Here is a 57,671-nt window from a genome sequence, read left to right as displayed (position 1 = left end):
GAATATTTTCAAAGTGCAACTACCTATTCTTACGGCTAGCAGTCGCCCATGGTCATCCCATTGGTAAAATTAGGCTTATTTAATATAAAACCGACAGAAAGACTTTACCCCGGCAAACGCAAAAACAGGCGGTAAAGGACGCCCTTAAAAAACGGCAAAAACCGATGACCACAAGATAACGACGAAACCTTCGCGCAAATATCTTGCGAAGCCCGCCCACCGGCGCACGGCCCGGAATTCGCCTTTAGTTAATAGCGCTAAGCTGGGTTTTCTCCAATTGATCCCGATAGTTACCAAGAAAACCCTTAAAATCCTCGACTTCCTTGATCTCGTTGGAAATCGAGCGGTAATCGATCAAACCGCGGGTCGGGGCCGATGTTATCAGCTCAAACCCCTTCGCATATGGCCCCTTTGACATCAGCGCGCCATAGCGCCGTTTGACCATATCGAGTTCGCGTTCACGCCCTGCCATGGCCAAATTAATAGCCCAATTCAGAACATATTGCGCGCGCTGGTCGCTAAAACCATCGACGATATTTCCGGGATCAGAGCCGACCAGCCGCTGAAAACTATCGGCCATCGCGCCGTAATTTTTCTCTTTTCTGTAATTATCGATTCGCAAAAGTTCGGCTTCCGGCGTCAAATCATCTGCCAGAAGTGCCATTGCCTCGTCCCCCTTGTCGATATCCATCAGGGCACGGGCGCGCAGATGCAAGCGCTGTGCGACCAGATCGTCACCCAGTTCCGGGCTGTCACTGTCATCCAGAACATCAATCGCCTTTTGCGGTTTGTTATCGAGCAAATAGACCAGTGCCAACCGCGCCGCAACACGGGCCTTTTCATGACCGGTCAGACGAAAATCAATCTGATGAAGCAGCAAATCTTCGGCGCGACCAAACAGCTCGACGCTGACCATGCGATCCGCAAGGCGGCGGATCAACTCGTCGCCTTTGTCGCCAGCCGGGGTCAGTTCGCGAAATTCGTCATACAGGGCCACTGCCTTGATCGCCGAAATATTGTTGATGTCATCCCCCAGATACAAATCTTCAAAGGTTTTGTGCATCTTTTCGGTTATCGCCGGTGTCGAGGGATGATTGGGGAAGAAAATAGCCGCCTGCCGCAAGGTTTTTAACGCATCGCGATAATGTTTGCCATCAACCTGCAAATTCCCCAGGCGGCGTAACACGGCCAGCTCAAAATCATCCCCGCGCCAGGCAAAGCGCAGTTTCTCCAACTGGGCAATCGCGTCATCAACGGTCAGACGTTTCAGTTTTAACAAAAGCTCGGTACGGTCGAAAATCGCGTGGGCGCGGGCCTTGCGGTTATTACCGTCTGCCACCTGGTCCCAGGTGGCAATTGCCTGATCAAACTGCCCGGCTTCCTGTTCGAACAATCCTTTCAGATATTGAACATCAAGCAGCTTGTTTTCCGGGGCGTCTGGCGTTTCAAGCATGGTGTTGATCACATCCATGCCCGCTTTCGGGTTTTTAACGATCAGGGCCTGTTCAGCAGCCACCGGCCCCAGCCGCATCAAAAGCTCGCTGGGGTATTTGTCCAGCAGATGAATGGAATCCATCAAATCGCGCGCACCTTCATTGGGGCGCCCGCGCGCAGCACTGTTTACCGCCCGCCATAGTTTAACCTCGGTCAGATCGGCAATACGCGGATCGCTTAACAGGCGTTCGGCATCGTCATATTGACCATTCAAAAACTTTGCCGCCCCTTTCAAAGCACGAAATTCCGATTTCTGCCCAATAAGCGGATCGTCATGTTCCATCATTTCGATCATCGCATTGGCTTCGGGGCCTAAACCGTTCGCCATGTAAAACCGGGCCATATCAAGCCGGGCCTTATTGCGATGTTCATCGCCACTATCGACCACTTCCTTTAACAGCGAAGCAATCGCCCTGTTATAATTATCAAGCCCACCCTTGCGCCAATCCGCCAGATCAAAAATACGGCCTTCGTCGGCATCCCCGGTCCGGGCACGCACACCGGTCGCAGATGCCAGCAAACGGGCCCCTTCGGCGGAAATGTTCAAACCGTTATCGGCAGTCACCACCACAGCTTCGCCACTTGCAGAAGGTGCCTGGGGGTCAGCAAGGTCCGTGCCATCCGGGGTTGTTACGGGCGCCGGGGCCGCCCGATGCGACACCTTAACCCTGTCATTTACCGGCGCAACAACCACCCCCTGGAATGATGGCAGAACGTCAAATTCCGGGTAATGCAGTGCGGCCTCTATGCCGTAGCCAGGCTGGGTTGTCGGCACAACCCGCAAACTGTCGCCAACTTCGGGGTCATTCACCGTCATGGTATCGTGAACGCCGGTTAATGGAACAGCCAGCCGGGCGCGGGTATCACTATCAAGTTCGATGGTGGGGCCTAATCGTTCCACAGGCTGCAATTCGCCTGCTTCCATCGCAATGACCCAGCCGCCCTGTTCATCCTGCCGGGAAATAAGGCCGACCCCTTCGGGAATGGTCATGCGCACCAGGGTGCCAAACGGGCTGTCGAGCTGTTCGATCACACCCACAATCTGATTGGCTTCCTGGCGAACCCGGCCCAGATCCAGGTCAGCACGGGTATCAAAGGCAAACCACAGAAACCCGGCCCGGCTCCAGATCGCGGCCCCGGCGGGCCGCCCGAAAGGAAAGGACAGTTCCAGCTTTGTTGCGTCCTGATTAACACCGACACTGATTTTGCCAATGCTGTCAACCGGCCGCGCCTGCCCCTCGCCCGTCGCGGCGGGTTCAACGGTGGCGGTATTGCTTTGGGTCGCCGGGCCAAGATTGCGCGGCTGCCCGCCGGTCGTTTCCGCCGCCGGGCCGGAACGCCCGCTGGTTTGCGGCGCAACCGGGGGGGTTATTTGCTGTGTCGTCCCCGTCGCGGGGGTGCGGCTGGCATCTGCGGGTGATGTTGCGCTGTCTTCATCGCCCTGGGGGTTGCCTTCAACGCCCATCACGTCAACAACCACCTTGGTTCCCGACCGGAAATGGCGCAGGATGCGGGCCGGGTCTGTTTTTATATCGACAGCAAGGGGGCTGGTCGCAGCCTGCGACAAAGTGACGCCCCGTGGCAAACGCCGTGACGTTGCAACATCGTCGATACGGGCCGGGCTGTCAAAAGAGATACGGCTGTTACCGTCTGTGCCGCTAACCTGGTAATTTACGGTTTTCGGCCAGTCAAAAACCAGCCGGTAAAATGTTGGATGACGCCCGACGCGCACCTCGAGTAAAGGCAAGGTTTGCCCGGCATCCGGTGTGGAGGTGCTGCCCGCCGTCGCCGGAGCATTGGCAGAGCCTGATGTGGTATTTGCCGACGCCGAAGCCGAAGCTGGCGGAGAGGTTGGTGTTGATGTTGATGTCTGTGCCGTGCCCGATGTTGCCGGTTTTGCCGCAGGCGGCGGCATGGTGCCTTGTGCCGGGGCGCGTGTGGCCGGGGCCTGTTCTGCGGACGGCGCAGGGGCGGGCGCCGGGCTGGCAGGTGGTTGCGCGGCGGGTTCCGATGCAGCAGGGGCGGGTGCTGGGGCTTGCTTGTCAAGAATATCAAGCACCACATTGGTGCCCACATTAAAGGCCCGAACATCGAAATCTTCGCGCAGCACAAACGCCACAGTTTTGCCGTCGGGGTCAAAAAATGCATCGGATACGTAATCGGAAATCGGGTCAACCACACCGCTTAGCGATGCGACAAAGGGCTGGTCAAACCGCACGACAAGCTGATTGCCGATAATTTCAGCGGTGTAATTTACCTTGTGGTCCCACTGCACCACGATCCGGCCATAACCTTCGTGGTTGCCAGAACGCATGATGACCGGGTTTGCCGCCTGGGCATAGGCAACCGATGCCGTTTGCGTTGCGACCACCAAACCGGCGGTCGCGACGGCAACAGCCAGCAACAGTCGCGTTAACCCAAATCGCATCCCTATGAACCTCCGAGACCACTCCCGCCGTGGGGTTCAATGACGATGTCAACACGACGCGCCATCTCATAGCGCTTATCTTCATCATCAGTCCGCGGCAGGTCGTCGTACCTTGATGCCGCAAATCCGTAAATATTTATGTAATCCAGGTAACCAGACCTTTTTAATTCGTTGGCAACCTCGGCGGCACGGGCCAGGGAAAGTTCCCAGTTTGATGTATAACGGCTTTGCCCGCTTACCGGGCGCGGGTCGGTATGGCCCTGCACACCTACACGATTACCAATGTTTGACAGCACCCCGCCCAAAACAAACAGGGCCTGACGGGCATTTTGCGCCAGCTTTTCACTGCCCGGCACAAACATCACATCGCCGGGCAATGAAATAATCAGTTTATCCGAGGCATGTTTCAAACGGGCATGCATCAATACCGGATTATCACGGATGGCACCTTCGATCACGGAACTTAAATAATCCAGGTTCATCGCCGGTTTGCGATACACACGCGGAATATTCATTTGGGCTGTGGGCTCGTCCGTCGGGTCAACCGGCGAGGGTTTGATCGATTGCGACAGGGAATCAACCACTTCGTCCCAGCGATCCACCTTCACGCTCGACATGGCAAACAGCATGACAAAAAATGTCAAAAGCAGCGAAATCAGATCGGCCAGACTTAGCATCCAGATCGGTGGGCCGGATGGTTCTTCTTTTTTGGGTTCGTCCATCATCCGCCGTCTCCCGGTGCCGGTGTTGCAGACGGGGCCGCAGGGGCCACCCCGGGCGAAGCCATTGGCAGAGGAATGGTCACCGAAGGCCCGCCCGTGCCGGTTTTTGGCAATGACGGCAACGGAACCGTGGTTGTAACAGAACGCTGCTTGGCGGCGGCGCGTTCGGCAGCGGCCTTGGCCTCGGCAGTCTGATCCCAGAAAAACCGGAATGTGACAATGAAAGGATCGGCACTGGGGTCAATCCCGACATCGACCGAACGGGCGGGTGCCCCCTGGGCAATCACCTGGCGGGCAAAGGCACCGGCACGGGCAATTTCCAGGCTGCCTTCAACCGGCACAGTTCCATATTTACCCAGATTGCTGCCCAGCATCATTTCCATTTCATATTGCGCCCCGCCTGTTGTATCGGCCAGCGCATGGGCCAGATTGGCAACAAAACCTTTCTGGCGGTCACGAATGGTTATTTTATCGGGATCAAACAGCTGGTCGGTATGCATCATCACTTCCATCAGCTTTCCTGGCTGAAGGACTTCGACACGTGCCACTTTTAACGGGGACTGAAACAGATCGCCCAGCTTTTGCTGGGTTTCCTGTGCCGCAAGCAACGGCCCATCAACCGATGTAACCGTATCAAGGCTGGTGGTGGGCGGCAAAATAGAGGCAAAGGCCGATGACAGACTTTGCTGCACCTTTTGCGCCTTTACCTCTTCATAGGTCGAGATGGTGTTTAACAGAATGAAAAAAGCCAAAAGCAAAAGATAAAGCGACAGGAATAACGCCGTTGTACCACCGGTCACGGCGACTACACGTTTTGGGGCGTCATCTTCTGCTTCTGCCATACCCGTTCGTCATTTCGCCCAAGGGGTCAATTAAACATCGCGTCAATATCGGCCTGCGACACGCCCTTGCCTTCAAGCTGCGGGCCGTTCAACAGGGCGTCATCCCCCTGCTTTTGTTCCCTGGCCTTGCGCGGGTTGGCTTCGGCATAACGCGCAATTTCTGCACCAAACGCCGTTACCAGCCCTTCAACCCGTTCTTCAATGGCTTTTAACGCCTTGACAACCTTGGTCGTTCGCTGACCTGTAATATCCTGGAAATTACAGGCTTCATAAACCCGCATGGTCGCATTGGTTACAAGCTCTGCCTGTTCAGGCGGCAGGGTAGCTGCAAATTCTTCAAGCGAGTCCATCGCATCAAGAATTTCATGCGTTGCCCCGGCTGTCGCATCGACAATGGCGTCAAGCTCGTCCGTGGCATTCGGGATATATTCGGCCTTGATATCATCAGGACGCAATGACGCGATTTCCGATTTCATCTTGCGAATGATATTGGAAAGCTCATCAAGTTCGCCAAACAGGCGTTTTTCATCCTGATTGTCGGTCTTTGTGTTGGCCGGAAGAAACTTTGCCAGACTTTCGACAAGCCCGGAAACTTCTTCAATTTTCAGATCGCCTTTTTCAAGACGCGTCTTTAACTGGCCCAGCAGATCACGTAATTGGCTATCATCCACGGCGGTATCACGGGACAAAATGCCCCGTGCCCCTTTTTGACTTAGAAATCACCAAGAACCGTGGTCAGCTTACCCTTGAGGGTTTCGGCATTGAACGGCTTGACGATATAATTTGATACGCCTGCTTTTTTAGCCATAACGACGTTTTCAGTCTTGGCTTCGGCAGTGATCATGATGAAGGGAAGGTCCTTCAGTTTCGCATCCGCGCGAACTTCCTTAAGCAACTGAAGACCGGTCATCGGCTCCATGTTCCAGTCGGAAATAACCAGGCTGAACGGCTTTTCACGCAATTTGCGCAACGCCATGCTGCCATCGGTTGCTTCTTCAATATTGGTGAAGTTCAACTGGCGAAGAAGATTACGGATGATACGCAACATGGTTTTGTAATCATCGACAATCAGAATTGGCATATTGGGATCGACGGACATTTACCACTCCATGATGCTGTCAATCTGGAAAACTACCCAGCTTTTGGTTCGGAACATTATATTCGTGATGTACCTATTTAATTTAGGTTAATCAAGGCTTTTCACTTTGATAAAAATGAGTGTTTTTCATCTGATTTCAAGAACTCCGGTTAAAACCAGAGGGTTATTTTTCAGTTTTGTCGGCCTTCGGGTTTAATTAGAGGCAGACCGGTTACGGATTTGTCAATGGCAGCGTACTTAAATCACGTTTATAGGCAAGCTCGGTTGTCAGGGCGCGGGCGCGATCGGGCGTCATTTCCGCCAGGACCGCTGCGGTATTGGCTTCACGCATGCCCTGGGCAACCTGCAACAGAATGCTCATATCCAGATCATTCCAGATCCGGGCAGCATCCTTGGGTTTCATTTTTTCATAAACCGTAATCAGCTTCTTGATACGATCATCGTCTTTCTCGTCTTTCTTTTCAACAAGCTGCGCAATCGACGTCTGCAATCGTTTCATTTCGGCAATTTTGCTATCGATCCGTGCTTCGGCGGCCGTGATCAGGCTTTCGCGTTCGTCAAGGCGTTGCTCGCGACGGTCCAGCTCGGAGCGGCGCGCCGACAGATTTTGCAAAAGATCAATTTCTTCCTGGGTAAACAGGGTCGGGTCCCCACCAAAACCGGGGGCCTCGCTGCCTGCATCGCCGCTGGCGGCAGCTTCCTGATCCATTGCCGGGGTCAGCGCGTCATCCATCGGGGCATCAAGCCCCGGCTCGCCCGCTTCGGGGGTGGTGTTTTCCTGGGCACGGGCGGCCTGTACCATGCTGACCGCAGCCGCTTCCTGCACATCCCCCCCATCGCGCCAGATCGACACGATATCCGCGACCTTAAGCGACAGGACAAGCCCTGACACCAAAATCAGCAAAGGTAAAATACGCAAAGAAGACATCCATTCACCCGATAGTATCTGCCGGTCCGATCCCGAAACGGCATATAAACCCTAGTCGCAAACTGCACGCACCAACAGGCCGACCCATTATATAAATTGGGTAGTTTCCACTACAAGAACAAGCCCGTGTTAAAAAAACAGACCCGCCTTTTACCCGTTGATAACGTCACAATTCCCCGTTTTCGTCCCCAAAAGTCGCCCTACCCGGCCAACCGGCATATCAAGACAGGTCATGCGATATTAACGCACCGAACGCAATGCAGCCAGCAATTCCCGCTCTGCATCGGAACGCCCGGCATCCTGATCTGAGTCTTCATCGTCAAGAAGGTTGGCGCGACGGTCGCGATCATCGCGCGACAAAGATGACGATGAGCGATCATCCCCCCCGGCATTGCGGCCGCCACCGCCATCATAGGCATTTCGTGCATTTGTCATTTCGGTATCGCGGACCATGCGCGCGGCAAGTTCCTCGGCCCGCGTTTCAATGCCCACACGGTCATTGCGTTCATCAAGCGGCGGCTTTCCTCCACCCCCGCCCTGCCCGGTCAAACCGGTATCGGACGATGCCTTTTTACGCGCGGCATTCACACCGCTTGCCGCCTTTTCAAGGCGGTTGGCAATGGCATCACCACGATCAACCATAAACGATAAATCCTCGTGCAGGCCACTGGCCCGCTCAATATCCTCGCGCAACGCATCCCCGCTTTGCGATGCCATTTCCTTCAAGGATTGAATCAGTATTTCGGCCCGCTCGGTAGCGGCATGAAATGCCGACAGAAACTGCTCCATATCCTCGCGGTTACGACGAAAGGCTGCAAGCCTGCGATTAAGCATCAGCGCATAGATGATTGTCGCCAACAGCAAAACAATCATCAGGAGATCGAGATAGAACTCGAAATCCATCAGCCGGTTTCCTCCTTGTTCTTACGCGCGCGTTCCCGCACCTGAATGGCGATTCGGTCCCCTTTTCGCCCCATCAGGCCCCGAAACAGGGCAACATCCCCGCAACGTACTTCCACCGGCGATGTTGGCCCGGTATTGAGCAACATCCGGTTCCCCACTTCAAGATTGATCACATCGCCCAGCGACATGACCTGTTCATCAAGAACAGCTAGCAAATTAACATGCGTCTGCCAAAGTTCATTGGCAAGGTGGTTTTCCCAGATCGAGTCACGGCCGAACTTTTCGCCCATGAACATCTGAAGCAGCAATTCGCGCACCGGCTCCAGCGTGGCATAGGGAATAAGCAGTTCCAGCCGCCCGCCGCGGTCTTCCATATCAATGCGCAACTTGGCAACAATCGCGGCATTGGCATGGCGGGCAATGGTGGCAAAACGCGGGTTGGTTTCCAGGCGTTCAAACCGAAAATTCACCGGGCTTAACGGATCAAACGCCGCCGAAAGATCGCCCAGCACCACATGGATCATGCGTTCAACCAGGTTACGTTCAATCGTCGTGTAAGGGCGGCCTTCAATACGCATGGCCGCCGTGCCCCGGCGCCCGCCCAGCAACACGTCCACGATCGAATAAATCAGGGCCGAATCAACTGTCAGCAGACCATAGTTATCCCATTCCTCGGCCTTGAAAACGCCCAGCATCGCGGGCAAGGGAATGGAATTAAGATAGTCGCCAAAACGCAATGACAAAATATTGTCGAGCGAGACTTCAACGTTATCCGAGGTAAAGTTACGCAACGATGTCGACATCATGCGCACCAGGCGGTCAAACACCACCTCGAGCATGGGCAAACGTTCATAGGCCACCATCGACGAGTTAATGATGGCCTGAATGCCGGACTGATCCCCCGACCCACTGCCATCATCAAAGCCCAGCAGGCTGTCGATTTCGTCCTGGTTTAGAACACGCGCAGAGCCGGGGCCGACAAGTTCTTCCTCCTCGCCGCCATCCTCGCCAAGCATGGATTCCCATTCGGCGGCCATATCATCGCCGCCGTCGCCGCCGTCACCGTCGTCATCGCCGCCCCCGGCCATGGCTTCCCATTCGGCGGCCAGTGCATCATCATCGTCTTCTTCGGCCATCGGCGTTTATCCCAGGCTTTTATCTTCGGTCCTGCGCGGTACATTATTGTACCAGCATTTCCTTGAACAAAACGTCGTTAATTTTGGCAGGCTTTGCGGCAGCACTTACCCGGATCAGCAATTCTTCGCGCAGGCGAAACATACCTTCGGACCCGGCAAGGTCTTCCGGGCGCAATTCGCGAAGATAAACCTGAAAATTGTCAACAATGCGCGGCATCATCTGTTCAACTTCCGGCACCTTCAACTGGTCCGCAACTTCAAGGCTGACGCGAATTTTCAAATAGCTTTGTTTGCCCGAACCGGTATTAAGGTTTACCAGAATTTCCGGCAAATCAACAAAGCCAACATTTTCCGGCACGCCGGGTGCCTGTTCGATCGAGGCATCAGGTGCTGTTTCCTCGGTGGTCTGGCTATCATTGCCCAGCACCATATCGATGACCGGCTGCATCAAGCCGGTAAAATACGCCGCCGCAGCCCCGCCAACCAGCAACAAGACCAACAGAATAATAACAATCAGCAGCTTTTTACTGCCACCCTTGCCACTGCCACCGCCTTCTTCAATTTCGTCAACGTCGTCACCCATCAGCCTGTCCTGCCCTGCACATCGTCACGTCAAACCGGCACACGCACCCGCACGTCCCACAATTTTGACAGCTTTAAACCGGCCACGTTAACATTCCGTTGCCCATAATAGCTGCTAAGCCGTCGGTCGACAACAAAAGCCCCGTAAAGCCATTGCCTTCGCCCCGCCACGCGCCGCCCAAAGACAGGGCCTTGCCCGCAGCATCCCTTTAACATCTGGGATCAAACCTGCGCAATACCAGCTATACGGGGTTGTTAAAGCAAAAAAGCTGCCAGTTTGCCGTTAAAATCACCGGACGGCATTTTCTGCCCACGGGCATCCCCCTGCCCTGTCGCCAACGCCCGGCAGATTAGCCAGCCAATATCGCCGTAAATACCGTGCGAACCGCCGCATATGGGCGCTGTTGCGGCACCTGCCGCCAAAGTCTGTGCCATGTCCGAACACGGCAAAGGGCAATAACCGGTTTTGCACCCGGTATTCCACAATCGCCGGTACAGGGGCCTTTCTTGCCTGATCAATGGCATATTTTAATCCGGCAAGTTTTACCCAATGCGCTCATTGCATTGTTTTTATTGAATTTTATCAATCTGGCACGGCATTCGCATTATCGTTGGCAACCAATTTTGCCTGCAAGCGGGATATGACCCACCATGGAAAATACATCCTATATCGCCCTGTCGCGCCAGATGGTTTTGCGTAGCAAGATGAACACCATCACGCAGAACCTGGCCAATATGGACACCAACGGGTACAAACAGCAAAACATGATGTTTACCGACTGGATGGCGGCAAACAAGGATGCCCCGTTTCGCGGCGAACGTAAAATTGCGCTGGTACAGGATATTGGCCAGTATCGCGATACCACGGTGGGCAATATCGAAACCACCGAACGCGATTTTGACGTGGCCCTGACCAAACCCGACATGTATTTTTCGGTCGATACCCCCAATGGCACCCGATATACGCGCAATGGCAATTTTTCGCTGGATCCCGGCGGGCAGCTGATCACATCAGAAGGTTATCCGGTGCTGACAGACGCCGGACAGCCGCTGTTTTTTGGTCAGGCTGACACCCGCGTGACCATTGCTGGCGATGGCACCGTTTCCACCGATGTCGGCCAAATCGGCCGCCTTGCCGTTTCCACCTTTGATAATATCCAGCAGTTAAAGCCTGAAGGATCGTCCCTGTATAATACCGATCAGCAACCCCAGGCGGTTGAAAGCCCGGGGATTGTTCAGGGGTCTTTGGAAAAATCCAACGTCAATCCGATTACGGCGATGGTCGATATGATCGAGGTTTTGCGAACATACCAATCGGTTACCAGAACCCTTGAAAATGAAAACCAGCGCCAGCGCGACATGATCAGCAAACTGGGCGATGTCCGCGCCTGATTGATATGAACCGTTTGTTCTGCCCCCGGGGCAGAACCACCAAGACAGCGCATCACGCGCAGAGAGGAGACAAAAATGCGGTCACTCGATATCGGAGCCCTTGGCATGATGGCACAATCCACCAACGTGGATGTGACATCGAACAACATCGCCAACATGACGACGACCGGTTATAAACGCCAGCGCGCCGAGTTTCAGGACCTGTTATATCAGGATTTGCGCCGGGCCGGTTCACCGTCATCAGACACCGGAACCATTGTGCCGGTTGGTGTGCAGGTTGGTCTGGGTGTAAAAACCGCCGCTATTGGCCGTTATACCGGCCAGGGCAGTGTTACCCTGACCGAAAACGAACTTGACGTTGCCTTGCAGGGACGCGGGTATTTTCAGGTCGATTTGCCCAGTGGCGAAACCGCCTATACCCGTGATGGTACGTTCAAACTTGATGCTAACGGACAGATCGTCACCAAGGATGGTTATGCCATTCAGCCCGGCATCACGGTGCCAAACAATGCAACATCGGTTACCATTAACGGATCGGGCGAGGTTTACGCCGAAATTGACGGGCAGGTCGCCCCGCAGAATCTGGGCCAGATTCAGCTGGCAACCTTCATCAACCCGGCCGGCATGAGCGCACTTGGTGACAACCTGTTTCTGGAAACCGACGCATCGGGCACCCCCAATACCGGCACCGCCGGATCGGTGGGGTTTGGCACCCTGCTGCAGGGATATCTTGAATCATCGAACGTTAACGTGGTTCAGGAAATCACCAACCTGATCAAGGCCCAGCGCGCCTATGAAATGAATTCAAAATCCATCTCGACGACCGACGAAATGATGAGCGCAATCAGCAACCTGCGATAATTAACACCGCACAGGTTCGTTAAAACCAGAACCCGGAAAACAAGACCCGGCATTGCGAAACCGGCCAGTCCGGCGTTTTCCGGCCTGAATTGTCCGGTTTGTGTTTTGCTTTACCTGTCATTGTTATTTTGGTGCTAACATCACAGGCATGATGATGCGAAACACCCTTTCTGCCCTTGCGCTGGCCTTGTTGTTCCTGCTGCCGGGAAACCTGCAAGCACAGGAAATGGATATTCTTTTGCGCCCACAGGCCCATATCGAAGGGGCCTATGTCACCTTGGGCGACCTTTTTAGCGGCCTGCCGGTTGAACAGGAAGATGTTGCCGTGGCCCACGCACCGCAGCCTGGCCAACAGGCAGTGCTTGATTATCGCTGGCTGGCAGGAATTGCCCAGCGATACAAGGTTGCCTGGCGCCCGCGCACAACAGCCGACCAAACAATTGTAATTCGCGACAGCCAAACCATCGGCATGGATGAAATTTCCGATGCCATCCACGGGGCCTTGTCGGAAAACGGCATACCGGCACCTTTTGCCGTGGATATGGGCGGGGAAACCTTTCGCATCGAGCTGCCGGTTAACGCCCCGGTTCAGCTTGAAATCACCGGTATCAATATCAACCGTCGCACCGGCCGGTTTATTGCCGACGTTACCACAGGGCGCGGCACGGCCCAGCAACGCACCTATCGCATGAGCGGGCGTTATTTCCCCCTTGAACAGGTACCTGTTTTAGTTGATTCGGTACAGCGCGGCGACATCGTGCGCCCCGATCAGGTCGAAATGCGCGATGTTCGCAGCGACCGCCTGCAAGCCAATGTCCTGCGTGACCCCGCCGATGTTATCGGCAAGGAAGTACGCCGCAGCGTCAACCCCGGCGAACCATTACTAAACCGCGATTTCACAGCCCCCATTCTGGTAAAACGCGGGGCAATTGTGACGATCCGGCTTGAAACCCCAAACATGTCGCTTACCGCACGGGGAAAAGCCCTTGAAAACGGATCCGCCGGGGATGTGATCCGGGTGGTTAATTTGCAAAGCAACAAAACCATTCAGGTTGAAGTCACCGCAGAAAACGATGTGCGCGCCATCCCGGCCATGAGCCAGTAATCTCGCGACATCCAAACCCCGGACAAACCGGGCAAAGCACCTCTCCTTTAATCCAGCGCTTTCTGAAGACGGTAAAGCAGGGCCAATGCCTCGTCCTCCGAAAGAGGTGCCACGGCTTTGGCAAGGGCTTCCTCGACTTGCACAATTGCCGCTCGGCCTTGCAAGGCCAGTTCCTCGCCACTTGGGGTTAACCGGGCAAGTTGACGGCGCTTGTGGTGATCGTCCTGCCGTCTGACCACATATCCCGCTGTCTCCAGCCCCGCCAGCACAGATTGCATGGATTGCGGCGTGATAAATGCTGCATTTGCAAGATCGGCATTTGTCATGTCTGGCTGGGCCATCAGCGCGGCAAGCACCGCATTTTGCGCTGTTGATAAACCACAGCTTTTCAAGGCCTCGTCCATCCGGCGACGCAAGCGATGCTGGGTTCTTTTTAAATTGTAGCCCAGAGACCTTTCCAGACTGCCTTCCTTTATCATATCAGGTTCCTTATAACATATCAGGAAGTTGATATTATACATCCAATCAGGAGAAAAAGTATGGCATATCTTACTGGCATCGATTTTGTGGGCATTCAGGCCGATGATCTGGAAGCCGCCAGGGATTTTTACCACGGCAAGCTTGGCCTTCCGATCATGCAGGGGCCTCCGGGTGCTGTGGTGTTCGACAGCAAGCCGGTCCCTTTCGCGGTTCGCAAACCCATAACAGACCTTTCATCTGCGAAAGATTTCCTTGGGGCCGGTATCGCACTCTGGTTTGCCTGCAATGATGCCGATACCCTGCACGCGGAACTTGCCGCTGACCGGATAGAGATCGTCTTCCCCCCAAAAGATGGCCCGTTTGGGCGATATTTCGCATTCCGCGATCCCTTTGGCTATACGATCACCGTTCATACCGCAATGGATCAGAAGGTGTGATATGACCCGTTACTGGATGGGCGTTGCCTGCGCCCGACATGCAAGGGCAGGCCGTGATGGCGGGTTCGCCCAGCTTGGACATGGCAAGCAATCTGCCATAAGCGGACTACAGAAAGGCGACTGGATTATCTATTATTCTCCGCGCGAAGAAATCGACGGCGGTGTGCCTGTGCAAGCGTTTACGACGATTGGTCAAATTACGTCCGAAAAACCCTATCAAGCGGATCAATCCATGGGGTTTCATCCGCACCGTGTTGATGTGGATTACCTGCTTGCGGCAACCCCTGCCCCGATCCGGCCACTTCTTGAAGAACTGGAACTGACACAAGGCCGGGCGGCATATTGGGGCTTCGTCATGCGAGGAGCAAAACGAAAACTCTCCGAAGCCGATTTTCAGAAAATTGCCCTTGCGATGGGCGTTACCATTTAATCAGCTGGCACGGCCATAATGCAAAACCGTGTGACGGCAGGTTGGCAGATTAAACATGTAACCATAACCTTAACCATCCTCATTACCGACAAAACCAAAAGATCTGCCCCAGTCGCGGATATACCCCCCTGTGATGGCTCCCTCCTCACGCCTTCCTGGTTTTATCCATCGTCAGGTAAGGACGTTGATTTTTTCTGACCAGAATTTTGGGGTATTGCCCGGAACTCCGCCCTGTTTGAGCATGGCCGGCCCGCCCGGCACAGGCCCGGCAAGGTTTGCCGTCCTGGGCGACACATAACTGGCACGAAGGTTGCTAGTTACACTGTGCGGAACCCAGGAGGATAAAATGACCTTTATCAAAACCCCGACAAGGGTGCCCTCACGGCACCCGAATAAATTTCCCCGGCTGGCAATGACCCTGTCGCTGATATGTGCGACGGCCTTGTTATCGGGGTGCAACACCATGCGTCGCCTGTCAGAAGTTGGCGAGGCACCGAAACTGTCTGGAATCAATAACCCGACCCAAAGCCCCGGCTATCGCCCGGTCAGTATGCCCATGCCAGCCCCCCAGGTTGCCGAAAGCAACCCGAATTCGTTGTGGCGCACCGGGGCGCGGTCCTTTTTCAAGGATCAGCGCGCCAGCCAGGTGGGTGACATTTTGACCGTCAGCATCGCGATTGATGACAAGGCGCAATTGGCCAATACAACCGCACGCACACGGAAAAATTCCGAAGACATGGGGATTCCGTCGTTACTGGGGCTGGAAAGCCAGTTTACCAAGGTTTTGCCAGAAACGATTGACCCGTCAAATCTGTTTAACATCGACAGCAATTCGTCCAATTCGGGCGGCGGCACGCTGGATCGTACCGAAACCATCGATCTTAAGGTCGCGGCGATTATTGTGCAGGTTTTGCCTAACGGCAATTATGTCATTCATGGCCGGCAGGAAATTCGCGTTAACGCCGAAGTGCGCGAAGTGCAGGTCGCCGGTGTCATCCGGGCCGCCGACATTACATCGGCCAATACCGTATCCTATGACAAAATTGCCGAAGCCCGCATTTCATATGGCGGACGCGGCACCATTTCCGACGTGCAACAACCCCGGTATGGCAGCGAGATTATGGATATCCTGTTACCGTTCTGACCCTGGCAGATTGTGAATAAGACTTCGGGGGTTCCGCAGACGGGCATGTTGCCCGCCCCGACGACCGGCTGGCAAGAAATTGCCAGCCGGTTTTATTGTGCCGACATGGCAACGCAGCCCATTCCCCTTGACGCAAAGACACAAAATCTACCCGGCTTGCGCCCAAAAGAAAGGGACCGGTCTGTTTGGACCGATCCCTTGCCGGGTATCCCCGTTTTAGCGTTTCTCCCACAAGAAACGAATTTTTTCGGCTGCGGTTTCTAAGTCGATCCCGTCTTTTTACCGTATTTTTTTACCGCTGCGATCAATCGTCGCGGCGGGTACGCTCCATCCGCTCGTGGCGTTCCTGGGCTTCAATGCTCAGGGTTGCAATCGGACGGGCTTCAAGTCGTTTAAGGCTGATCGGTTCGTCAGTTTCTTCGCAGTAACCGTAGGATCCGTCTTCAATGCGGCGCAAAGCGGCGTCAATCTTGGAAATCAGCTTGCGCGCACGGTCGCGCGTCCGCAACTCAAGTGCCCGCTCTGTCTCCGCAGAAGCGCGGTCGGTAAGATCGGGTTCTTGCAATCCTCCGTCCTGAAGATTCGCCAATGTTTCTGATGATTCGTGCAAAAGTTCTGCCCGCCAGGCCAAAAGCTTCTGACGGAAATATTCCCGCTGACGCGGATTCATGAACTCTTCGTCCTCGGCGGGACGATAGTCAGGTGGTAATGTGATAGTCATGTATGCCCTCTATACAGGACTCACCGATCGCGCGGGAATATAGAGGCACCAGCCTATGCGTGCAAGCTGATTGAACAATTTCGCCAAATCTATCGTAAAAAAACCGGAAACAGGTTAAATTTCAACACCCTAAGGGAATTGCCATCAACTAACGCAAACCGGCAACATCCAGCTTTGCCAATTCAACCCGTGCGCGCAGCTCTATTTCATCAAGAACCTCACTTAACGCCGGATCGTCAACTTCTTCGCGTTGTTTTCCCACAACATCAACCAGTTGCGCCAGTTGCGACGCCGGAAGGCCTCCGCCCAGCAAGGCCTGACGCACCCGGTCAAGCTGATCAAGCAGCGTCTTTGCGCGTGCAACAGAGCGTTTCCGCGGGGAATCCAGCGCGTCACCGCTTTGTTGCAGGGCCAGTAACGCATCAAGCGCGCTGACCGATGATGGCGCATGCAATCCACCCGCAGCCGCAGCCCGTTCCGGCCCGGGGCCACTGGAACGCATGGCATTGGCAAACCCCCGGTCATTACCACCAGTGCCCGAAGCCTTGCGTGTCGACGCACCCGACGTGGTGCCTTTTGATCCGCTAACCTTCATTTTGTCTACTGCCTTATTTTTGCGTTCCAGGCCCATATAACGACCTGCCGGAAAATCACGATCAATTCCGTATCCTGCCCTATATCTGGCGACAAATTGATCCTTTGTCGAGTCTTCCCCAAAGTCATCGTTTCAGCAACCGGAAAAAAATGCCGGGTCAGGCCGCCAGAGGCTCCTTTTCATCAGCCAGATGGGCATAAGCAGCTGAATTTACTGGAACCGTTTAAATTTCCCTAACGCGCGAACCTTGTGAATGCTCGATTGGCACGTTTTTCGCTTTGTATCTGGCGAGGGCATTTCACATTGCCTGTCAGCCCAGTTAACCGGCGTAACTTTCGCCCCCGACACAGCGGAATGACCAACATGATCAAGCGTCTTGGCAAATATGCATTTCAGGCAGCGATTATCGCAGCGCTGGGCATTTTCGCCCTGGCCCCCATATCAGCCGCCCATGCCCAGTCCCGCATCAAGGACATCGCCGATTTTGAAGGTGTCCGTGACAACATGCTGGTGGGTTATGGCCTGGTCGTTGGTTTGAACGGCACGGGCGACGATTTGAAAGACGCCGAATTTACCCGCCAAAGCATGGTTGCCATGCTCGAACGACTGGGCATTAACGTGCGCGACCAGATCGAAAACCTTGATTCCGACAACATCGCCGCTGTGATGGTCACAAGCACCCTGCCGCCCTTTTCGCGCCAGGGGTCGAAAATTGACGTCAATATCAGCGCTATTGGCACCGCCAAAAGCCTTCAGGGTGGCACCTTGCTGGTAACCCCGCTGGTCGGTGCCGACGGCGAAGTTTACGCTGTTGCCCAGGGGCCGGTTGCCGTTGGCGGCTTTAGCGCGCAGGGCAATGCCCAAACCGTGGTGAAGGGTGTTCCAACCGCCGCACGCATTGCCAACGGCGCCATTATTGAACGCGAAATCGACTTTAATCTTAATGCGATGAAAACCATGTCGGTGGTGCTGCGCAACCCCGATTTCACCACGGCACGTCGCATTTCCAACGCCATTAACGCCTATCTTGGCGAGGTTGCCTCCCGTCCCAGCGACCCTGGCACTGTTCGCCTTACCGTGCCGGACCGCTATAACAAGGATGTGGTGGCGTTACTGACCGATATCGAACAGTTGCGCGTCGAACCGGACCAGATTGCCAAGGTGGTGATTGATGAATCGACCGGTACCATTGTTATGGGCGAAAATGTGCGCATCAACCGCGTTGCCATTGCCCAGGGCAATCTAACCATCCGGGTCACCGAAACCCCGCAGGTCTCCCAACCTTCGCCTTTCTCGCAAGGGGGCACCACCACCACCGTCCCGCGCACCGATGTGCAGGTTGACGAAGGGGCGGACAAAAAGCTGGGCATTCTCGATACCGGTGTCACGCTTCAGGAACTGGTTAGCGGTTTGAACAGCCTGGGCGTTGGCCCGCGCGACATGATCACAATTTTGCAGGCCATCAAGGCATCCGGTGCCCTTCAGGCCGAAATCGAGGTGATGTAATGATGATTGATGGCACAAGCGCCCTTATGGCGCAGGCACAAACCAGCGCACAAGCCAGCAAGGCATCTTCCATTGCCTCACAGGCAAGCGGGCTTGGTAACGGCAAGCACAAAACACTGGCCCAGGCCGAGGAAGCCGGCAAAAAATTTGAAAGCATGTTTCTGTCGCAAATGCTGAGCCACATGTTTGAAGGGATCGAAACCGATCCGAATTTTGGCGGCGGGCATGGGGAAACAATGTTTCGATCCATGCTGGTTGACCAGTACGCGCAAAAAATGACCAGCGCGGGTGGCGTAGGAATTGCAGATGCGGTTACACGCGAAATCCTCAAGACGCAGGGAGCCTGATATCATGACAACGGAACAGATGGTAATTGAGCTGAAAAGCGTCACTTTTGACCTGATTTCGCTGCTGGAGCGCGAAACCGAGGGTATGCGTACCCTTGAAACGGCAGAATATGACCGCTTCGTTGCGGAAAAATCTGCCCTGTCGATGCAATATGAACAGCTGGTGCTGGAATTGCGGACCCGGGCGGAAGACCTGAAAAACATGCCCGAAGACGAAAAAGTTGAACTACGCGAATTGCAGGCCCGTTTTCAGGAAGCCGCAAAGCGCAATATGCGTGCGCTCAAGGCTGCCGAAATCACCAACCAGCGCATGATTGACACCATCGTTCGTGCAGTCAAAAGCCGCGCTAATGAACAGGTCACAACCTATAACCGGGGCGGCTATGTCAATAGCCCGGTTGGTCGGGGTTACAACACCACCAAAAATCGCGGCACTCTTTCCATCAGCCTGAACGAAACGTTTTAAGGCACAGGGGAAATACCATGTCACTGACACAGGCCCTTAATTCGGCAATTTCAGGTTTGAATACCGCGCAGTCGCGTATTTCGATTACGTCATCGAACATCGCCAATGTGAATACAGCTGGCTATTCGCGTAAAATTGCCGGTCAGGAATCGATTACCCTGAACGGTCAGGGTGCCGGTGTTCAGATTGGCGATGTCACCCGCAATGTAAATGCAGGTCTGCAAAGTGAATTGCGCGGCGAACTGGGCAAAGCCGGCACCGCGGAAGTCCGCGATGAATTTTATCAGCGCGTTCAGGTGCTGTTTGGCACCCCGCAGTCAAACTCGGCCATCAGCCAGCGCATCAGCGACCTTTCCGACGCATTTGAACAGCTTAACAGCACCCCGGAACAAAATTCGCCCAAGGTGCAGGTTCTTGCAGCAGCAACACAGCTTGTCGACTCGTTTGGCAAACTGTCTGATCAAATTCAAACCCTGCGCAGTGATGCCGATGACAGCATTAACCAGGAAATCAATGACGCCAATTCATTGCTAAGCCAGATTGCCAAGCTCAATACCGACATTGTGCGACTGGGCAATATTGACCAGCCGACCACCGAGTTGCGCGACCAGCGCGACCAGAAGGTCAATGCGTTATCGAAAATTATCAATACATCGACCTACACCCGTGAAGATGGCTCGATGGTTATTTTCACCGCCAACGGCTCGCGTCCCTTGTTGGACCGCAGCCCCGTCACGCTGAATTTTTCGCCAACTGCAGGCTACGAGCCAGGGTCAAGCGGCTCTGGCATTTCACTGGATGGCGTTGACATTACCGACGAAATCAAATCGGGCACCTTGCGCGGGCTGGTCGATATGCGCGACCAGGATTTGCCCCAGCTTGCCGACCAGATCAACGAGCTGGCCACCCAGTTGCGCGACGCCATTAACGCCGAACACAATAAAGGCTCGGCCTTTCCGCCGCCCACCAACCTGACCGGTTCGCGCCAGATCGAAGGCACTGATCCTTTTGCAGCGACCGGAACTTTTCGTGTTGCCGCCCTTGGCACCAACGGCGACATTGTAAGCTATTCCGACATCGACCTGTCGACCTTGTCAAGCCCGGTAACTGTTGCCGATCTTGTCACAGCGATCAACGGTTCATCCTCGGGCGGTGATCTACAGGCAAGAATTGCCGACGGTCGCCTGGTGATCGAAGGTAAAAACGGCAATCGGGTTGCTGTAAACGAACTCGATAGCGCGGTCACACTTAGCGATGGCCGCAGCCAGGGCCTGTCGCATTACTTTGGCCTGAATGACCTGTTTACGACGGCAAAAAACTCCAGAATCCTGACATCTACCGCCATGCCCGATGCGTCATCTGCGCTGGGTGTTTCGGGAACATTAACATTGTCGGCAGGAAGCAGCGGCACATTGGCAACGCCAATCAGCGTCAGCTACACCAATGGCGATAACCTGACGACAATTCAGAACAAACTGCGCGGCCAGCTAACCGGTGCGCTGGGCCTGAGCGCGGATCAGGCATCGAACATGGTTTATATCGCCAATGACGGTGATCGTGCACGCCTGGTTATTTCAAGCGATGCCAACATGTTCGCAACAGATACCGGCAATCTTTCAAGCAAGATCGGCCTGACCGAAGACCAACCCGACATGACCGGCAGCCTGACCGTTTCGCAAGATATCGTCAACGATCCGTCGCGCCTGTCGCGCGGTACGTTAAATGCCGATGTTTATGAATCAAAAACCGGCACTGGTGGCGTGACGATTGCCGATCCTTCGGCATCTATTGCTGGGCTGGCAGCGCCAACCACGGGGGACTACACCCTTAACATCACCGGTGATTTTGGCACTGTTTCCATTTCCTATAATGGCAGCAAGAACGACTCGCTGAACTCGATTGCCGACCGCATTAATGCCGATTCGACCCTGACCGACAACAATATCAACGCCGAAGTTTATTTTGATGGATCGTCTGGCTCCTATAAGCTGCGTATTCAAGATAGCGGTGGCGATTCGATGTACATCACTGATGATTTTGATCCATCGACAGCCACCAACCCCCTAGCAGATAAAGGCCTGATTGAAACGCTGGGCCTTGGCATTCCTTATGGCCTTCGTGAAGGTGACAATTCGTCGGCGGCAAGTCTGGCCGGGGCGTTATCCCGGACCGATATCAACTTTGATGCAGCAGGCGGGTTATCGCCGGAAAAAACATCGCTGATCGATTATGCCGCCAGCATTATCAGCACCGCATCGACCAAAGCGGCGACCGCAAGCGATGCGAACGAATTCCAGAACACGCTGGCGAATGATCTTGATACGCGGATTCAGAACGAAGCCGGCGTTAACCTTGATGAAGAAATGTCCGACCTTATCATCTTCCAGCGCGCATACTCGGCCTCGGCCAAGGTTATATCGACGGTTGATGAATTATTTGATACGTTGCTCAATGCAGTTTAATATTCTGCATGTGATGGAGAATTAGAATGGTAACCCGGGTAGCAACCTTTACCACTCATACATTGTTAAGCAACCAGGCGCTGAAAAACGCGGCAAAATATAGCGAGCTCAGCACACAGTCGAGCAGCGGCTACAAGTCGCGCGACTATGCCGGTATTGCAGGCGACACCCAGCAGTTGCTTAACCTTGAAGGCTCGCTTACCCGCAATGGCCAGTATCTGAACAACATTACCGAGGTAAAATTGCGCCTGCAAAACATGGAATCGGCTACCGATTCCATGAACGACATTGCAGTACGAATGAAAACCCTGTTGCTACAGGGTCTTAGCAATTCACAGGCGGACGACCTTAATCTGGATGAAGAAGGCAAACAGGCCCTTGACCAGGTTAAATCCCTGCTTAATACCACGCTGGACGGACGTTACCTGTTTGGCGGTGCGACAACAGATAACGCTCCGGTCAATTTCGACTCGGCCCCGCTGCCCGACACCTATTTTGCCACCGTAAGTGGCACCTCAAGCGCGCCTCTCAGTACATTGGGCGGCACCGTTGGCGGCAGCCTTGATATCAACGGGCAACCCATTACCTATTTGCCAACCGACACCGCACAGGACCTGGTAAACCAGATCAACCAGCTCTCGCCGCCACCGGCGATTGCATCGGTTCGCGCTGATCCGGGAACCAACAATTACCGCCTTGTGATCGAGGATTTTTCCGGTAATGCCATGTCGATTACGGAAACCGGTGGCGGCAACCTGCTTGACGGTTTGTCACATAACCCGGCTCTGGCCACCGATACCGGCTATTATCAGGGCGACCAGAAACATCTTTCGGCCCGGGTTGATGAAGAATATTCCGTCAAATATGGCGTCAGGGCCGATGACCCTGCCTTTGCCAGCCTGATTGCCGGTTTGCGCATTATCAGCACATCCACCGACGAGGACTCGTTGCGCATTGCAATGGGGCATATTAACTTTGCCATCGAAAACCTGCCCAATGTGACATCGAAAATCGGTATCGACACCAAAAACGTTGAAACAATTGCATCCCAGCACGAGGATTTTAAGGTTTTTGCCAATAATGCCATTTCCAACATTGAAAATGTCGATGTGCCGCTGACGCTGGCGGAACTTGAACAATATAACACCGCCTTGCAGGCAAGTTTCCTGACCATTTCCAAGTCTGCAGATCTTTCCCTTGTCAATTATCTGCGGTAAGGCTTGATATAAAACATGGAAGCCACAGCAAAACTTGACGATCCTGCCAGAAGGCATCACATGCTTGATGTGTTACATTGGGGAAAGACAGCGGGAAATGACCACTCAGCCAATTGATGAAGCCAACGTACCCAAATCGATTCTTGTAGAAACCCGGTTTGGCGATATTGAATTTGTCTGGGACAAAGCAATTTATATGCCGGTCGGTTTACTTGGATTTACCGATCAGCATGTTTTTGGTCTGGCCAACATTCCGGGTAAAAACCTTGACCAGTTCAAACTGTATCAAAGCCTGACGGACGCAGACCTGTCGTTTATTGTCGCCCCTTACAATTCCGATAGCGGCATTTATGACGCTGCCGATATTGAACGGGCTGGCAAAAGTCTGGCGATCCCACAGGAAGACCTGGCTATTTTGCTAATTGTAACGGTGCGTCCCACCGGAACCGATCAAAACTTTGCCATGTCTGTTAATTTGCAGGCACCGGTTATTATCAACACCAGCCGTCAGATTGGGTGGCAGCACATCATGCCGCACGACAAATACCCTGTCCAACACGATATCTGACGGCCGACTCAAGACACGAAACGACCCGGTTTTCGCTTCGTGAAGACTTTCCCTCGCTTACCGGATTAACCAAATATTAACCGGTAAAAACCGAAACCCGTTATTATCACTAGACAATTCGGGATTTCAAAAAATACTAGACTCTATCTTGGCAGTTGGGTATATTTTGACTATCGAATCGGTAATCCCTGATCAAGAAGATCTCGGTGCCTTCCGGTGAGTTTGCCGGGTTTGATTGGCAAAATCGCCAATTGCAAGTGATCCATGTAGGAGTATATCACTATGGCCTTGAACATTATTTCCAACTACGCAGCCAACGTTGCACATCGCAACCTTCAATCTTCTGACGAAGCAGCGACCCGTTCGCTCGCGAAGCTGTCTTCGGGTACCCGCGTTGTCTCTGCACGTGACGATGCTGCTTCAATGGCCATTGGTGCCCGTCTGAATGCGGAAAGCCAAGCCTTGAAGACTGCCACGGTTAACGTTGGTCAGGCAAACTCCATGCTTCAGATCGCTGATGGTGGCATGAACACCATCAACGACGTTCTGACCCGAATGAAAACGCTGTCTGTTCAGGCATCTTCCGGCAACGTATCCGACACGGAACGTACCTATCTGAATGACGAATTCGGCGCGCTCAAGAACGAAATTGACCGTGTCTCCAGTTCGACCAGCTTTAACGGCGTTCAGTTGCTAGGCAGCGACAGTGCTGTGGAAGCAACTACTGCCACTTATGGTGCTACTACTGGCTTAGCTCTTTCCAGTGCGAACGGTTTCCAGGCTGGGGGCGTTACCATTTCAGGTAGCTCGCCGATTGTAGATGGTAACACGGTATCTGTCAGTCTTGATGAAATCGGCACGACCGGCCAAATCATGATGACTTTGACCGGGAGCGGTGGTCAGGCCCAGTCGATTGATGTTACCGAATACAGGGCAGGCCCTCCTGCTGGCTCTAAAGCAATTGATACTGGTAAAACAGCAACTTTGAACTTTGACGAACTTGGCATCAAGATCGAGATGAACGAAAACTTTGGTGCGACAGTTACTAACGTTGATGTCAATGGTTCAAACGACTTCACCGGTGGTGGTGCTGAAACGGCTCTGACTTTCGCGGTCGGTACGACTGGCACTGGCGCAGCCCTCGGCAACGTTGACTTCCAGATTGGCACCGGTAACGGTGGAAATGACAAGATCTCAATTACCCTGACTGCTGTTGACACGAGTAACCTTGGTAACAAGATCAACACAACTGGTACATTGCTCAAGGATGCCGACCTGACCACAGCAACCAACGCTGGTCTTGCCATCGACGTTGTTGGCGATTCGATCAACGATCTTCAGAAAGCTCGTGCCAGCATTGGTGTTTATCAGAACCGTCTTGACTTTGCGGCTCAGAACCTGTCGACTTCGCAGGAAAACACCGAAGCGGCCCGTTCTACCCTGATGGATCTGGACGTTGCATCTGAAATGACCGCATTCAGTGCAAAACAGGTTTTGGTCCAGTCTGGCGTTGCCATGCTGGCACAAGCCAACCAGATGCCGCAGAACCTGCTGCGTCTGTTGCAGTAATCCGGATATTCGTGACGGAACGGGGGAATATCCCCCGTTCCTTCTACGGATTATCCTTTGTCGATTTCATCGGCATGGGAGGCTCAAATGGAAATTACCCAATCTTTATCGCCGCTTCACGGTTCCGCTTCTTCATCGAACGGCACTGCTGCGGCTTCTGGTGTTTCTACCTCTGGGCTATCATCCGTAAATTCGGGTTCTTCTTTAGCCCCTGCAACCGTTACACCGGTATCAAGATATCAGGCATCTGGGGATATTGCTCCGATTGATGCGACAGATCAGTTAAAACAGGCTTTTGCCGACCTTGACCTTACAGGCCGCCCAATTGACAATTATCGGGTTGAACTTAATTTCAACCGTGACACAGGGCGTGTTGTTGCCAAGGTAACGGATCGTACAAACGGCGAGATTCTTCGCGAAATTCCGTCAAAGGAACTTCAGAATCTGTTTTCCCAAATTCGTGATTACCTCGGTACCTTTGTAAACGAAGAAGCTTGATTTTTACGCCGCCCGCATTTCAGGCATGGTATTTGCGTAAATATCTGCATAATCGTTTTGGGGCAGGAATTGCCCATCAATATCGACCGGGACACGCAAAATGAGCAGCGCCAACTTAAACAACGTCTATGTCGGCAGTAACGGTAGAATTCAGCTTTCAGGCTTGAGTTCCAATATCGACTTTGTCGATGTTGTCGATCAGATGATGAAGGCGCGCCGTATTCCGGCTGACAATCTCGAAAAACGTATCGATTCCAATGACGAAAAGCTGACGGCTCTGCGTGAACTGCAGGACCTCGTCAAAAACCTTCAGACATCGATGAACACCCTTTACGGGGCCAACAGTTTTGACGGGTCAAAAAACAGCTTTTCCAGCAAACAGGTTTTTGCCACTTCGTCTGACGGCTTGGCGTCCAGCTTGGCAACCGTGACTGCAAGCAACAAGGCGGTTGCTTCCAATTACACATTGCAAATTGATCAGGTTGCGACCAAGCACAAGGTTTCGGGCAATACCATCAATGCCAACCCCGGTGATACCCTGTCGACGGCACAGAACGGCAGTGGCACTGCAATTGGTACGGGTACGTTTACCGTTGGCTCAAATGGTAATTCTGCGCAGGTGGACGTGTCAGCAACCGATACTCTGCAGGACGTGCGCGACAAGATCAATGCCGTAAAATCAACAACCAACGTTCAGGCAACCATTGTCAAAGTGGCTGATGGACAGTCCACCCTGATTATGTCCTCGACGAAAGAAGGGGCAGCCAACCAAATGACGCTGAGCGATGACAGCGGTTCTATTTTGCAAAATCTTGGCGTGCTGGCAGCAGATCCCAATACCGGCGTGGTTGGTATAAATACCGATAACGAGATTCAGGCTGGCCTTGATGCTTCTTTCAAGCTCGATGGTGTTACGGTAACGCGGTCGTCAAATACGATTGACGATCTGGTGGATGGACTGACATTCGACCTTTACGAAGCATCGCCGTCAACGACGATCAATATTTCCGTCGAGCAGAATTTGAGTTCGGCCAAAGATGCAATATTGGGTTTTGTTGATGCCTATAACGCCGTACGTAGCTACATCAACGAAAAGACCTATGTAGACCCCAACACCAATGAGGCGGGTGAAGGGTCGGTTTTGCTTGGCAATTCGTCGGTCAAAACGATTGAAAATGATTTGCAGCAAATTCTGGCCTCCACACCAATTCGCGGCGGTGGCAGCTCGGCGGATGATATTTCCGTGCTCGCCCAGGTTGGTCTGACTTTCAAATCAGCTAGCGAAGTCACTTCTGACGACAAATATTCAGTCAGTACACTTGTGCTTGACGAAAAAAAACTGAATGAGTCCCTGATCAACAATCCTGACGAAGTGGAAAAACTTTTCAATTTCAGTTCAACAACCACCAATCCATCTTTGCAGGTGACCAGTTTTGGCGCGGCAACAGGCGGCGCGCAATATGACTTCTCTGTGACCAAAGATGCCAGCGGAGCCATCACCGCCGCAACCTACACCGTTGGCGGTGTTACCAAGGATGCCACCATTAACGGTACCAGCCTGTTAACAGAGGACGGGCTTAAAATATTCTATAACGGCCCCGACGGAGCCACGCAGACAGGGACAATCACAACATCTGTCGGGATTGGCGCTAAATTGCATTTTTCCATGGTCGATATGCTTGATAGCAATAACGGCGTCATGACAAATGCAATTGATTCGCTCGAAACGCAAAATACGAGCTATCAGGAAAAAATCGACAAAATTGACAGCCGCATTACCAGTCAGCGTGAAGTGATGATGAACAAATTTATCAATATGGAAACGCAGCTTGCCAAGTTGAAAAACGTCCAAAATTCACTTGATGAATTGATGGCAGCGGGCAAAAGCAACAATAACTAGGTGATCAGGACCCGATGTCGGCCCACCCCAACTTGAATATCAAGGAATATAGCATGAATACAAACGCAGCCCGCGCCTATGGCGACCAGCAGGTCAACACGGCATCGCCGGCACAGATGGTTTACATGCTGTATAACAAGACCATTTCGTCGCTTCAGGAAGCGGTCAAAGCGATTGAATCCAACGATATCCAGGCCCGCTGCAACGCCAATTGCAAGGCAATGGAAATTATTGCCCATTTATCTGGCACGCTTGACCTGGAGCAAGGCGGCGAAATCGCCAGTAACCTGCGTGAACTTTATCGTTTTTCCACAGTTCACCTGATGAAGGTTGACCGCAACAACGATAAACAGGCAGCACAGGATGTTATTGGCCTGCTAACCCCAATGCGGGATTCCTGGGCCATTCTGGCCCGCAAAAGTGCAGACGAATTGCGTCAGGCTGTTCAGGGTGCCAAAGATGGCAACGCAGACCAGCAAGATATGTCCCAGTCAGCACCCGCCGATGCCGAAAAGAACGGCGACACGGCAGAAACGGAGACCAAAGAACAACCACGCCCTTCCGGCATTTCCATTTCAGCTTAACATTTTGCAAGCTGACAGGGATTGGTTTCACATACCCGCATCCCTGCACAAGGCAAGGCATCCCAGGCCTGATTACGGGTTGCCCTAACGAAACATACTTGAATTCTGTTTGTGTCCCCCGATCCGTGATTGGGGGATTTTCTTTTGTGCGTTCCTTCCCGCACCCGTCTGCCGCATATTTTACAGCCTTGCGTTCCACCCGAGGGATTACAACTGTCTGGCTGGGTGGCTTGGCATAGCTGGGCCAGGCCTGGATATTTTAGCCGATGGCCGAATTTACCGACCAGAAACCCCACGGCATTTGTATCGGCAAAAAATGCCGCATCCATCGCCCCTGCCCTAACATATTGATCACAATTAACATTTGGTAAACGTCAAAACTGGCCCGCCACTTGCATTATCTATTGCAGACTTACAAAAGGGACCGTGTCATGCACAGCTCTGCGATCGATAAAATCAGTACACCGACCATATCGGTGCCCGCGCAGAACCAACCTGCCAGCAGCAGTGTGGCCTTCGCCGACATCATGGAAAAGGTACAGGCGGACCGGGCAGACACCGCTGCCCGATCCCAAAAACACCCGGCAAATACTGCCGCCGACACCCTGGCATCGCGCGACAACCGCAGCGACCAGGATCGCCGGGCTGTGGCTGACGACACACCGGACGAAGATCGTGACGCGACGCCGCGTACCGATCGCAACAACGACACGCGCCCCCGCAAAGCGGACAATACCCAAAAAGACAAAGTCGACCACAAGGACGACACAGACACGCCTGACAAAAATGTCGCAAAAAACGACGCGTCAGATGAAAAACCGGTTAAAGAATCCACACAGGACGACACCGGTGCTGCGAAAGATCAAACCGCAGCCAGCGAAGATAACAACACGACAGCAGACACGAGCAAACCTGCGAAAGACAGCACCGAAACGACAGCCAAGGCCGGGGATGAAACCACAGCCGAAGCCATCGCCGGTGCCAGCCAGCCTGTTATTGCCAGCCAAACACCCATAGGGGTGCCAGGCGTACCGGGCGCACAGGCTGCCACAGTAACAACGGGGGATGGCGCATCCGCCAAGGACGCGCTGTTATCGTCAACCGCCCTGTCGCAATCGGCCACGGCCAATGGCACCGCCCAAAATGATGGCAGTGCCGCCAAAACCATGCAGGCCGCAGCCCTGACCGGGACAGATGCGAATGGCGATACATCAACCGGTACGGATGCCAAAGCCGGGTTTGAAGCCGCCCTTAAGCAGCAAACACCCGGTAATGGCAAGGCCGACGCCAATGCCGGTAATGGTAATGGCACCAGCCAGAACAGCCCCAATAACGGGGCAAATAATACTGGTGCCAACGCACCAACCGCAAACGGTGCAGCCCAGCAAGGCACAAATACGGCTATGGCAAATCTTGCCGCCTTGCAAAATGCGGCAGCCCCCCAGGCAACGACGACACAAACAGCAACATCGGCCACCAGTGGAACAGCCGCAATCGGGGCAACGGATGGCACAAACGGAGCGGTGCCTGGCGTTGCCGGACAAACCGTTAACGGCACAACCACCGCCACCGCACAGGCCGCGGCCAACCAGGCTGGGCGGGGTGCGGCAGCCGCTGAAACTGTTCAGCAACAGGTCGCCGTTCAAATTAAAAAAGGTGCTGGCGATGGCGTTGACCGGATTTCCGTGCAACTGCGCCCCGAACATTTGGGCCGCGTCGATGTGAAGCTGGAAATTTCCCATGATGGCCGGGTGCAAACCGTGGTTCAGGCCGATAACCGCCAAACCCTGGACATGTTGCGCCAGGATGTCAAAGGCCTGCAACAGGCGTTGCGGGACGCGGGTCTGAATGCCGATTCACAAAGTTTTACCTTTGAACATCGCCAGGATGGCGGACAGGGGCAAAACCCGAACCAGAATAGCGGCAGTAACGGGCGCGCAGGCGCCTCCCGCCCGAATGAAGGCGATATTATCAGCGGTGCCGAACTGGCCCAGCATGTTGCTGTGGGCTATGGCATAAATTCCAACGGCCTTGTCGATATACGCATTTAGCCCGGGAGATAAAAGATGACGGTTTCTTCCTTAACCAATATCGGTCTTCAGACCTCGAATGCGAACGCTTCTTCGTCAAATTCGGCCGCATCGCTGTCACAGAACTTCGATACCTTCCTGACACTGCTGACCACGCAGTTAAAAAACCAGGACCCGACCTCGCCGATGGAAAGTGATAAATTCACCGACCAGCTCAGCCAGTTCGCCCAGGTGGAACAAGGTATTCAGACCAACAAAAACCTTGAAAACCTGCTGACCATGCAAGGCCAGCAACGCCAGCTTTCGGCCCTGTCCTATGTCGGCGCAGAAATCGAGGCCGTTGGCGATACCAACTGGCACACGCCAGGCGAAAACCTTGATTTCAAATACAATATTTCGCCCGAAGTACCGTCCGCCCAGCTTCAGATCGTCGATCAGGAAGGCAAAACGATTTATTCCGAAACAGTCGAAGATGTATCGGGTGTTCAGACCTTTAGCTGGGATGGCAAGAACAATTCCGGCACGGATGTTGCCGAAGGTGCCTATACCCTGGTTATCAAACCGCTGGGTAAAGACGGCGAAACCTTCAAGGATGAGAAGGGCAAGGAAGCCTCGGTCTCGATTGGCATCGTCGGCAAGGTCGATAGTGTCGACATTGGCGATAACGATATTTACCTGCGGATTGGCGATGTCTCGGTTCCGTTCACGACCCTGACCAACGTCAAACTGGCCGCAACTGCCTCTGATAACGCCAGTGATGGCAACTCCGGAACAGGTAGCACCGGAAACGATGGCGACGATACGGCGAGCGACGAAGCCGCCTGATTGATCGACCACTTTTGAACCTAACAGCCTGTAAGCGCAGGAGATAAAAATGAGCCTTTTCGGTGCAATGATTTCCGGTGTATCCGGCCTTAACGCCCAGAGCCAAAACCTTGGTGTTATTTCGGATAATATCGCGAACCTTAATACAGTTGGCTATAAAAGCACCGTGGGTCGGTTTTCGACCCTGGTGACGCAATCGGCAACACAGACCAATTATACGCCCGGTGGCGTGCAGTTTCATCCGACAGCCCTGATCAGCAAACAGGGCCTGTTGCAGGCAACGTCATCGACAACGGCAGTTGCCATTTCGGGCGATGGTTTCTTCCTGGTGCGCGATACCGCAACCCCGGGCGAAGACAGCGAACTGTTCTTTACCCGCGCGGGCGACTTCAAACCCGACGATAACGGTTACCTTAAGAACACTGCCGGCTATTATGTGCAGGGCTGGGCAACCGACCGTAACGGCCAGTTGCTTGATAAAACCGGTGCTGTCACATCGTCGAACAGCTCGGCTGCCGGCGATTTGCAAATTCTCGACATCAACTCGATCCTGACAGCCGCGGCATCGACCACTAAAATCGAATTTGGCGCGAACTTTAACGCCAACGAAACACCGTTGAACGGAACACCGACAACGTCAAGCGCCACATCCATTGTTGCCGACACAACGGACCTGACGACACTGGGCATGGCCGTAGGTGATTCTTTTGACATTACCGTTGGCACCGGTGCCACCCAGACCGTTACGATTGGCGCAGGCGAAACCCTGAACAGTCTGGCTGCCAAAATTTCGGCCCTGACCGGCGTAACCGCAACGGTTGATACCACCAGCACCAACCACACATTGTCAATTGCCTCGACCGACCCCGAGGAAACGCTGACACTGGCAGACAACAACAACACGCCGCTGGGGGCCCTTGGTTTTGGCACCCTGACAACGACGGCTGCCTTTACACCAGGTGCAGGTAACATTGCATCGGGCTCGATTACGGCCAACAATTCCCTGCCGATCACGGTTTATGACTCATTGGGGACAGCCCACAAACTGAACCTTCAGGTGATTAAACTCGGGCAGAATAAATGGGGCTATGAACTGACCGGGGCCACCACCACCGGCGAGCTTGATACAGCCGCCCATCCCAATGGCCTGATTGCATCTGGCACCATGACCTTTGACGGGAACGGCGCGCTTAAAACCTTTACCGACGAAGGGGGCCTGTCGCGGGTTAATCAACCCGTTACCGGGATCACATGGACCAACGGTGCGGAACCCAGTTCCTTTACCCTGGATGCCGGTACAATTGGCCAGACGGACGGCATTACCCAGTTTGCTGCCGGAACCGACGCCAACGGCAACCTGGTTGACTACACCACCCACTTCATCAATCAGGATGGTGCCCAGGCCGGTACAATGGTGAATTATGGCTTCACCGAAGATGGTTTCTTGCAGGTCGAGTTTGCCAATGGTGTCAAACGCCCGGTCTACAAACTGGCCGTTGCCACCTTTGAAGCCCCCGATCAGCTGGAAAACCATACCGGCAACGTTTATCGCCAAACCCGTGAATCCGGTGACTATCTGTTGCGTGAACCGGGCCTGAACGGTGCGGGTTCGGTTGTGGCATCCGCACTTGAATCCTCGAACGTCGATCTGGCCGAGGAATTCACCAACATGATCGTGACCCAGCGGGCCTATTCGGCGAATACCAAAACCATCACCACAACGGATGAAATGCTCGACGAGCTGATCCGGGTGAAACGTTAATCTCAGGCTGGCGCGGGTTAAGTTCCCGCGCCATTGCCACGGCAGTTTCTGCCACAGGCTTACTGTTAGGGACTCGCCCGGCTTTGGCCGGGCTTTTTTTTCGTCGAACCAGTACCTACATAGTATATGATCGTGCTTTCAACCCAAGATGCCCGAGCGCGGACATTGGTGGGCAAAAATTGCCGGTCGTTAACCTGTTCTTCAACTTGCCCCCCTATTCGTGATAGGGGTTGGTTAGCGTCATGACGCCAGACCAGTTTGGGAATTGGGGTGACCGAGCGGGATAGGAGCAGCCTGAATGGGCGGCATTTTACAGACTCTCAAGAGCCTGGGGCCGACACGTCTGATGGCGTTGTCGGGCGTTGGCCTATTGTTGATTGTGTTCTTTGCTTTTTTAATTTTGCGTGTCTCACAGCCAAATATGGATTTGCTGTATCGCGACCTGTCACCGGCCGATGCCGGGCAGATCGTTGACCGTCTTGAAAGCCAGCAGGTCGATTATCAGTTGCTTAAGGGTGGCACCGAAATTCTGGTTCCCGCGGACCAGGTGAACCGTATGCGCATTTCCATGGCCGAAGCCGGACTGCCATCGGGGGGATCGGTCGGTTATGAAATTTTCGACAAACAGGACGGCATGGGTTCGACCAGTTTCGAGCAAAATATCAACCATGTTCGCGCCCTTGAAGGCGAATTATCCCGTACCATTGCCTCGATTGATTCGGTGAAACAGGCGCGCGTGCATCTGGTTTTACCCAAACGGCAAATGTTTTCGCGCGAAACCCAGGAACCCAGTGCGTCCATTGCCCTGCAATTGCAAGGCAAAACACTTGATGCCGAACAGGTAACAGCCATTCAGCACCTTGTTGCTGCTGCTGTGCCGCAACTGGTGCCCAGCAAGGTTTCCATCATTGACGAGCGCGGGCATTTGCTGGCCCGCGGCGACGGCGAACAGCAAACCGCCACCTTCCTGACCCAGACCGCCGATGAAATGCGCATTCGCAACGAAACCCGGTTGCGCAACACCATCGAAGACCTGCTGTCGCGCTCGCTTGGCTATGGCGAAGTGCGGGCCGAGGTATCGGTCGATATGAATTTCAACAAGGTCACCACCAATAACGAACGGTTCAACCCGGACGAACAGGTGGTACGTTCAAGCCAGACCGTTGACCAGACATCGACCAACACCGAAACCGATGGCACCGACCCGGTAACCCTGCAAAACAACCTGCCCGACCCGAACCTGGGCAGCAACGGTGCCGGCAGCAACAGCCAGGAAAACCGGTCGGAAGAAACGGTTAATTACGAAATTTCCAAAACCACCACCACCAGCATCAAGGAAGTCGGCGAGATTTCGCGGGTGACCGTGGCGGTACTGGTTGATGGCACCTACACCACCGACGAAAATGGTGACAAGGTTTATCAGGAACGTTCTTCGGGGGATCTTGATAAAATTGCGGCTCTGGTGCGCAGCGCCATTGGTTATGACCCCAACCGCGGTGACCAGGTTGAAGTCATCAACATGAAGTTTGCTGATACCGGCGATATGTTCAGCGATGCACCGGTTGATACATTCCTGGGGCTTGATAAGGCCGAAGTCTTCCGCATTGCGGAAATGCTGGTACTGGCGATTGTTGCAATCCTTGTTATCCTGCTGGTGGTTCGCCCGCTTCTGACCCGTGCCTTTGAAACCTTGCCCAGTGCCGCCGACATGGCACAGCGCCAGTTGCTGACCGAAGATGGCAGCATGATGGAAGGTGGCACCCCTGCACTGGCGGGCCCGGCCCCGGTGCCTGGCGGGCACATGAATGAAGAGCATGACGAACTGATCAATATTTCGCAGGTTGAAGGCCGGGTTAAAGCATCCTCGGTCAAGAAAATTGGCGAAATCGTTGACAAACACCCGGAAGAGGCCCTGGCGATTATTCGCAACTGGCTTTATCAGGAAAACTAGGGTCGGGGCCTGTTCGAACGGGTGCAACGTTTGTTTGATATTTCTGATCCGGGGTTACGACCCCGGACTAACACCTGACAGATTGCCGAAATGATATGACTGCGATCGAAAAATTCAAATTTGAACTTAACTTTGATGATGCCGATACTGTCATCCGCCCGGCTGGCGCGGAAGAGGAACATTATTCGCTAAAGCGCAAATCGCAGCGCAAGAAAAAAGAAGAAGAAGATGTGCCGCCGCCACCCCCGGCGATTTACACCGAAGAGCAAATGCAAACCATGCTGCGCGAAGCCGAAACACGCGCACGCGACGAAGCATTGGCACAGGGCCACGAACAGGGTTTAGCCCAGGGGCGCGAGGAAATTCTGACATCGGTACAAAAAGCCGTTGCAGATACCGCCGGGCAAATTGCGGCCCGCCTTGAACATATTGATGAAATCCAGAAACGCGCCCAGGCAAGCATTGCCGAAGATGCAATTCATGTCACCCGTGCGATTGTCAAAAAGCTGCTTCCGGCGTGGACACAGGAAAACAATACCACCGAAATCGAAAGCATCGTTCGTCAATGCCTGTCCAACCTGTTTGATGCGCCCAAGGTACTGGTCCAGGTTGATCCCGATATTGCCGTGGAACTACAAACCCGCGTGGCCGAAATCGCCCGTAGTCGCGGTTTTTCGGGGCAAGCGGTTGTTGTTGGTGAAGCCAGCATTGCCAAAGGTGACTGCCGCGTTTCATGGGGCGATGGCACCGCGATCCGCGATCAGGCGCGAACATGGGGGGAAATAAACGCCATTCTCGATGCCGCGATTGCCGCCCACCGCGAAGGGTTTGACCTTGACGACAACAACCCGATGGCGGACCCGGAAATTCAAAAAAGCCGGAAACCGGAACCAAAACCCGAAACGGTTGCCTCCGACCCGGCCCCTGACGTAACCGGGCAGACCGAAACCGGGGATACACCTGCCCCGGCAACACCGGAAACCGGAACACATAGCACCGACCCGACCGGGCAAACCAGCCAGACAACAGAACGAAACATGCCTGATGATGCCCCGCCGGGCCCCCAGGCCAGCCCTGCCGAAACACCGGATGGCACGGGTTTGAACCGCAATGGGGACCTCGCGTCCCCCGGCACAACCTGAACCCAAAAAAAGATAGCACTGGCTGTTTCAAACAATAGATTGCATCAGTGCGGTGATGAAAGCGACAATACGGGTTCGGCAGGCGCAATCCGTCCCGACACAAGCAGGAGAACAAAATGGCAGATGATGACGATCTTGAACTGTCCGAGCTTGATGATGACGATATCGAGCTGGAAGGCGAAGGAACCGAATTGCTGGCCGGACTCGATACCAGTGGCGAAGGGATGAAAACATCCAAGGATCTTGAAGCGGTATATGATATTCCCGTTCAGGTATCCGCCGTGCTGGGAAAAGCGACGATGCAGGTAAGCCAATTGCTGAAATTGGGCCGTGGTGCTGTCGTGGAGCTTGACCGCAAGGTTGGGGAAGCTATTGATATATATGTTAACAACCGCCTGGTCGCCCGCGGCGAAGTGGTTGTGGTAGAAGACCGTCTGGGGGTGACCATGACGGAAATCATCAAATCGGAACGAAACTAGGCTGGTCAGAAGGATAGCTGTGAATGGCGGACGGGGGGACGAAGACGACGTTCGACATCGCAACGGTGGTCGGACTGACCGTCGGGTTTGCGCTGGTTATTGCGGCGATTTTCCTGGGGGGATCGCCCGGGGCATTTATTGACGTACCGTCAATCCTGATTGTGCTGGGGGGGACTGCCGCAATTACGGCGGTGTGTTTTGCCCTTGGCGAGTTTTTAGGGGTTGGCAGGGTTCTGGCACGGACAATTTTTCATCCGTCGCGCAATCCGTCGGATGCCGCCTTACAAATTTTACAACTGGCTGAAATTGCCCGCAAAGGCGGTGTTCTGTCCCTCCAGGGGCATCTCGACAGCCTGCTAAGCGAGGAATTTCTGTGGAAAGGGTTGTCGCTGGTTGTGGATGGCACCCCGCCCGAAGAAGTTGAAGGGATCATGCGCAAGGACATGAACGCCACCATTTCGCGCCACCAGAAAGGTGCCAGCATGTTAAAAAAGGCTGGTGACATTGCCCCGGCAATGGGCCTGATCGGGACATTGATTGGTCTGGTGCAGATGCTGGGTAACCTTGACGATCCGTCATCGATTGGCCCGTCAATGGCGGTGGCCCTTTTGACAACGTTTTATGGTGCGGTTTTGTCAAACATGGTGTTCATGCCGCTCGCCGCCAAACTGGAACGCAACTCGCAGGAAGAAGAATTATTGAACTCGGTCTATATGGTCGGTGCCGTGTCAATCGGGCGACAGGAAAACCCCCGTCGCCTTGAAATGTTGTTAAATTCGATTTTGCCGCCTGCAAAACGGGTCAGTTATTTCGATTGATCACCGATTGCCATTTTTCGGTGACAAATCAATGGTATCAATGCACAGACACACAAAAAGCGGATCGGAAAGAGATTAGGTAATGCAGGTATTGATCGTTGGTGGACTGGGCGGCCAGATCGGCGCAGCCAGCAAGATCGCGATGGCGCGGGGTGCTTCGGTTCAATTGGCCGAAAGCGTTACGACAGCCTTGAACATCCTGCGCGCAGGCAAACGCATTGATCTGGTGATGGCCGATATTGCGCTTGATGTTGGTGCCCTGATCACGGCCCTGTCGACCGAACGTATCAGCGTGCCGGTAGTGGCCTGCGGCGTTGGCAATGACATTAACGGTGCGGTAAATGCCATTAAAGCCGGGGCGCAGGAATATATCCCCCTGCCCCCCGAAGCCGATTTGATTGCCGCCATTTTTGAAGCCGTAACCGAAGAAAGCCACGCCCTGATCCATCGTGATCCGCGCATGACAGAAACCTTGCGGCTGGCCGAACAGGTATCACGCAGCAACGCATCCATCCTGATCACCGGCGAAAGTGGCACCGGCAAGGAAATTCTCAGCCGGTTTATTCACCGTAAATCCAACCGGGCAGACAAGCCGTTTGTTGCCGTGAACTGTGCCGCGATCCCCGATAATTTGCTGGAATCCGAGCTTTTCGGCCACGAAAAGGGCGCTTTTACCGGTGCCCAGGCCCGCCGGATTGGCAAGTTTGAAGAAGCCAATAGCGGTACCTTGCTGCTAGATGAAATCAGCGAAATGGATGTCCGGTTGCAGGCCAAATTGCTGCGCGTCATTCAGGAACGCGAAATTGACCGGCTGGGCGGTAGCAAACCGGTCAAGGTGGATGTGCGTATTCTGGCAACATCAAACCGCGACCTTGAAGCCTATGTGCAGCAAGGCAATTTTCGCGAAGACCTGTATTTCCGGTTAAATGTTGTCAATCTGGACATTCCGTCACTGCGTGAACGCCCCGGCGATATCCCGGTTCTGGCAGAATTTTTTATGCGCAAATATTCCGAAGCCAACGACATGCCGCTTCGCCCGATCAGCCCGCTGGCCATTGAACGGCTGGTGGGCCATTACTGGCGCGGCAATGTGCGTGAACTTGAAAATACCATGCACCGCGCCGTATTAATTGCCGGGCCAGACGAAATTGGCCCGGAATCCATCATGCTGTCGGGCACGGCCCCCCAGGCCGTTGTTGCCCCGGCACCGCAACAGGCTGCTCTCGCACAACAGCAAGGCTATGGCAATAACGGCCCGGACCCGCGAGACATTGCCCGTAATAACGCGGCAGCATCGGCCTATAACCCGGCCTATGTAAACCAGGCCTATCGTAATTCCGGCGGGGCAGCAGGCGGATATGGCAACAGCACGCCCGATAATGGCGGGTATGCGGCCCCGCGTGAACCGGCGCAGCCCCCGCAACCTGCCAGCCCCCCGGCATCGCACGACCCGTACGCCACGCCATCGTCAAACGGCACACCGCCTCCGCATGACCATGCGCCCGAAGGCGAGGACACCGGCGTTATTTCCGATCACGGGTCCATCACGGCAGCCCTGGTCGGGCGGACAGTGGCCGATGTGGAACGGGAACTGATTATTGATACCCTGAAACATTGTTTTGGCAATCGGACCCACGCCGCCAATATATTGGGAATATCTATCCGTACCTTGCGCAACAAACTGCGCCAATATAACGACGAAGGGGTAAGTGTCCCGCTTCCGGGTAACGGATAAAACCGGTTTTGCACAGTCCGGGGTACTGTGCCGCTGTTACATATAAATAAGCTTTGGGCTTGATGTCGTAAAAAACACCCCATAAACACAAACCGGGTTTTCCCGGCGCGACGGGCAACAAACAGGAACAACAGCGCACAACATGGCAGATGGTCGCCAGATAACCCCGTCAGGGGCCGGAAAAAACGACGGACAATCCGGCGGCAATGCCGTTATGGGCAATTTGCAAGGGCGGTTCCGTTCGGCAATGCGGCGTGGCGACATTGCCATGGCGTTGGGGTTCGTGCTGATCCTTGTGATCATGATGTTTCCGCTGCCGACCTGGCTGCTGGATATGTTTTTGGCCCTGTCGATCAGTTTTTCCATCCTGATCCTGATGACAGCGCTGTTCATCCAAAAACCGTTGGAATTTAACTCGTTTCCAACGATTTTATTGGTGGCAACATCGCTGCGTCTTGCGCTTAACATCGCCACCACCCGCCTGATTTTGGGTCATGGGCATGAAGGCCCCCAGGCCGCCGGACACGTGATCGAGGCATTTGGCGCCTTTCTGGTCAGTGGCAATTTTGTCATCGGTATTATTGTTTTTGCCATTCTCGTGATCATTAACTTTGTCGTGATCACCAAGGGTTCGGGCCGTATCGCCGAAGTCGCCGCGCGTTTTACCCTTGATGCCATGCCCGGCAAACAAATGGCGGTAGATGCCGATTTGTCATCGGGCCTGATCAACGAAGAACAGGCCAAGGCCCGGCGCAAGGAACTGGAAGAAGAAAGTTCTTTTTTCGGCTCGATGGATGGTGCATCGAAATTCGTGCGTGGCGATGCGGTTGCCGGTATTCTGATTACCTTCATCAACGTAATTGGCGGCATCATCATCGGCACGGCCCAGATGGGGCTAAGCCTGAACGAAGCCACCGAAACCTATACCATTTTAACCGTCGGTGACGGCCTGGTATCGCAAATCCCGGCGCTGATCGTTTCGACAGCCGCCGGTTTGCTGGTCACCAAGGGCGGCATGGAAGGCGCAACCGAAAAGGCCGTTTTTGGCCAGGTGTCGAACTATCCTGCCGCCTTGGGCATTGCCGCGGCCATGATGGGCGGCATGTCGCTGTTACCAGGCATTCCCATGGTCTGGTTTATGGGCGCGGCAATCGGCATGGGTTATCTGGCCTGGATGCTTGGCAAGCGCAAGGATACCGCCACTGCCAACGCCATTCAGGAAGAAAGCGATGCCGCAGCACAGGCCGCCGCCCCCCCCGCCGAAGAGCCCATCGCCAATGCCTTGCGCATGGATTATGTCCGGCTGGAACTGGGATATGGCCTGTTATCGCTGATCAGCACGGAGCGCGGGCAAAAACTGACCGACCAGATCAAGGCGCTGCGTCGCCAGATGGCGGCCGATATGGGCTTTGTCATGCCCAGCGTGCGCATTCAGGATAACATGCAGCTTCCGGCCAATACCTATGTGGTACGGGTGAAGGAAATTGAAGCCGGGCGCGGCGATTTGCGCCCCAACATGTTGCTGGTGATGGACCCGCGCGGCGAGGAAATTACCCTGGCGGGTGAAAAAACCATCGAGCCGACCTTTAACCTGCCTGCCATGTGGGTGGAACAGGGCATGAAGGAAGAAGCCATGTTCAGGGGTTATACGGTGGTGGACCCGCAAACCGTGATCACCACGCATTTGACCGAAGTGGTCAAGGACCACATGCCCGAACTGCTATCTTATGCCGAAACGCAAAAGCTGCTGGACGAACTGGAAGACGAACAGAAAAAACTGGTCGAGGATATTATCCCCAGCCAGATTTCGGTGGGCGGGGTTCAGCGTGTGTTGCAGGCCTTGCTGACCGAACGTATTTCAATCCGCGATTTGCCGACCATTCTGGAGGGGATCGGCGAAGCCACCGCCTTTACCCGCAATCCAACCTTTATGACCGAACATGTGCGTTCGCGCCTGGCGCGCCAGTTGTCGGACACCAATTCCAACGGCGATGGTGTGATCCCGCTTGTTACCCTGTCCCCCGAATGGGAACAGATTTTTGCCGAAAGCCTGGTGGGCGCCGGCGAGGAAAAACAGCTTTCCATGCCGCCCAGCCAGCTTCAGGAATTTATCAACAAGGTGCGCACCACGTTTGAACGCCTGGGCATGATGGGGGAATCCCCCGTCTTGCTAACCAGCCCGGGCATTCGCCCTTATGTGCGGTCCATTGTCGAACGGTTCCGCCCGGCAACGGTTGTCATGTCGCAAAACGAAATTCACCCCAAGGCACAATTAAAAACAATGGGGCAAATTTGATGATCGGGCAAAAAGAGGCGTTCCATGCGTCTTAAAACCTTTACCGCCCCCACCATGAGCGCCGCGATGGCGCTGGTCAAAGAACATATGGGGGCCGATGCCATTATCGTATCGACCCAGGATATTCCCGGTTCGGGCGTTCGTTTAACCGCCGCCATTGACAGCGAACCCGAGTTTGAAATAGGTGCGGGCGGCATCAATGATGACGCCGCCAGTGGCCCAACCCTTGGCGAATTGATCGACGAGGCCGAGGCTGCCCTTATCCGTCATTCGGTACCCGAAAGGCTACGCCTGCGCCTGTGCGATGCCATGGGCCGCGAACGTAACCCCGGCAATGTGCAACAATTGCTGGCCAGTGCCCTTGATGAAATATTTGAATTTACCCCGCTGCCCGAAAAAAGCAGCCCGCGCGTCATTGCCTTTGTCGGCACACCCGGGGCGGGTAAAACATTATGTGTTGCCAAGGCCGCAGCCCGGGCCGTAATGAAAAAACGCCGGGTTGCCGTGTTAACCAGCGACACCAAACGGGCGGGCGGCGTTGACCAGCTTCGGGCTTTTACCAAAATCCTGAAAATTCCGCTGGGTATTATCAAATCACCCGAGGATTTGCGCGAACAGTTTGATGCCTCTCGCGGGGCCGATCTGGTATTTGTCGACACGGCGAACTGCAATCCTTATATCCAGAGCGAACTTGCCACATTGAGCGAATTTTTACATGCCGTTCCCAGCGAACCCATTCTGGTTTGCCCGGCCGGCGTCGATGCCGAAGAAACAGGCGACATTGCCAATGCCTTTGCTGAATGCGGAACAACCAGAATGCTGATTACGCGCCTTGATGTTGCATCCCGGCTGGGAGGCGCGTTATATGGTGCGGATACAGGAAACCTTTCCCTATGCAATGTCAGCATGACCGCACAGGTTGCAGACGGGTTGACAGCCATTAGCCCGGTCGCCCTGGCAAAGCTGCTTATTCCTGCCAGACACACCCACAAGAAAACGAGTTTCGCCGAGGTCATGAAATGACAGCCAAAACTGATGCCACCCCAAAACAGGCTGGACGCACCAAGGGACGCAATGTCATTGCCGTTGCGTCGGGAAAAGGCGGCGTAGGCAAGACCTGGTTCGCCATTTCGCTATGCCATGCACTGGCTTTGCATGAACTGAAATCATTGCTGTTTGACGGCGACCTGGGCCTTGCCAATATTGACATTCAACTGGGCCTGATGCCCAAACATGACCTGGGCGGTGTTATTTCCGGGCGTATTGCGCTTCGCGATGCCATTACAACCTTTGAGAATGGCGGGTTTGACATTGTTGCCGGGCGCAGTGGTTCGGGCACCCTTGCCAACCTGTCGGCCAGCCGCTTGCAGGCCCTGTCAGACGATTTGCTGCAAACCGGCAAATCCTATGACAAGGTTGTCATCGACCTTGGTGCCGGTGTTGACCAGGGCGTGCGCCAGATGACCAGCCTTGCCAATACTGTCATTGTCCTGACCAATGGCGACCCCACCGCATTGACCGATGCCTATGCCTTTATCAAGGTTACCCATATGGCGCGGCCCCGGGCCGATATTCGTGTTGTGGTTAATCTGGCAAAAGACAAAAAGGAAGGCGAGGCTATTTATGGTAAACTGCTTAAGGCGTGCGAAGGGTTTTTGAAAATCTCGCCGCCGCTTTTGGGCGTGATCCGGGCAGATAGCAAGGTATCGGAATGCATTCGCAGCCAAACCCCGCTGCTTACCCGCCATCCCAATTCCATTGCCGCACAGGATATCGAGGCGATCGCAACAAGGCTGATCGAGGGATAACACCATCATGGCAGACATAAGCCCCCCTGTTCCGTCTGTCTCCGGTGCCAACGCCGTTGGCACCGGGGCAACAGGTGCGGGCAATGCAAGCGGCACGGCAGTCGCCCAAAATCCGCCTGCCGCCCTTGCCAAACTGCCCGTTGACACCCTGATCCAGGCCACCATTCAAAGCAAAAATGGTGCGGAAGTAACCCTGCAAACCAGCGCGGGAAATGTCACACTGAAATTGCCACAAGCCCTGCCTGCCAGCCTGAATGATCTGGTCTGGGTGCGGATCATGCCCCAGACCGGGGCTGATGGCAGCAGTGGCCTGCGTTTGCAGGTATTGCCACAAACCCTGATGACGGCCGGCAATGGTGCGGGGGCCAGTGCCGGTGCAAGTGGTGCCGCAACAAATGTAGCCGCCAACCCGGCCCCCCTGATGCCCGGGCAAAGTTTTACCGGCGTTACCACCACCAGCCTGACATTTCCCGGCGGGGCCACCTTGCCCGCCGGCAGCCAGATGCAAATGGTGTTTGTTGGCCCCGGTGCGGCGTCATCGGCAAAGGCCGCCGGGGTCATTGCATCGCAAATGGCGGGGCAAACGCCTGGTGCGGGTACGGCCAATAATGCAAACATTGCCAATTCCAATATCCTTGCCGGGAGGGCCGGGTTTGCAGGGCAAACCGGCCAAACGGCAGGCATAACCACCGGCACAGCAACCTCGGCCGCATTGCTTGCCGCCGGTGCCAAAGGGGCCGGTCAACCTGCCATGGTCCTGACCGGCACGGTATTACCCGCCAACAGCCCCGAAGCCCGCCTGTTGCCCGATGGTTTTACAGCCCTGCGAACCAATGCCGGTGTCATTGGCGTTCGGCTGCCCGTCCCTGCCCCGGTCGGTGCAACCTTATCTTTTGCAATCGATGCCAACAGTGCGGCTGCGGCGCGTATTCCCCAGCCGGTGATGACGGAAGGCGAACTTATGGCCCGTGGGCAAGCTGCCAGCCTTAGCCACGACTGGGACAGCCTGCAACGTGCCGTCGCCGCCCTTGCCCAGGCCGACCCACAGGCCGCACAGGCCCTGTTAAACCAGATCCCCGCAGCCGGCCCGCGCCTGACCGCAACCATGATGTTTTTCTTTACCGCCATGACAGGTGCTACCGGCACCGCCAAAGGATGGCTGGGGGAACGCACCATTGGTTCGCTTGACGGGCGCGATGGCAAGGATGCCGGACTGGGCAAAAAGCTGGAAAAAGATTTTAACATCCTGCGCAGTATGGCCAGCGAACCGCGATCGGACGGCTGGCGGGTAATGTCAATGCCGTTTCACATGGGGGAGCGGATTGAACAAATGCAACTGGCATGGCGACAGGGCCAGGGCGAAGACGACGACACACCGGAACGCAAGGCCGACGACCCCGGCACCCGTTTTTTGCTGGATCTGTCTTTTACCCGGCTGGGCCATACCCAGCTTGACGGGCTGGTGCGCAAGGAAACCCAGAAATTTGATTTGATCGTGCGAACCGAAAATGCCCTTGATGGCCCCCAGCGCGACGACATTCGTGCCATTTTTCATCAGGCCCTGTCATTGGCAAAGCTGGGCGGAGCGCTGAATTTTCAAAATGGCCAGCGCTTTGTCGAGGTCAGCGCCGACCCTGCACCGTCCGGCCCGCACAAACGCGGACTGGAAGCATAAGACAAAAACACGGGCGCACGCCCACCACGGCACCGCTGGCATTAATTGCCCGCCAGTGCGACGCCCAACAACACATTTTGATCAGGAACAGGCCCATGCTGGAAATTTTTGAACGCCGCAACCTGCTGGAAACCGAGGCCAACCCCGGCATTCAGTTCGATTATGTCGTAACATTGCAAAGCGAACTGACAGGTGCCGAAAATGTTTTTCCGGCCCGGCTTAGCCTGCGTTACGTTCCTGACCGCCTGCTTTTGAAACCGGCCTGCCTGGCGACCTATTTTCAGGAAATCGAAACCATAACCTTTGATAACCTTGAACAGGCCGCCGTCCTGTTGATGGAAGATTTCAACAACGAACTGGTGCCCCGCTGGATCAACATGCGGTTAAACAAACACACCGCCGATAGTGGCACCGTGCAACATCATGAAGCCACCCTGGAAGATCGCCAGCCACGCTGGCACAATGCCCGCCTGATTGAACGCCTGGAACGGTATTAACCGCTTAGCGAAACGGTTGCCCATGTACCCAGCAGGTTAACGAAAACCGGGTTCCGGCAATGGTTGGGGCAACGCGGTGCAATACAAAACTGGGAAACAAAATGGCCGTGCCGCGTGCCATCGGCGCATCGACAATGTGGCCTGCCGGGTTCATCTGCAATAACCCGCCTTCATAATCGGCGGGGTCGGAAAGCTGAATTACCATTGTCAGCTTGCGACGGCGTGCAACGTCAGATGCGCCAATGTCGCTATGCCAGTCATAATGGCCACGCTGGTCGCCTTCATAGCGCGCAATCTGTGCATTTTCGGCAAAGTCGGTTAACCCGAAATCAAAACAGGACCGGTTGGCCGCTGCAACCAGATCAACAATCTGGCGCATTACTACGGGTTCCTGTTCTTCATTAAACCAGCCAATCTGGCTGCGGCGAATATGGCTTGCGGCCTGCCCCTGCACCAAACCACCATCGTCAAGCCGGTCATTGAAATTGGCAATTAAACGATCACAGGTTTCAATATCGAGCGCGTCTGGCACAACCAGAGACATTTCGTCGGGAAACATTTCGCCAAAACTCCAAAACACGCCCTATTGGCGCTGCCGCCGATCTATACCGCTTTGCAGCACCTTACCAGCGCAAAAAACGCACGGTTCCGCAAATTTTCAGGCGGGTCAATTCACGCTAACAACATCAGCTCACTATGTTGATTTTTAGACAAATACCAGCTTCAGAGCATGACGCGCGTGCCAGTCACATCACAAGCCCCCTGGCACCCCGGCACCATTGCGCCAAACCGGCGTTCCATACCTCATGCCCATAGAAAGCAGCGATCAAGCCGTTTTAACCCGGCTCTGCGACATCGTGATTTTGCCCTGTCAGGGTCAATATCGCCCCGCCTGTGGCCGCCGCGTCGTCCGGGTCATGGGTCACCATCAGGGTTGGCAAGGCTTGCTGGCGGGCCTGATCAAACACAAACCGGCGAAACTGGTCGCGCAAGGCGGCATCAAGCTTGGAAAACGGTTCATCCAGCAACAAGGCGGATGGCTGCGACAATAAAACCCGCATCACCGCCACCCGTGCCCGTTGCCCGCCCGACAATGTTGCCGGGTCACGGTCGGCAAAACCAGCCAGATTTGCCGTTATCAGGGCCTGTTCCACTGCATCGCGCCGTGCGTCCCTGCCCCTGACATGGGCCGGCAGGGCAAAGGCAAGGTTGCCGCCAACCGACAAATGCGGAAACAGCAAATCATCCTGAAACAATATGCCGACATGGCGGTCCTGCGGCGGCAAATTATCAATTTGCGTACCGTTTAAAAATACGTGCCCTGTCACATCAAAACCATGCGCCAGCGTACCGCAAACATAGGCCAGCAAGGACGACTTCCCCACGCCGCTTGGCCCCATCAGGGTTGCGATTTCACCCGCACCAACGGCCAGGTCAACCTCGCACAATTTCTGGCCCTGTATGGCAATACATACCCGGTCCAGTTTCAACCCGGCCTTCTGACCGGAAAGACGGTGCGATGATGCAGGCATATTGGATCTATCCCGTATGTTCATGTGCCACTTCGCAAACCGCGACGCCGACGAAACAAAATTGCAGGCACCAGCATGGCAATGCCGAAACCGGCAAAGGGCAATATCGTTTGCAAAACGCCGTAAATGCCAATCATACGCCGGTCATTCCCCGCCGCCAGAGCCACCGCATCGGTGGTGATGGTGGCAAAGCGACCAGCCCCGATCAGCAAGGTTGGCAAATATTGCCCGATGCTAACGCCAAAGCCAACCGCCATAGCCGCCAGCACGGGCCGGGTTAATAACGGCAAAATCACCCGCCAGAAAACCCGGTCGGGCGATGCGCCCAAACACAACGCAGTTTGGCGATAGCGCGGATCAAGGGCGCGAAACGGATCGGCCAGCGATAAAAACACATAGGGCAGCACAAAAACCAGATGCGCCAGCACCACCGAAACAAGGGTGCGTTCCAACCCCAAAAAGGTAAAAAACACCTGCAAGCCAAACATGAAACTGATTTGCGGCATCAGCAACGGCACATAAATCAGCCACAACGCCCCGCGCCCGGGCCGGGAAACGGTGGTACGCTGTTCGCGCTCCAGACACGCCACCACCAGAACAATCGCCAGTAAAACAGCAGCACCACCGATAATGATGGTATTGATCACACCATCGCCCAGGGCCGGTAATTCACGCAGCCATAATTTCAGGGTCCATTGCCCTGGCAACATATCGGGGAAACGCCAAAACCCGGCAATGCTCCAGACCGCCAAACCGGCAATGCCCAGCAACACCATGCCCGCCGCAATCAGGGCTGCAAGTGCGCCTGCGGTCCGCACACTGCCTTCGTAACGATAGCGTCCACCAGCTTCGGCCCAGCCGCGCCCAAAGCGGGCCACCAGCTTTTCACCCCCCCACCAAAGCACAATCAAAGCCACAACCACGCCCAGTTGCACCAAAGCCGCCGCCGATGCCATAAACCGCATGGATAAATCCGGGTCGGACAACCAGTGTAAAATACGCACCGCCAACGGAGCCGGCGTGGTCGGGGCCAATATCATCGCGACATCAACCACCGATGCCGAATAGGCCAGAACCGCAAAAACCGGTAATTTTATTTGCGGGTAAATACGCGGCAATACGGTTTTAAACCAGCCCGCCACCCGGCCATATCCCAGGGTTAAGGCAACATGGCGGGTGCGTTCGGCATCGGCCTGTGGCAACGCGCCCAGCGTCATTAAAAACAAAAACGGCACTTCCTTTGCCACCAACCCGGCGACCAGTGCCAAACCCCACCCATCCTGCACGGTCACAATATCGGGCGGGCGGTCCCAGCCGCCAACTGATGCAACCGCCCGCATAACCCAGCCCGATGGCGCAATTAAAAAGGCAATGCCAAAGGCCGCTGCGGCATGGGGCACCGACAAAATCGGTGCCAGCACGCGTTGCATCAGGGCAAAGGCACGTGTGCCCTGCCATGCTGCACAAAAAAGCATAACCACAAAAAAGGATATCACCGTTGCCAACAGGCCGGTCGTTGCCGAAAGCCTAACTGAAATCAGCAATCCCGGCTGGGCAAATAATTCCTGCCACGCTGCCAGCGACCATTGCCCGCCGCCCAGGGCCGGCAAATAACCAAAGGCAGGCAACACCGTGCCCAACAGCCCGGCCACCAACGGCCCGACCATTAAAAACACGGTTAAACCCGGCGCATATTTTAGCAGCTTGGGCACATATCCCCCGTCACACCGGCCATATCCCGCACCGGGCATGGCCATGTTGGGGCGTTCGCAAGCGCCGGAAACAGGATTGGAGGAAAATCATTGGGCAACGCCATAGCGTTTTTGCCATTCACTTTCGACCAGTTCCATCCAGCTTGGGTGCGGTTCGGGCAGGACATTGCCCATTTCGGCTGGCGACAGGGTGGCAACACCCAAATCAAGCGCGTCAAATTTTGCACGGTCCGCCGCCGGAATTTTAGCCATATCCAGCACGGTAAAACTGCCCCAGATTTCCGGGTTCTGTTTGCGCAACTGGGCCTGTGGCGACATCAAAAAATCGGCCAGCACCACGGCACCGGCCTTGGCCGATGCATTAAACGGAATGGCGACAAAGTTGGTATTGCCCAATGTGCCACCGTCAAACACAAAACTGCGAACCGTGTCGGGCAATTCAAAATTGGCAATGGCGGACGATACCTCGGCCGCACTAAAGGAAAAACCAATATCAATTTCGTTATCGGCCATCATGGCGCGCAAGGCCGCCCCGTTGGCCGGATATGCCTTGCCCTCGCGCCATAAAACCGGCTGCATTTTTGCCAGATAATTCCAAAGCGGCGCCAACACCTTTTGCGCATCGGCGGCGTCTGCCGGTTTTTGCAAAACTGCCGGGTCATCGACAACCTCGGTCAACACCTGCTTTAAAAAGGACGATCCCATATAGTCGGGCGGCTGCGGATAGGTAAACCGGCCCGGATGGTTTTGCAGCCACGCCAACAAGTCCTGTGCACTGTGCGGCGGGGTTTTCACCCGGGATGTATCATCAAAAAAGCTCAGCTGCGCCATGCCCCACGGGGCTTCCAGCCCATCGGTTGGGACGGTAAAATCGTTGATCGTGGTGGGCTTGCCGGTAACATCAACATATTTGAAATTGGGCGTTTGTTCGACCCACGGACCAAACAGCAAATCATTGCGCTTCATCGCGGCAAAGTTTTCACCATTAATCCAGATCATATCGACCGCGCCGCCATCGGTGACCCCGGCGGCCTTTTCCGAAACCACCTTTGATACCGCATCGGCGGTATCGGCAAGTTTGACCTGTTTGACGGTAACGCCGTATTTTTCCTGCACCTGGTTGCCAGCCCAGGCGATGTAATCGTTAATGCGTGGCTCCCCACCCCAGGCATACCAATAAACGGTCTGACCTTTGGCCTGTTTTAAAACCGCATCCCAATTGTGCATATCGGGCGCCGGGTCGGCGCTGGCAAGGGGGGAAAATCCGGTCAGGCTGGCGCCAAGCGTTGCCACCACGATCAAACGGGCCATTAATCTGGGCATGTATGTTTCCTTCCCCCGAAATTTACGCAATCGACATGCGCGTTAATTGTCTGTGACAGGGGGAAACGGAACAATCAATTTTTGCCACCGTTATTACCCTGCAATGAATTGTTTTCAGGCCTAAAGCCCATGAAATCAATTCACGCTTGCGTTAAGACAGCACCAAACACATCTTGATGCGACGATGCCGCAAGGCCACAACACAGAAATGGAACCACTATGTTTGACTGGATTGCCGATCCCCATATGTGGGTAGGTCTTGCAACGCTAACGGCTCTCGAAATTGTGCTGGGCATCGACAATATCGTTTTTCTATCTGTCATTGTCGCCAAACTGCCCCAAAAACAGCAAAAAGCTGCCCGGCGCACCGGTCTTTTGGGGGCCATGCTGATGCGCCTGTTGCTGCTGGCCTGCATGGCATGGGTAATGGAGCTTACAACCCCGTTATTCGACGTGTTTGACCGCGGCATTAGCGGGCGCGACCTGATCCTGATTATCGGCGGGCTGTTTTTGATTGCCAAGGCATCAATGGAAATTCACCACACCATCGACGAGCCGGGCGAACATGAAGCAAAACCCGTTGCCGGGTTTGTCGGCACCATTGTGCAGATCATGCTGCTTGATGTTATTTTCTCGCTCGATTCCGTGATTACCGCTGTCGGCCTTGTGGACCATCTGACCGTGATGATGCTGGCCGTGATCATATCGGTCGGCGTGATGTTAATGGCAGCACGCATGATTGGCGATTTTGTCGACAAGCACCCGTCGATCAAAATGCTGGCCCTGTCGTTTCTGATATTGGTGGGTTTTGTGTTGCTGCTGGACGGCGTGCAAATTCACGTTCCCAAGGGTTACATTTATTTTGCCATGGCGTTTAGCCTGGGCGTCGAAACACTTAACCTGCTAAACCGCCAGCGTAAGAAGAAAAACCGGCTTAAAAGTCAAACCGGCACCCCCCAATAAGCCAATACGTTTGGTTTCCCTTACATTCCAGTGCCATCGCTTGTCGATCAAACGGCAGGCGATGGCACTGTTCGTTTCGGCCTACCAGATCCAGAACATCAACACCCACGCATAAACCGGGGCGGCCAGCGCCAGCGCAAACATCAGCGATGCCGCAACCTTTTGCACGCCCCGCCCATCCTTGCGAACCAGAATGGAGGTTCCCAGCCACCACGACCAGGCCGTCGCCGCAATCAGCAAGGCCAGGCGCGCCATTGGCACCCATGCCAAAGCAACCCCGTCCGCCCGCAGCAACGTTACCGTTTGTGCCGACAACCCCAAAATCACCCCGCAGGCTGCCAATGGAATAAGGGCATGAGACAAATGGAAAAAGGGCTGCCCGCCGCGTGAACGCATCAGCAAACACGCCAGCTTCAACGGGATCGAAATCAGCACCGATAACACAACTGCGGTTGTGGCAATATAGCCCAGCAACACCGCCCCATCGAGGACGGTCAACACATCATTCTGGGCGGCATAATCGGTTAAAATCCACCATGGCAAGGTCGCCTGCAATGGCCAGATAATATTGTGGTTCACCAGTGCCATCGCCAGCATCTGCTTGATCTCGACAAACCAGGGGCTGCTGCTCCATTCAAAGGCCCCGATGGCAACACCCATCAGGCCGGTAATGATCAGCAAGCTGTCCCAAATTGTTGCCGTGCGGCTCGACAAACGCACAATTTCATCATTCGGATGGCGGGCTTCCAGGGATACGGCATCGTGAAAACCGCTACACCTGCCACACATATGGCAGGGCGACGGGCTTTCCATATTTTTCACCGCCACCAAAGGGGCACAGTTAAACCGGTGTTCGTGACTGTGGCTTGCAGCATTCAGGTCCCATTTCGCCCGATCAACGCCGTAATGCATCGGGGCCAGCTTGGCCAATAACCCAAAAACACCGTTTACCGGGCATAAATACCGGCACCAAACCCGTTTGTTACGCCCGTAAAGATAGCCAATAATAATCGCCCCGACGGTTGATCCGCCCAAAACAAGCAAAACCGGGGCCGGGTATTGATAAACACTGGTCATTTGCCCGTAAACAGTGGTTAACACAAACGCCACAAACGGCCAGCCCGGCCACCGCACCCAGCGCGGAATGGCCCGGCCCCGCCCGTGGCGGCTGGCAAATTCCGTCAGCGCCCCTTCCGGGCACAAAAGCCCGCACCACAACCGACCAAACAGCAACATCGACACCAGCACACCGGGCCACCAGATGCCCCAGAACACGAATTGCGCAAACACAGTGACATTGTTCCAGATATGCGACGCCAGGCCCGGCAAAGGCATAAGAACCGGCACAATCAGCAATATCGCATAAATGCCAACCACCGCCCATTGCAGGCGGCGAACAACAACCTGGTGGTTGCGCAACCATAATCCAAACGCCAAAAGCCGCCCGGACGGGGCGGTCGCAGAACCATTTACTGTTTTTGTGAACATCGTCATGTCATGAAGGCCGCTTCACAAATACCGGGCACCATATTCAGGTCGCCCGGCTCCCTATTTCGCAACGATAACGCCATTGGCCGTTTCCTGGTCCATATGGAATTCGTCATAAAATTCGTATGTCCCGGCAGAAAGACGGCGGATCACGACAAAGGATGTCACACCGGGTGCCAAAACCTTTTCGCGATGCAAACGCAAACTTTCAAATTCCGCCGGGCTGCTGCCCGAATTGGTCACCACAATTTTAAATGTGGCACCCGCTGCAACGTCAATGCGGTTCGGGGTGATGACACCGTCTTTGATGTCCATATTGATGATTTGCATCTCGTCGGCCTGTGCGGCACCAGACAAACAGGCCGCGCCAACACTTGCCACGATCACAGCCAAAATCGTGAAAACAGCCTGTTTCCATTTTTGCATCATGCCCATTCCCTTAATTAACAAGCAGATAAAAAAGCTGGCACATCACACATGCGCCAGCTTCACAGGCCGTTTTAATAACCGCCCTTTTTGCCAATACCGGCAAAAACAAAGTCATAATCTTTCTTGAAAGGTTTGAACCACGGCGCAACGCCGGTTTCCTTATCGATGTGACGCCCGAATTTCGACGCTGCCGAAGGCGGGGCAACATCCAGGGTCAAACGGTATTTGCCTGGCCCCATCAATTTAACGTTGTCGCCATAATGCGGGCCGTCATTGGCCACCATCGGCATCAGCATCCCGGATTCAGATTTGCCGTCGTCAAGTTTGGTCAGGGTATAACCAATTTCCAAATAAGGTGCCCATTCCCCCTCGGCCAAACCGTTTTTATTGTCGGCCAGCGCATGAATATCCGCCTCAAGATGCACATCAGACTGATCTGCCGGTCGCATGATCCCTTCGGGTTCCATGGTAATCGGTTGCAAATAGACCGCTGCAACCTCAAGTCCGCCCCCTTCCTGGGGTTCACCAATAGGATATTCAAGCGCCTGTGCAGGCAATGACATCAACAATGCAGACACACCAAGACCGGCAGCACCAATCCTGGCAATCCAGGGGGCTTTGAATTTCATAAGGCACACTCCTTCTTGCGATACCGCCAAATGCCAACAGGCACGCGACGACAAACCGCAGGTGATAACGACGTGTTCACAGGTTTTATGATGAGGGCAGAAAGGAAGGGTTTAAGAAACAAGGCCCCCAAAATTCGTGAGAAGGATTATCATTATCATGTCACGGAGACCAGAATAATCGGGAAAAACCGGGATCCGCGGGGAAAATTACCGTCAAAACAGCGCCCGATACAATCAACAGGGAAATCAGAATATTTGCAAAGTGCGGGTTGATTTACATCCCTGGAATGACTTCAGATTTATAAGCCTCAATCCGGGGCAGAGTCGCCCGCGCCAAACGTTGTCGCGAAAACGGGTTTCATGGTGAAATGCTTTGGCAATAAAACCCCGAAAAGTTATTGTTTTTAACCCTTATTAATCACAGCCAACAAAGCAGCCACCCGCTTATGAAAAAAATAACGCCGCCCGCCAGACTTGCCGCCGCCTTTGAACAAGCCGGTTTGACCGATATTGATGTGCTGGAATTCCCCGATGGCACCCGGTCTGCCGCCGATGCCGCACGGGCCGTTGGCTGCGACATCAGCGACATTGGCAAATCACTGATATTTCAGGGCCAAAACAGCCAAAGCCCGGTCCTGATCATTATGAACGGGGCGGATCGGGTTTGCGAAACCAGGGTTGAAGCTGTTATTGGCGAAGCCATTGGCAAGGCCGATGCAACACAGGTAAAAAACCATACCGGATACGCAATCGGAGGCGTACCACCCTTTGGTCATGCCAATGCCATACGCACGCTGATTGACGAAAAACTTCTGGCGAAACCCGCCATCTGGCTGGCAGCAGGAACACCGCGCAGTGTGTTTTGCCTAACCCCGGCCCAATTGTGCCATATCACCGGCATTACAAAGGGCCATGCGTTACATCAGGACGCATCATAAACACCGGAGCGCCGGGCCGGTAAAATGCAGGGCCGAAACCACCTACATCAGGCCATCCTTGCGGGTGGCGGCACGCGCCCCAATTTCATCCAGGCTTTCCTGTTCCTTGCGGTCCTCTTCGGCGCGCACGGCGGCAACGCGGTTGCGTTCGGAAATTTCGGCGGTTTTCATATCCTTGAACGCCTGTGCCACCACATCGCGGAAATTGTCAATTTTGGCTTCCTGTGCGGCAATCTGTTCGGTCAGCGCGGTGCGTTCGGCAATAACAGCATTGGCAAAATTGCCATAAGCAAAACCGGCCGTTTGCGGGTTTTCCGATGCCACTTTTTGCTCGGCCTTTAACGCACGGCCCAGTTCCTCGCGCTGTTCGATCAACTGTTCCAGCACGCGCAGCATATCGCCCAGTTCGCGCTGTTTTTCATCCAGCGTCCATTTGCGAATACGAACAAGGGTTTTAAAGTCCTTGGCCATGCCAGGCCTTTCGTGTTTGTGGTGTCATCGTTTTAGGCGGCTTCTTTTCAAACGGCACATCTGCATCCACCATATCGCCATCATGCCCAGGCAGCACATTTCGCGGCAGGAAAATGTCCCTCGGATACGGGTTTATTGCCCGCCGAGGGCCCGTTTCGCCGCATTCAAATCCGTTGGCGATTGCCGGGACTGGCTGTTTACCGCACTGCCCGGCCTTGCGGCATGGCCGGCATTGCCCGCCACCTGGGCGTTGCCATCCTCCACCGGGGCCATATCCAGCCTGCGCGCCAAATCGGCGTAACCTTCGGCAAGGCGGGTGCATTCATTTTTACGCTGGCTTAAAAATTCCTCGATCAGGGGAAAATAATGAATGGCTTCATCCACTTTGGCATCGGTCCCCCGACGATAAGCCCCCAGCCGGATCAGTTCCGCCATGTCATTATAGGTTGCCAGCAATTGCCGGGCGCGCCGCACAATCTGGTTTTCATATTCATTGTTACAGCCTGGCATGGTCCGCGATACGCTGCGCAAAATATTGATCGCAGGATAACGGCCCTGTTCGGCAATCGCGCGGTCCAGCACCACGTGACCATCGAGAATACCACGCACCGCATCGGAAATAGGTTCGTTATGATCATCGCCATCAACCAGCACGGTAAACAGCCCGGTGATGGACCCTTGCCCCGGCCCGCCCGGCCCGGCACGTTCCAGCAAACGGGGCAATTCGGCAAATACGGTTGGGGTATAGCCCTTTGACGCTGGCGGTTCCCCCACCGACAGGCTGATTTCGCGCTGCGCCATCGCAAAGCGGGTGACGGAATCCATCATGCACAGCACATCACGCCCGCGATCCCGAAAAAATTCGGAAACTGCCATTGTCATAAATGCCGCCTGTCGGCGCATCAAAGGCGGTTCATCGGATGTTGCGACCACCACAACAGAGCGGCGCAAACCTTCCTCGCCCAGATCATCTTCGATAAATTCGCGGGCTTCGCGGCCACGTTCACCAATCAGGCCGACCACCGATACATCCGACGTGGTATGGCGCGTCATCATCGACAACATGCTCGATTTACCCACCCCGGACCCGGCAAAAATACCCATACGCTGCCCCCGGCAACAGGTCAGAAAAGTGTTCATGGCGCGAACGCCCAAATCCAGCTTGCCCGAAACACGTTGGCGGGTATGGGCAGAAGGCGGCGTGCGCCGGATGGCATAGGGCGTGTTCCCCTGCGGCAATGGCCCTTTGCCATCCACCGGGTCACCAAAGGCATTAATCACGCGGCCCAGCCAGCCGTCATCGGGGTAAATTTGCGGTTGGGTATCGGCCAGTTCAACTTCGCAGCCAATGCCAATGCCATCAAGCGCGCCAAATGGCATTAACAAGGCCCGTTCACTGCGAAAACCGACAACTTCACAAACCACTGCCTCGCCATCGCGACGAACAACCTTGCAGCGGTCGCCAATCGACAATGCGCCTTCAACGCCGCCAATTTCAACCAGCAAGCCCAAAACAGCCGTAACACGGCCCACAACCCAATATTCGGGGACACGGCGAAGGTCGGCGATAATATTTTTGCCAATCTGGAACATGGAGCCTGCTTTGGTCGGGGTGATCGCACTGCGACGCGGGGGTGGAAACCGGCGCCGCATGTTCCAAATATAGAAGAGAAGACCGGATTTACAAAGCTGCCAGTCGGCATTGGCCGTAATGACGCCAAAGTTCTGGCCTAGGGAATGGGGCTTAAACCACTGTTAAATCTTTATTTGGTCATGACGGGAACAATATGGCGGTAAAAAAGTTAACAAATTGCGACTCGTGCGCTTGCCACGAGTCGCAAAGCAACGTATCGTTAACAAAACGGGAAAAATCCCACGATACGGCTGCTGTTGGGGCATAGCCGGGACAGTCCGGATAAACACCAAATTTATTGCGGAATATGGTAACGGAGCGGAGCGGAAAATGCGGGTGCTGCTTGTTGAAGACGACGACGCCATGTCGGACAGCATAGAACTTATGCTGAAGTCCGAAGGAATGGTTGTGGATACCACCGATCTGGGCGAAGACGGCCTCGAGATTGGTAAATTATACGATTACGATATTATTTTGCTGGACCTGATGTTACCCGACATTGACGGGTACGAGGTTCTGCGTCGCCTGCGCGATGCGCGGGTGGAAACACCGGTTTTGATTTTGTCGGGTCTGACCGAAACCGAAGACAAGGTTAAAGGCCTTGGCTTTGGCGCGGACGATTATTTGACCAAACCGTTTGATAAAACGGAATTGCTGGCACGTATCCAGGCGATCGTGCGCCGGTCCAAGGGCCATGCGCAGTCGGTTATTGCAACCGGTAAACTTCATGTCAATCTGGATGCCCGGACCGTTGATGTGGCTGGTTCACCCCTGCATCTGACCGGCAAGGAATATGGCATTCTGGAATTGCTGTCGCTGCGCAAAGGCACCACGTTGACCAAAGAGATGTTTTTAAACCATCTTTATGGCGGCATGGATGAACCCGAGCTGAAAATTATTGACGTGTTTGTGTGCAAATTACGCAAAAAAATTCAGTCCGCGACCGAAGGCGACAATTACATCCACACTGTTTGGGGGCGCGGCTATGTTTTGCGCGACCCGGAAAGTAATGGTGCCCACGCCGCCGCCTGAATTTATGACATCCGCTATCTTTTCTGCCAAAAACACCTCGCCATCGTATCGTTGGCGGGGTGTTTTTTTACTTTATACCCGTTCCCC

54 protein-coding genes are annotated in these 57,671 nt (G+C 54.5%); 32 read left to right on the top strand and 22 right to left on the bottom strand.

The genetic code is table 11. The annotated features are described in order from the left end of the window. Positions 1 to 244: 244 nt before the first annotated feature. The 10 genes from THS27_RS08260 to THS27_RS08215 all read right to left on the bottom strand — a co-directional run bounded on the left by THS27_RS08260 (position 245) and on the right by THS27_RS08215 (position 10,569). The gene (locus THS27_RS08260; protein WP_085589721.1) at positions 245 to 3,922 is read right to left on the bottom strand and encodes a hypothetical protein; all 3,678 of its coding nucleotides are present in this window, start codon (positions 3,920 to 3,922) and stop codon (positions 245 to 247) included. Positions 3,923 to 3,924: 2 nt separating this feature from the next. After that, positions 3,925 to 4,647, bottom strand: coding sequence for a flagellar motor protein MotB (locus THS27_RS08255; protein ID WP_246832892.1), 723 nt, complete (start codon positions 4,645 to 4,647; stop codon positions 3,925 to 3,927). Continuing rightward, complete coding sequence (locus THS27_RS08250) at positions 4,644 to 5,486, bottom strand: hypothetical protein (RefSeq protein ID WP_085589719.1); 843 nt, start codon at positions 5,484 to 5,486, stop codon at positions 4,644 to 4,646. The genes THS27_RS08255 and THS27_RS08250 overlap by 4 nt, the downstream gene beginning before the upstream one ends. A 26-nt stretch (positions 5,487 to 5,512) precedes the next feature. Continuing rightward, on the bottom strand, positions 5,513 to 6,175 hold the full coding sequence (locus THS27_RS08245) for a protein phosphatase CheZ (protein ID WP_085589717.1): 663 nt from the start codon (positions 6,173 to 6,175) through the stop codon (positions 5,513 to 5,515). 23 nt (positions 6,176 to 6,198) lie between these two features. After that, positions 6,199 to 6,585 (bottom strand): response regulator, encoded by a 387-nt coding sequence (locus THS27_RS08240; RefSeq protein ID WP_085580778.1) that lies wholly within the window; start codon positions 6,583 to 6,585, stop codon positions 6,199 to 6,201. Between the two features lie 211 nt (positions 6,586 to 6,796). Further along, the gene (locus THS27_RS08235; protein WP_085589715.1) at positions 6,797 to 7,513 is read right to left on the bottom strand and encodes a MotE family protein; all 717 of its coding nucleotides are present in this window, start codon (positions 7,511 to 7,513) and stop codon (positions 6,797 to 6,799) included. A 240-nt stretch (positions 7,514 to 7,753) separates the two neighbouring features. Beyond that, a complete protein-coding gene (locus tag THS27_RS08230; RefSeq protein ID WP_085589713.1) occupies positions 7,754 to 8,416 on the bottom strand; it encodes a DUF6468 domain-containing protein in 663 nt (220 codons plus the stop codon). After that, on the bottom strand, positions 8,416 to 9,552 hold the full coding sequence (fliM, locus tag THS27_RS08225) for a flagellar motor switch protein FliM (RefSeq protein WP_085589711.1): 1,137 nt from the start codon (positions 9,550 to 9,552) through the stop codon (positions 8,416 to 8,418). Before fliM ends, THS27_RS08230 begins: the two co-directional genes overlap by 1 nt. 43 nt (positions 9,553 to 9,595) lie before the next feature. Next, positions 9,596 to 10,135 (bottom strand): flagellar basal body-associated FliL family protein, encoded by a 540-nt coding sequence (locus THS27_RS08220; RefSeq protein ID WP_085589709.1) that lies wholly within the window; start codon positions 10,133 to 10,135, stop codon positions 9,596 to 9,598. Positions 10,136 to 10,389: 254 nt separating this feature from the next. Next, the gene (locus tag THS27_RS08215) at positions 10,390 to 10,569 is read right to left on the bottom strand and encodes a hypothetical protein (RefSeq protein WP_085589707.1); all 180 of its coding nucleotides are present in this window, start codon (positions 10,567 to 10,569) and stop codon (positions 10,390 to 10,392) included. Between the two features lie 216 nt (positions 10,570 to 10,785). Here THS27_RS08215 and flgF point away from each other — a divergent pair, with 216 nt between their 5' ends. From flgF to flgA, 3 genes are all read left to right on the top strand, one after another. Continuing rightward, on the top strand, positions 10,786 to 11,526 hold the full coding sequence (gene flgF, locus THS27_RS08210) for a flagellar basal-body rod protein FlgF (RefSeq protein ID WP_085589705.1): 741 nt from the start codon (positions 10,786 to 10,788) through the stop codon (positions 11,524 to 11,526). Positions 11,527 to 11,601: 75 nt separating this feature from the next. Beyond that, positions 11,602 to 12,387: a flagellar basal-body rod protein FlgG gene (gene flgG / locus THS27_RS08205; protein ID WP_085589703.1), complete on the top strand. Its 786-nt coding sequence runs from the start codon at positions 11,602 to 11,604 to the stop codon at positions 12,385 to 12,387. Positions 12,388 to 12,535: 148 nt separating this feature from the next. Next, positions 12,536 to 13,492, top strand: a complete 957-nt coding sequence (gene flgA, locus THS27_RS08200; RefSeq protein ID WP_085589889.1) for a flagellar basal body P-ring formation chaperone FlgA — start codon at positions 12,536 to 12,538, stop codon at positions 13,490 to 13,492. A 47-nt stretch (positions 13,493 to 13,539) separates the two neighbouring features. On the opposite strand, the gene THS27_RS08195 is transcribed toward flgA, so the two are convergent. Beyond that, positions 13,540 to 13,971 (bottom strand): MarR family winged helix-turn-helix transcriptional regulator, encoded by a 432-nt coding sequence (locus tag THS27_RS08195; protein WP_168184854.1) that lies wholly within the window; start codon positions 13,969 to 13,971, stop codon positions 13,540 to 13,542. 60 nt (positions 13,972 to 14,031) lie between these two features. Between THS27_RS08195 and THS27_RS08190 the strand changes: the two genes are divergently transcribed. From THS27_RS08190 to flgH, 3 genes are all read left to right on the top strand, one after another. After that, on the top strand, positions 14,032 to 14,409 hold the full coding sequence (locus THS27_RS08190) for a VOC family protein (RefSeq protein WP_085589700.1): 378 nt from the start codon (positions 14,032 to 14,034) through the stop codon (positions 14,407 to 14,409). Between the two features lies 1 nt (position 14,410). Continuing rightward, on the top strand, positions 14,411 to 14,839 hold the full coding sequence (locus THS27_RS08185; protein ID WP_168184853.1) for an EVE domain-containing protein: 429 nt from the start codon (positions 14,411 to 14,413) through the stop codon (positions 14,837 to 14,839). Between the two features lie 346 nt (positions 14,840 to 15,185). Next, on the top strand, positions 15,186 to 15,983 hold the full coding sequence (gene flgH, locus THS27_RS08180) for a flagellar basal body L-ring protein FlgH (protein ID WP_246832891.1): 798 nt from the start codon (positions 15,186 to 15,188) through the stop codon (positions 15,981 to 15,983). A gap of 304 nt (positions 15,984 to 16,287) precedes the next feature. Here flgH and dksA read toward each other — a convergent pair whose 3' ends face one another. Both dksA and THS27_RS08165 read right to left on the bottom strand, forming a co-directional pair. After that, positions 16,288 to 16,704 carry an RNA polymerase-binding protein DksA gene (gene dksA / locus THS27_RS08170; protein ID WP_073953569.1) on the bottom strand — a complete coding sequence of 139 codons (417 nt, stop codon included), beginning with the start codon at positions 16,702 to 16,704 and terminating at the stop codon, positions 16,288 to 16,290. Between the two features lie 148 nt (positions 16,705 to 16,852). Further along, a complete protein-coding gene (locus THS27_RS08165; RefSeq protein ID WP_085589886.1) occupies positions 16,853 to 17,299 on the bottom strand; it encodes a flagellar assembly protein FliX in 447 nt (148 codons plus the stop codon). A 363-nt stretch (positions 17,300 to 17,662) separates the two neighbouring features. On the opposite strand from THS27_RS08165, the gene THS27_RS08160 reads away from it, so the two are divergent. From THS27_RS08160 to THS27_RS08050, 23 genes are all read left to right on the top strand, one after another. Next, positions 17,663 to 18,805, top strand: a complete 1,143-nt coding sequence (locus tag THS27_RS08160) for a flagellar basal body P-ring protein FlgI (RefSeq protein WP_085589884.1) — start codon at positions 17,663 to 17,665, stop codon at positions 18,803 to 18,805. After that, on the top strand, positions 18,805 to 19,152 hold the full coding sequence (locus THS27_RS08155) for a rod-binding protein (RefSeq protein ID WP_085589694.1): 348 nt from the start codon (positions 18,805 to 18,807) through the stop codon (positions 19,150 to 19,152). Before THS27_RS08160 ends, THS27_RS08155 begins: the two co-directional genes overlap by 1 nt. 4 nt (positions 19,153 to 19,156) lie before the next feature. Continuing rightward, the gene (locus tag THS27_RS08150; protein ID WP_085589692.1) at positions 19,157 to 19,618 is read left to right on the top strand and encodes a hypothetical protein; all 462 of its coding nucleotides are present in this window, start codon (positions 19,157 to 19,159) and stop codon (positions 19,616 to 19,618) included. A 17-nt stretch (positions 19,619 to 19,635) separates the two neighbouring features. Further along, positions 19,636 to 22,080 (top strand): flagellar hook-associated protein FlgK, encoded by a 2,445-nt coding sequence (gene flgK, locus THS27_RS08145; RefSeq protein ID WP_085589690.1) that lies wholly within the window; start codon positions 19,636 to 19,638, stop codon positions 22,078 to 22,080. A gap of 26 nt (positions 22,081 to 22,106) precedes the next feature. Further along, the gene (flgL, locus tag THS27_RS08140; protein WP_085589688.1) at positions 22,107 to 23,297 is read left to right on the top strand and encodes a flagellar hook-associated protein FlgL; all 1,191 of its coding nucleotides are present in this window, start codon (positions 22,107 to 22,109) and stop codon (positions 23,295 to 23,297) included. A gap of 97 nt (positions 23,298 to 23,394) precedes the next feature. After that, complete coding sequence (gene fliW, locus THS27_RS08135; protein WP_168184852.1) at positions 23,395 to 23,865, top strand: flagellar assembly protein FliW; 471 nt, start codon at positions 23,395 to 23,397, stop codon at positions 23,863 to 23,865. A gap of 282 nt (positions 23,866 to 24,147) precedes the next feature. Beyond that, entirely contained in the window at positions 24,148 to 25,434 is a 1,287-nt protein-coding gene (locus THS27_RS08130; RefSeq protein WP_085589684.1) for a flagellin, read from the top strand. Positions 25,435 to 25,521: 87 nt separating this feature from the next. Continuing rightward, positions 25,522 to 25,932 carry a flagellar protein FlaG gene (locus THS27_RS08125; RefSeq protein ID WP_085589682.1) on the top strand — a complete coding sequence of 137 codons (411 nt, stop codon included), beginning with the start codon at positions 25,522 to 25,524 and terminating at the stop codon, positions 25,930 to 25,932. Positions 25,933 to 26,032: 100 nt separating this feature from the next. Beyond that, on the top strand, positions 26,033 to 27,832 hold the full coding sequence (fliD, locus tag THS27_RS08120; RefSeq protein WP_085589680.1) for a flagellar filament capping protein FliD: 1,800 nt from the start codon (positions 26,033 to 26,035) through the stop codon (positions 27,830 to 27,832). A gap of 53 nt (positions 27,833 to 27,885) precedes the next feature. Continuing rightward, positions 27,886 to 28,416 (top strand): flagellar export chaperone FliS, encoded by a 531-nt coding sequence (gene fliS, locus THS27_RS08115; protein WP_168184851.1) that lies wholly within the window; start codon positions 27,886 to 27,888, stop codon positions 28,414 to 28,416. A gap of 431 nt (positions 28,417 to 28,847) precedes the next feature. Further along, positions 28,848 to 30,467, top strand: a complete 1,620-nt coding sequence (locus THS27_RS08110; RefSeq protein WP_085589676.1) for a flagellar hook-length control protein FliK — start codon at positions 28,848 to 28,850, stop codon at positions 30,465 to 30,467. 15 nt (positions 30,468 to 30,482) lie between these two features. Next, positions 30,483 to 31,271 carry a flagellar hook assembly protein FlgD gene (locus THS27_RS08105; protein ID WP_085589674.1) on the top strand — a complete coding sequence of 263 codons (789 nt, stop codon included), beginning with the start codon at positions 30,483 to 30,485 and terminating at the stop codon, positions 31,269 to 31,271. 49 nt (positions 31,272 to 31,320) lie between these two features. Continuing rightward, positions 31,321 to 33,033, top strand: coding sequence for a flagellar hook protein FlgE (locus THS27_RS08100; RefSeq protein WP_085589672.1), 1,713 nt, complete (start codon positions 31,321 to 31,323; stop codon positions 33,031 to 33,033). Positions 33,034 to 33,331: 298 nt separating this feature from the next. Continuing rightward, positions 33,332 to 34,984, top strand: a complete 1,653-nt coding sequence (fliF, locus tag THS27_RS08095) for a flagellar basal-body MS-ring/collar protein FliF (protein ID WP_085589670.1) — start codon at positions 33,332 to 33,334, stop codon at positions 34,982 to 34,984. A 95-nt stretch (positions 34,985 to 35,079) separates the two neighbouring features. After that, the gene (locus tag THS27_RS08090) at positions 35,080 to 36,126 is read left to right on the top strand and encodes a FliH/SctL family protein (protein WP_085589668.1); all 1,047 of its coding nucleotides are present in this window, start codon (positions 35,080 to 35,082) and stop codon (positions 36,124 to 36,126) included. A gap of 224 nt (positions 36,127 to 36,350) precedes the next feature. Then, on the top strand, positions 36,351 to 36,605 hold the full coding sequence (gene fliN / locus THS27_RS08085) for a flagellar motor switch protein FliN (protein ID WP_371440813.1): 255 nt from the start codon (positions 36,351 to 36,353) through the stop codon (positions 36,603 to 36,605). Positions 36,606 to 36,628: 23 nt separating this feature from the next. Beyond that, entirely contained in the window at positions 36,629 to 37,423 is a 795-nt protein-coding gene (locus THS27_RS08080) for a motility protein A (protein ID WP_085589666.1), read from the top strand. A gap of 82 nt (positions 37,424 to 37,505) precedes the next feature. Beyond that, positions 37,506 to 39,158 carry a sigma-54 dependent transcriptional regulator gene (locus THS27_RS08075; protein WP_085589664.1) on the top strand — a complete coding sequence of 551 codons (1,653 nt, stop codon included), beginning with the start codon at positions 37,506 to 37,508 and terminating at the stop codon, positions 39,156 to 39,158. Positions 39,159 to 39,300: 142 nt separating this feature from the next. Then, positions 39,301 to 41,454, top strand: coding sequence for a flagellar biosynthesis protein FlhA (gene flhA, locus THS27_RS08070; RefSeq protein WP_085589662.1), 2,154 nt, complete (start codon positions 39,301 to 39,303; stop codon positions 41,452 to 41,454). Positions 41,455 to 41,478: 24 nt separating this feature from the next. Continuing rightward, positions 41,479 to 42,477 carry a GTP-binding protein gene (locus tag THS27_RS08065; protein ID WP_085589660.1) on the top strand — a complete coding sequence of 333 codons (999 nt, stop codon included), beginning with the start codon at positions 41,479 to 41,481 and terminating at the stop codon, positions 42,475 to 42,477. Further along, a complete protein-coding gene (locus THS27_RS08060) occupies positions 42,474 to 43,262 on the top strand; it encodes a MinD/ParA family protein (RefSeq protein WP_085589658.1) in 789 nt (262 codons plus the stop codon). Before THS27_RS08065 ends, THS27_RS08060 begins: the two co-directional genes overlap by 4 nt. A 7-nt stretch (positions 43,263 to 43,269) precedes the next feature. Then, complete coding sequence (locus THS27_RS08055) at positions 43,270 to 44,937, top strand: hypothetical protein (protein ID WP_139835520.1); 1,668 nt, start codon at positions 43,270 to 43,272, stop codon at positions 44,935 to 44,937. 95 nt (positions 44,938 to 45,032) lie between these two features. Continuing rightward, positions 45,033 to 45,434, top strand: coding sequence for a hypothetical protein (locus THS27_RS08050; RefSeq protein ID WP_085589656.1), 402 nt, complete (start codon positions 45,033 to 45,035; stop codon positions 45,432 to 45,434). 4 nt (positions 45,435 to 45,438) lie between these two features. On the opposite strand, the gene THS27_RS08045 is transcribed toward THS27_RS08050, so the two are convergent. The 4 genes from THS27_RS08045 to THS27_RS08030 all read right to left on the bottom strand — a co-directional run bounded on the left by THS27_RS08045 (position 45,439) and on the right by THS27_RS08030 (position 50,001). Then, positions 45,439 to 45,993 carry a 2OG-Fe(II) oxygenase gene (locus THS27_RS08045; protein WP_085589654.1) on the bottom strand — a complete coding sequence of 185 codons (555 nt, stop codon included), beginning with the start codon at positions 45,991 to 45,993 and terminating at the stop codon, positions 45,439 to 45,441. Between the two features lie 277 nt (positions 45,994 to 46,270). Continuing rightward, positions 46,271 to 46,966: an ATP-binding cassette domain-containing protein gene (locus THS27_RS08040; protein WP_085589652.1), complete on the bottom strand. Its 696-nt coding sequence runs from the start codon at positions 46,964 to 46,966 to the stop codon at positions 46,271 to 46,273. 20 nt (positions 46,967 to 46,986) lie between these two features. After that, on the bottom strand, positions 46,987 to 48,723 hold the full coding sequence (locus THS27_RS08035; protein ID WP_246832890.1) for an ABC transporter permease: 1,737 nt from the start codon (positions 48,721 to 48,723) through the stop codon (positions 46,987 to 46,989). A gap of 42 nt (positions 48,724 to 48,765) precedes the next feature. After that, positions 48,766 to 50,001: an ABC transporter substrate-binding protein gene (locus THS27_RS08030; protein WP_085589651.1), complete on the bottom strand. Its 1,236-nt coding sequence runs from the start codon at positions 49,999 to 50,001 to the stop codon at positions 48,766 to 48,768. A 219-nt stretch (positions 50,002 to 50,220) separates the two neighbouring features. On the opposite strand from THS27_RS08030, the gene THS27_RS08025 reads away from it, so the two are divergent. Then, positions 50,221 to 50,964, top strand: coding sequence for a TerC family protein (locus tag THS27_RS08025; RefSeq protein ID WP_085589649.1), 744 nt, complete (start codon positions 50,221 to 50,223; stop codon positions 50,962 to 50,964). A gap of 81 nt (positions 50,965 to 51,045) precedes the next feature. Here the strand turns inward: THS27_RS08025 and THS27_RS08020 are convergent, their stop codons facing one another. The 3 genes from THS27_RS08020 to THS27_RS08010 all read right to left on the bottom strand — a co-directional run bounded on the left by THS27_RS08020 (position 51,046) and on the right by THS27_RS08010 (position 53,510). Next, complete coding sequence (locus THS27_RS08020) at positions 51,046 to 52,452, bottom strand: 4Fe-4S binding protein (protein ID WP_139835519.1); 1,407 nt, start codon at positions 52,450 to 52,452, stop codon at positions 51,046 to 51,048. Between the two features lie 60 nt (positions 52,453 to 52,512). Beyond that, the gene (locus THS27_RS08015; protein ID WP_210402858.1) at positions 52,513 to 52,881 is read right to left on the bottom strand and encodes a cupredoxin domain-containing protein; all 369 of its coding nucleotides are present in this window, start codon (positions 52,879 to 52,881) and stop codon (positions 52,513 to 52,515) included. 71 nt (positions 52,882 to 52,952) lie between these two features. Next, entirely contained in the window at positions 52,953 to 53,510 is a 558-nt protein-coding gene (locus tag THS27_RS08010) for an iron transporter (protein WP_085589647.1), read from the bottom strand. Positions 53,511 to 53,956: 446 nt separating this feature from the next. On the opposite strand from THS27_RS08010, the gene THS27_RS08005 reads away from it, so the two are divergent. Beyond that, positions 53,957 to 54,448, top strand: coding sequence for a YbaK/EbsC family protein (locus THS27_RS08005; RefSeq protein WP_085589646.1), 492 nt, complete (start codon positions 53,957 to 53,959; stop codon positions 54,446 to 54,448). A gap of 42 nt (positions 54,449 to 54,490) precedes the next feature. Here the strand turns inward: THS27_RS08005 and THS27_RS08000 are convergent, their stop codons facing one another. Together THS27_RS08000 and fliI are read right to left on the bottom strand one after the other, a co-directional pair. Next, positions 54,491 to 54,919: a flagellar FliJ family protein gene (locus THS27_RS08000; protein WP_085589644.1), complete on the bottom strand. Its 429-nt coding sequence runs from the start codon at positions 54,917 to 54,919 to the stop codon at positions 54,491 to 54,493. Between the two features lie 132 nt (positions 54,920 to 55,051). Then, entirely contained in the window at positions 55,052 to 56,512 is a 1,461-nt protein-coding gene (gene fliI, locus THS27_RS07995; protein ID WP_085589875.1) for a flagellar protein export ATPase FliI, read from the bottom strand. 370 nt (positions 56,513 to 56,882) lie between these two features. Between fliI and ctrA the strand changes: the two genes are divergently transcribed. Beyond that, a complete protein-coding gene (ctrA, locus tag THS27_RS07990) occupies positions 56,883 to 57,584 on the top strand; it encodes a response regulator transcription factor CtrA (protein WP_085589642.1) in 702 nt (233 codons plus the stop codon). The last annotated feature ends 87 nt before the right edge of the window (positions 57,585 to 57,671 follow it).

The organism is Thalassospira sp. MCCC 1A01428 (genome assembly GCF_002115825.1).
Lineage (GTDB): Bacteria > Pseudomonadota > Alphaproteobacteria > Rhodospirillales > Thalassospiraceae > Thalassospira.
This window is presented reverse-complemented; position numbering and strand designations above follow the sequence as displayed.

What these genes read in the sequence shown, in the direction of transcription:
- THS27_RS08215 (WP_085589707.1), bottom strand. Translation starts at nt 10,569, where the DNA reads ATGGCACAGACTTTGGCGGCAGGTGCCGCAACAGCGCCCATATGCGGC.
- THS27_RS08105 (WP_085589674.1), top strand. Translation starts at nt 30,483, where the DNA reads ATGACGGTTTCTTCCTTAACCAATATCGGTCTTCAGACCTCGAATGCG.
- THS27_RS08030 (WP_085589651.1), bottom strand. Translation starts at nt 50,001, where the DNA reads ATGCCCAGATTAATGGCCCGTTTGATCGTGGTGGCAACGCTTGGCGCC.
- fliD (WP_085589680.1), top strand. Translation starts at nt 26,033, where the DNA reads ATGAGCAGCGCCAACTTAAACAACGTCTATGTCGGCAGTAACGGTAGA.
- fliS (WP_168184851.1), top strand. Translation starts at nt 27,886, where the DNA reads ATGAATACAAACGCAGCCCGCGCCTATGGCGACCAGCAGGTCAACACG.
- THS27_RS08025 (WP_085589649.1), top strand. Translation starts at nt 50,221, where the DNA reads ATGTTTGACTGGATTGCCGATCCCCATATGTGGGTAGGTCTTGCAACG.
- THS27_RS08235 (WP_085589715.1), bottom strand. Translation starts at nt 7,513, where the DNA reads ATGTCTTCTTTGCGTATTTTACCTTTGCTGATTTTGGTGTCAGGGCTT.
- fliW (WP_168184852.1), top strand. Translation starts at nt 23,395, where the DNA reads ATGACCACTCAGCCAATTGATGAAGCCAACGTACCCAAATCGATTCTT.
- THS27_RS08230 (WP_085589713.1), bottom strand. Translation starts at nt 8,416, where the DNA reads ATGGATTTCGAGTTCTATCTCGATCTCCTGATGATTGTTTTGCTGTTG.
- fliI (WP_085589875.1), bottom strand. Translation starts at nt 56,512, where the DNA reads ATGTTCCAGATTGGCAAAAATATTATCGCCGACCTTCGCCGTGTCCCC.
- fliM (WP_085589711.1), bottom strand. Translation starts at nt 9,552, where the DNA reads ATGGCCGAAGAAGACGATGATGATGCACTGGCCGCCGAATGGGAAGCC.
- THS27_RS08010 (WP_085589647.1), bottom strand. Translation starts at nt 53,510, where the DNA reads ATGAAATTCAAAGCCCCCTGGATTGCCAGGATTGGTGCTGCCGGTCTT.
- dksA (WP_073953569.1), bottom strand. Translation starts at nt 16,704, where the DNA reads ATGACTATCACATTACCACCTGACTATCGTCCCGCCGAGGACGAAGAG.
- THS27_RS08040 (WP_085589652.1), bottom strand. Translation starts at nt 46,966, where the DNA reads ATGCCTGCATCATCGCACCGTCTTTCCGGTCAGAAGGCCGGGTTGAAA.
- flgH (WP_246832891.1), top strand. Translation starts at nt 15,186, where the DNA reads ATGACCTTTATCAAAACCCCGACAAGGGTGCCCTCACGGCACCCGAAT.
- THS27_RS08060 (WP_085589658.1), top strand. Translation starts at nt 42,474, where the DNA reads ATGACAGCCAAAACTGATGCCACCCCAAAACAGGCTGGACGCACCAAG.
- THS27_RS08220 (WP_085589709.1), bottom strand. Translation starts at nt 10,135, where the DNA reads ATGGGTGACGACGTTGACGAAATTGAAGAAGGCGGTGGCAGTGGCAAG.
- THS27_RS08130 (WP_085589684.1), top strand. Translation starts at nt 24,148, where the DNA reads ATGGCCTTGAACATTATTTCCAACTACGCAGCCAACGTTGCACATCGC.
- THS27_RS08125 (WP_085589682.1), top strand. Translation starts at nt 25,522, where the DNA reads ATGGAAATTACCCAATCTTTATCGCCGCTTCACGGTTCCGCTTCTTCA.
- THS27_RS08185 (WP_168184853.1), top strand. Translation starts at nt 14,411, where the DNA reads ATGACCCGTTACTGGATGGGCGTTGCCTGCGCCCGACATGCAAGGGCA.
- THS27_RS08100 (WP_085589672.1), top strand. Translation starts at nt 31,321, where the DNA reads ATGAGCCTTTTCGGTGCAATGATTTCCGGTGTATCCGGCCTTAACGCC.
- THS27_RS08045 (WP_085589654.1), bottom strand. Translation starts at nt 45,993, where the DNA reads ATGTTTCCCGACGAAATGTCTCTGGTTGTGCCAGACGCGCTCGATATT.
- THS27_RS08005 (WP_085589646.1), top strand. Translation starts at nt 53,957, where the DNA reads ATGAAAAAAATAACGCCGCCCGCCAGACTTGCCGCCGCCTTTGAACAA.
- flgG (WP_085589703.1), top strand. Translation starts at nt 11,602, where the DNA reads ATGCGGTCACTCGATATCGGAGCCCTTGGCATGATGGCACAATCCACC.
- THS27_RS08190 (WP_085589700.1), top strand. Translation starts at nt 14,032, where the DNA reads ATGGCATATCTTACTGGCATCGATTTTGTGGGCATTCAGGCCGATGAT.
- flgL (WP_085589688.1), top strand. Translation starts at nt 22,107, where the DNA reads ATGGTAACCCGGGTAGCAACCTTTACCACTCATACATTGTTAAGCAAC.
- THS27_RS08090 (WP_085589668.1), top strand. Translation starts at nt 35,080, where the DNA reads ATGACTGCGATCGAAAAATTCAAATTTGAACTTAACTTTGATGATGCC.
- THS27_RS08000 (WP_085589644.1), bottom strand. Translation starts at nt 54,919, where the DNA reads ATGGCCAAGGACTTTAAAACCCTTGTTCGTATTCGCAAATGGACGCTG.
- THS27_RS08065 (WP_085589660.1), top strand. Translation starts at nt 41,479, where the DNA reads ATGCGTCTTAAAACCTTTACCGCCCCCACCATGAGCGCCGCGATGGCG.
- THS27_RS08020 (WP_139835519.1), bottom strand. Translation starts at nt 52,452, where the DNA reads ATGTTCACAAAAACAGTAAATGGTTCTGCGACCGCCCCGTCCGGGCGG.
- THS27_RS08165 (WP_085589886.1), bottom strand. Translation starts at nt 17,299, where the DNA reads ATGAAGGTTAGCGGATCAAAAGGCACCACGTCGGGTGCGTCGACACGC.
- THS27_RS08260 (WP_085589721.1), bottom strand. Translation starts at nt 3,922, where the DNA reads ATGCGATTTGGGTTAACGCGACTGTTGCTGGCTGTTGCCGTCGCGACC.
- flgA (WP_085589889.1), top strand. Translation starts at nt 12,536, where the DNA reads ATGATGATGCGAAACACCCTTTCTGCCCTTGCGCTGGCCTTGTTGTTC.
- fliN (WP_371440813.1), top strand. Translation starts at nt 36,351, where the DNA reads ATGAAAACATCCAAGGATCTTGAAGCGGTATATGATATTCCCGTTCAG.
- fliF (WP_085589670.1), top strand. Translation starts at nt 33,332, where the DNA reads ATGGGCGGCATTTTACAGACTCTCAAGAGCCTGGGGCCGACACGTCTG.
- THS27_RS08080 (WP_085589666.1), top strand. Translation starts at nt 36,629, where the DNA reads ATGGCGGACGGGGGGACGAAGACGACGTTCGACATCGCAACGGTGGTC.
- flgF (WP_085589705.1), top strand. Translation starts at nt 10,786, where the DNA reads ATGGAAAATACATCCTATATCGCCCTGTCGCGCCAGATGGTTTTGCGT.
- THS27_RS08155 (WP_085589694.1), top strand. Translation starts at nt 18,805, where the DNA reads ATGATGATTGATGGCACAAGCGCCCTTATGGCGCAGGCACAAACCAGC.
- THS27_RS08195 (WP_168184854.1), bottom strand. Translation starts at nt 13,971, where the DNA reads ATGATAAAGGAAGGCAGTCTGGAAAGGTCTCTGGGCTACAATTTAAAA.
- THS27_RS08110 (WP_085589676.1), top strand. Translation starts at nt 28,848, where the DNA reads ATGCACAGCTCTGCGATCGATAAAATCAGTACACCGACCATATCGGTG.
- flgK (WP_085589690.1), top strand. Translation starts at nt 19,636, where the DNA reads ATGTCACTGACACAGGCCCTTAATTCGGCAATTTCAGGTTTGAATACC.
- THS27_RS08050 (WP_085589656.1), top strand. Translation starts at nt 45,033, where the DNA reads ATGCTGGAAATTTTTGAACGCCGCAACCTGCTGGAAACCGAGGCCAAC.
- THS27_RS08150 (WP_085589692.1), top strand. Translation starts at nt 19,157, where the DNA reads ATGACAACGGAACAGATGGTAATTGAGCTGAAAAGCGTCACTTTTGAC.
- THS27_RS08160 (WP_085589884.1), top strand. Translation starts at nt 17,663, where the DNA reads ATGATCAAGCGTCTTGGCAAATATGCATTTCAGGCAGCGATTATCGCA.
- THS27_RS08055 (WP_139835520.1), top strand. Translation starts at nt 43,270, where the DNA reads ATGGCAGACATAAGCCCCCCTGTTCCGTCTGTCTCCGGTGCCAACGCC.
- THS27_RS08255 (WP_246832892.1), bottom strand. Translation starts at nt 4,647, where the DNA reads ATGATGGACGAACCCAAAAAAGAAGAACCATCCGGCCCACCGATCTGG.
- THS27_RS08240 (WP_085580778.1), bottom strand. Translation starts at nt 6,585, where the DNA reads ATGTCCGTCGATCCCAATATGCCAATTCTGATTGTCGATGATTACAAA.
- ctrA (WP_085589642.1), top strand. Translation starts at nt 56,883, where the DNA reads ATGCGGGTGCTGCTTGTTGAAGACGACGACGCCATGTCGGACAGCATA.
- THS27_RS08250 (WP_085589719.1), bottom strand. Translation starts at nt 5,486, where the DNA reads ATGGCAGAAGCAGAAGATGACGCCCCAAAACGTGTAGTCGCCGTGACC.
- THS27_RS08035 (WP_246832890.1), bottom strand. Translation starts at nt 48,723, where the DNA reads ATGGCCATGCCCGGTGCGGGATATGGCCGGTGTGACGGGGGATATGTG.
- THS27_RS08015 (WP_210402858.1), bottom strand. Translation starts at nt 52,881, where the DNA reads ATGATGCAAAAATGGAAACAGGCTGTTTTCACGATTTTGGCTGTGATC.
- flhA (WP_085589662.1), top strand. Translation starts at nt 39,301, where the DNA reads ATGGCAGATGGTCGCCAGATAACCCCGTCAGGGGCCGGAAAAAACGAC.
- THS27_RS08075 (WP_085589664.1), top strand. Translation starts at nt 37,506, where the DNA reads ATGCAGGTATTGATCGTTGGTGGACTGGGCGGCCAGATCGGCGCAGCC.